This is a genomic window from Amycolatopsis sp. NPDC114504, assembly GCF_055633595.1.
Window position 1 is genome coordinate 110,850 of sequence record NZ_JBVKDU010000006.1, and the last position, 55,023, is coordinate 165,872.

The following is a 55,023-nucleotide window of genomic DNA, read 5'->3' on the forward strand; positions in this document are numbered from 1 at the left end:
CAGGAGTGGATCGAGCCTGGGGTCGGGTGTTTGTGCGCCGAGCACGAGGACGCCCGGGGCTGATGGAGGAACGGTCGGGCCGGTGGCCGGGTCCTGCCGCAGCGGGGTGCTCGCCGCAGTGGCCGGCCTTCGCCGGCGCGGTCGCGAGTTCGCCACGGCCCGGCCCCAGCAAGGCGGCCGGGCTCAGCTGGGCGGCCAGGCCTCAACCGGGCGGCTGGGGCTCAGCGGGGCAGCCGGGCTCAGCCAGGCGACCGGGCCCCAGCCGGGCAACTTGGCTCGGCCGGACAGCCTGGCGCGCAGCCGCGCGGCAGGACCTCAGGCGGACAGCTAGGCCTCAGCCAAGCGGCCGGGGCTCGGCCGGGCCGCCTGGCGCAGCCGGGCGGCAGGACCTCAGGCGGACAGCCAGGCCTCAGCCGGGCGGCCGGGACTCGGCCGGGCCGCCAGGGCTCAGCCGGGCCCCCGGGTGCCGGCCGGGCCGCCGGGGGCCGGCCGGGCGGCCTGGGTTCAGCGAGGCCGCCGGGCTCAGCCAGGCGACCGGGTGGCCGGGGTCCCAGCCGAGTGGCCTGGGCTCAGCCGAGCGGCCGGGACTCGGGCGGGCAGCCGGGCTCAGCCGAGCGGCCGGGTCTCGGCCCGACAGCCAGGCCTCAGCCGGGCAGCCTCGGGCCCGCCGCACCAGCCCGACCCACGCAGCCCGACCCCGCGGTCCCGCGCCGCGAGCCGCGGGGCGCCGGTCCGGAGGTCTGACCGACCTTGGCCGCTCACATGCCCAGCACCGCCATCGCCGCGTTGTGGCCGGGGATTCCGCTGACGCCACCTCCTCGCAGCGCTCCCGCGCCGCACAGCAGTACGCGTTCGTGCGCTGTTTCCACTCCCCATGTGCCCTCCTGGGCCTGGTCCGTCGCGAACGGCCAGGACAGGTCGCGGTGGAAGATGTGGCCGGCCGGCAGGCCCAGCTCGGCCTCCAGGTCCAGCGGGGTCTTCGCCTCCACGCACGGCTTGCCGTCCGGGCTCGTCAGCAGGCAGTCCTCGATCGGCTCGGCCAGCACGCTGTTCAGCGAAGCCAGCGTCGCGCGCAACGCCGCTTCGCGTGCCTCCTCATTCCGCCCTTCGAAGAGCCGCGCGGGCATGTGCAAGCCGAACAACGTCAGGGTCTGGACGCCGGCTGCGCGTTCGGCCGGGCCGAGGATCGATGGGTCCGTCAGCGAATGGCAATAGATCTCGCACGGCGGCAGCGTCGGGATCTTCCCCGCCGCCGCCTCGCGGTACGCCGTCTCCAGCTGGGTGTACGTCTCGTTGACGTGGAACGTGCCGCCGAACGCCTCCGCCGGGTCGACGTGCGGGTCGCGCAGCTTCGGCAGCCGGGACAGCACCATGTTCACCTTCAGCTGCGCGCCTTCCGGCCGCTCCGGTGGCTCCTCACCCAGTAGTCGCGCCAGTGTTTCCGGTGCGACGTTCGCCAGGATGTGCCCGCCACGCACGACGTGCTCGGCGTCGTCACGGCGGTAGCGCACCTCGCCGTCCGGGTCGATCGACAGCACCTCCGCCCCGGTCACCAACCGCGCACCCGCTCCGGCGGCCACCGCCGCCAGCGAGCCGGTGACCGCGCCCATGCCGCCGACCGGGACGTCCCAGTCGCCGGTTCCGTTGCCGATCACGTGGTAGAGCAGGCAGCGGTTCTGCCGCAGGTCCTCGGCGTCCGCCGCGGCGAACGTGCCGATCAGGGCGTCGGTCAGGACGACGCCGCGGACCGTGTCGTCGCCGAACCACGACGTGAGCGTCTCGCCGATCGGCCGCTCGAACAGCATCGACCACGCCTCGGGGTCACCCACCCGCGAGCGGAAGTCCACTTCGGACAGCAGTGGCTCGGTGAGGGTGCCGAAGACGCGTCCGGCGACACCGCCGGTCAGCTCCGAGAACCGGCGCCACGCCGCGAAGTCCGCCGCGGAACCGGTGATCGCGCGGAACGACGACGCCGTCCGGCCGTCATCCCCCGTGTCGACAAGGAGACCCGAGTCGCCAGCCGGCGTGTAGGACGACATCCGGCGCCGCTTCAGCCGCACGTCGAGACCGAGGTCGGCCACGACCTTCTTCGGCAGCAGGCTGACCAGGTAGGAATAGCGCGAAAGCCGGACGTCGACGCCGTCGAACGCGCGGAACGACACGGCGGCGCCGCCGGTCTCCCCGCGCCGTTCGAGCACGAGCACCGACCGGCCCGCCCGCGCCAGGTACGCGGCCGCCACCAGCCCGTTGTGCCCGCCGCCGACGACCACGACGTCGTAGGAATCCATCCACCCCTCCTCGGTGAGCCTGCCCTCCAACGTGACCACGCCCGCCGGCGGAATTCAAGGAAACGTCGCGAACGGTCCTTTCGCGCTATTCGGTTGCGCGGCCCCGGATCGGTCCGGCAAGCTGGACCGCAACCGGCAGGGAGCCGGGGGTTCGAGAGCCGGGAGGTGCCTGTCGTGATGGATGTCCGGGCCTTTTCGTGCCCTCGCCCACCCGCCCCCCGAGGCTGATCACGCGCCCGGTGGGGCATCCCTGACCAAGGAGAACCCCACCAGTGCGCCAGCACGACTTCGAAGACTTCGACCTTTCCGACGAGCGCCCGTCGCGCCGCGGGCGGCTCGAGCAGGAAACCCGCGAACGGCCGACCCGCCGCGCGCGGTACGACGACGAACCCGAGCCCACCCGCCGCGGGCGGCTCACCGAAGGCGAACGCGTCCGGCTCGCCAAGCTCCGCGACGACGCCTACACCGAAAACCAGCTGCCGGACGGCGCCGACCGCTGGTCCACCTGGGACGACGCCGAACACGGCCCGATCCCGCGGCCCGACTGGGTCGTCACCGAGCTCGCCGCCGTCGACACCGACCTCGGCGTCCTCAAGACCGGCAAGGAGGCCGACGTCCACCTGCTGCGACGCGGCCTGCCCGGCACCCCCGGCACGCTGCTCGCCGCGAAGCGCTACCGCAGCGACGAACACAAGCTGTTCCACCGCGACGCGGGCTACCTCGAAGGACGGCGGATGCGTCGTTCCCGCGAGATGCGCGCGATCGAGCACCGCAGCGCGTTCGGCCGCAACCTGATCGCCGAACAGTGGACCGTGGCGGAGTTCGCCGCGCTGAGTCGCTTGTGGACGCTCGGCGCCCCCGTGCCGTACCCGGTGCAGCGCAACGGCACCGAACTGCTCCTCGAGTTTCTCGGCGAGGACGACGGGACGGCCGCACCCCGGCTGGCCCAGGTGCGCCCGGAGCCGGCCGAGCTGAAGGACCTGTGGTTCCAGGCCACCGCGGCGCTCGAGCTGCTCGCCTCGGAAGGTCTCGCGCACGGCGACCTCTCGGCGTACAACGTGCTCGTGCATCGGGGCCGGCTGGTGGTGATCGACCTGCCGCAGGTGGTCGACGTCGTCGCCAACCCCGGCGGCGTCGAGTTCCTCGCGCGGGACGTGCGCAACCTCGCCGGCTGGTTCCACGGCCGCGGCCTCGGCGAGCACGTCACGCGGACCGACGAGCTGCTCACGGAGCTCGTTTCCGCCGCCGGGCTCGGGTGATCTCACGGCGGCGTCGCGGATGTGGCACGGAACACGTCTGCGACGCCGCCCACAACCGGTTACCTCCATGCGGAGGACCAGGCCCCCCTCAGGTACTATCGATTCAGACCGCACCGGCGGCGTGGATGAGTTGGTGTCCGTCGCCTCCAGAGCCACCGAATGGCTCGCGGTGATCGCAATCCACCGTAATTCCCAAAAGCGGCGCGCAGTGTCGGAAAGTGCAAGACACAGTGTGCCGGGGTCCGTCCCTGTGAACGCCCACCGCACACCATCTTGCCCTGCCTGCGCGCGGGGAGCCCGGGCCTCCTTGTGACGAACCACGTCCGAGAGGCATTTGTGACAGTCACGTTCAACTCTGGTCCTTCCTCGACGTCCGCGCACGCGGACCGTCCCGACCGTCGGCCGCGTCAGCGCCCCGCCGGTGGGGACATGCTGCGCGATGACGCTGTCGAGACCGTCGCGACCAGGACCTTCGCCGAGCTGGGCCTGCCGGAGCCGCTGCTCCGCGCGCTGGCCGACGCCGGCATCACCAGCCCGTTCCCGATCCAGTCCGCCACCATCCCGGACGCCCTCGCCGGCCGCGACGTGCTGGGCCGCGCCCAGACCGGCTCCGGCAAGACCCTCGCCTTCGGCCTGGCCATGCTGGCCCGGCTCGCCGACGGCAAGGCCCGCCCGAAGCGCCCCCGCGCGCTGATCCTCGTCCCGACCCGTGAGCTGGCCATGCAGGTGGCCGACTCGCTCACCCCGCTGGCCAAGTCCCTCGGCCTGTGGTGCCGCACGGCCGTCGGCGGCATGGCCTTCGCCCGTCAGGCCGACGCGCTCTCCCGCGGCGTCGACCTGCTGATCGCCACCCCGGGCCGGCTGTCGGACCACGTCCGGCAGGGCACCGCGCACCTGGGCGACTGCAACTTCATCGCCCTCGACGAGGCCGACCAGATGGCGGACATGGGCTTCATGCCGCAGGTCCGCGAGATCATGGACCTCACCCCTCCGGGCGGCCAGCGGCTGCTGTTCTCCGCGACCCTCGACGGTGACGTCAACCGCCTGGTCCGGCAGTACCTGAGCGACCCCGTCACGCACTCGGTCGCGCCGTCGACCGCGAGCGTCGACACCATGGACCACCACGTGCTCCAGGTGTCGCACCAGGACAAGCAGGACATCATCACGCAGATCGGCGCCCGCGAGGGTCGCACGATCATGTTCGTGCGGACCAAGCACCACGTCGACCGCCTCACCGAGCGCCTGCGCGAGCAGGGCGTGAACGCGCAGGCCCTGCACGGCGGCAAGACGCAGGGGCAGCGCAACCGCGTCCTCGCGGACTTCAAGGAAGGCCACTCGCCGGTGCTCGTCGCCACGGACGTCGCGGCGCGCGGCATCCACGTCGACGACATCTCGCTGGTGCTGCACGTCGACCCGGCGGCCGACCACAAGGACTACCTGCACCGCGCGGGCCGCACGGCGCGCGCCGGGGCGTCCGGTGTCGTCGTCACGCTGGTCACCAACGACCAGCGCCGCATGGTCAAGCGGATGACCGACCGGGCCGGCGTGCGCGCCGAGTCCACGATGGTCCGTCCGGGTGACGAGGCGCTGTCCCGCATCACCGGTGCCCAGGAGCCCAGCGGCGAGCCGGTCATCGAGCGCCGGCGCGAGAACCCGCGTCGCGGCGGTGGCGGTGGCTTCCGCGGTGACCGCGGCGGCTACGGCCGTGGTGGCGACCGCGGCGGTTACCGTGGCGGCGACCGTGACCGTGGCGGCGACCGCGGCAGCTATGGCGGCGACCGTGGTGACCGCGGGGGCGACCGCGGCGGGTACCACCAGGGCTCCCGTGAGGGTGCCGGCAACCGTGAAGGCCGTCCCGCCGGCTTCGGCGGCCGCAGCCGTCAGCCCCGCTCGGGCAACGGCGGTGGCTACGGCCGCCCGAGCCGTGGCCCGCGTCGCGGCTACGACAGCTGATCCGTTTCTTCGGAAGCCCCGGACCCCGGTCCGGGGCTTCCGGCGTTTCCGGGCCCGCTTCCCGGCCGCGCGAAGCCCGGATGGGAGACTGCGGGACGTGACTACGCCGCCGACGCTCCCGCCCGACGAGGTTTTCGACTGGCTCGACACCGAGGCGCAGACGCGGGCGAACGCGGGGCTCGTGCGGCAGCTGCGGCCGCGTCCCGCCAAGGCGGACGAGCTCGACCTGGCCGGCAACGACTACCTCGGGCTGGCCCGCGACAAGCGGGTCGCCGGGGCCGCCGCGGCCGCCGCGCTGCGCTGGGGCGCCGGGTCGACCGGGTCGCGGCTGGTGACCGGTTCCACCGAGCTGCACACCGAGCTGGAGCTGGAGCTCGCCCGGTTCTGCGGCGTGCAGGCGGCGCTGGTGTTCTCCTCCGGCTTCGCCGCGAACCTCGGGGCCGTGACCGCGCTGTCGGGGTCCGAGTCCGCGATCGTCACCGACAAGTACATCCACGCGTCGCTGATCGAGGGCTGCCGGCTCTCGCGGGCCGACGTCGCCGCGGTGGCGCACTCGACGCCGTCGGCGATCAAGAACGCGCTGGCGACCCGACGGAAGCCGCGGGCGCTGGTCGTCACCGACTCGGTGTTCTCGGTCGACGGCGACCTCGCCCCGCTCGGCGAGCTGGCCGGGATCTGCCGCGAGCACGGCGCGGCGCTGCTCGTCGACGACGCGCACGGGTTCGGCATCCTCGGCGAGGGCGGCCGCGGCGCGGTCCACGCGGCCGGGCTGTCGGGCGCGCCCGACGTCGTCACGACGTTGACGCTGTCGAAGTCCCTCGGTGCCCAGGGCGGGGCGGTGCTGGGGCCGCGTCGCGTGATCAAGCACCTGGTGGACACGGCTCGCAGCTTCATCTTCGACACCGCGCTGGCGCCCGCGAGCGCCGCCGCCGCCTTGGCCGCGTTGCACGCTCTGAAGGAAGAGCCGGGGATGGCGGAGAAGGTGCTGGAGAACGCCGGCAACCTGGCGATGTCGTTGAAGGCGGCCGGGCTGAAGGCGAGCATGCCGGACGCCGCCGTGATCTCCGTTCAGGCGCCGTCCGCGGAGACGGCCGTCGCGTGGGCGGCGGCGTGCGCCGAGCAGGGCATCCGGGTCGGGTGCTTCCGGCCGCCGTCGGTGCCGGACGGGATCTCGCGCCTGCGGCTGACCGCCCGCGCCGACCTCACGGAGTCCGATGTGGACCGCGCGGTGAAGGTGATCACGGCGACGGCTCCGCGCGGCGCGACCGGCTGAGCCCTACCCGGCGCTACCGCGGGAGGCGGCGCATGCGGATGTGCGGGATTCCGTCTTCGTCCGTGTACTCCGCGCCTTCCGCGACGAAGCCGTAGCGCGCGTAGAAACCCTGGACGTACGTTTGCGCGTCCAGGACGTACTCGCCCGGGGTGAGCAGGGCCGCGTCCATCAACTGCGCGGCCAAGCCCTGGCCGCGGGCGGCGGCCGCCGTCACCACCCGGCCGATGCGGCGGACCCCACCGGGGTCGGCGAGCACCCTCAGGTACGACGTGACGCCGCCGGAGTCCGAGAACCACAGGTGACGGGTGTCCGGCCGCAGGTCACGGCCGTCCAGCTCCGGGTACGCGGCCTTCTGCTCCACCACGAACACGTCCACGCGCAGGCGGAGGATGTCGTGCAGCTGGGCGGCGGTCAGTTCGGGCCCGGTCGCGTCGTGCAGGGTCGGCATGCCCCCTGCTTACCACGCTCAGAAGAGGCGGGGCTCGGCCTGGGCCTCGATGTCGTCGGTGTAGGCCGAGACGCGCGTGTAGACGCCCGGCTTGCCCGCCTTGCCGCAGCCGTCGCCGAAGGACACGATCCCGATCAGTGTGTCGCCCACGACGAGCGGGCCGCCGGAGTCGCCCTGGCAGGCGTCGATGCCGCCTTCGGTGTAGCCCGCGCAGACCATGGTCTTCTGGTCGTACACGGAGTAGTCGGAGCGGCAGGCGCTGTCGGACACCAGCGGGACCTGGGCGCTGCGCAGGTAGTCGGACCGGTCGCCGCCGTCGGCGACGCGGCCCCAGCCGAGCACCGTCGCCTTCGTGCCTTCGCGGTACGAAGCGGCGTCACCGCTGCCGGGCAGCTTCGCGGGCCGGTAGCCGAGCTGGCCGCGGACGGTCATGACCGCGATGTCGTCGCCCTGCGTCGGATCGTTGTAGCCCTTGCTGATCCAGACCTTCGATACGCCGAGGACGTCACCCTCGTCGGTGCGCTTGTCCTCCCGGCCGGCCACCACGCGGACGTCCGACTTCGCGACCGCCTTGGCGCAGTGCGCCGCCGTCGCGACGGCCGTCGAGCTGACGATCACCGCGCCGCAGAACTGGTTGCCGCTCGCGTCGGTCAGGTACACCGCGTACGGGTGGTCCGAAAGCGAGGCCTTGTCACCGCCCACGATCCGCGGCTGGTTGGCGGACGCCGGGTCCGCCGACGCCGTGCCGACGACCACCGGGACGGCCACCGCGGCGACCGCGAGGAGCGCGCCGCTCGCGAGCAGCAGGGATCGGCGGGACTTCACGGACATGGGTCGTTCCCCCTTCTTTAAATCAACACGAGCTTTAAATCAACACGAGCTAACAGCACGAGACAGAGCGCTCGGCACCCGGATGACTCCGGTGCGTGAAGGAGCGGCGCTCAATACCCTAATCGGAGTGGGCCCGAAACGGTGTCACTGAAACGGGTGGACTCCGCGCTCACCGAACGCTTCTGCCAAGCTGATTAGATGAGACGGACAGCGATGGCGGCTTGGGGGGCACTCATGGCCCTCACGCTGGCCGCCTGCACGTCGGAAGGCCCGCAGACCCCGCAGCCGGTGGCCGCGACGCCGTCCTCGACCGCGGTGGCCAAACCCCCCGCCCCGGTGACTTCCACGCCGCAGGCGGCGGCGAGCGCGCCCGCCGTCACCTGGCAGGTGGGTGCCCGCGCGCTCCCCCGCCGCCCGGACGGGTTCGGCGAGATCGAGCCGACGCCACCCGAACTGGTGAACCGGGCACTTCCGACAAAAGACATCCTCCCGCCGCCGGCCGGGGGCAAGTACGCGTCGACGATCAGCGCCGTGCCCGCCGACGTCCTCGCGCGCAGCACCTGGCAGGCCGCCTGCCCGGTCAAACCGGCCGACCTGCGCTACCTGACGATGTCGTTCTGGGGGTTCGACGGCCGCGCGCACACCGGCGAGATGCTGGTGAACGCGAAGGGCGCCGCCGGGATCACCAAGGTCTTCGGGCAGCTCTTCGCGGCGCACTTCCCGCTGGAAGAGATGCGCGTGACCACCCCCGCCGAGCTGGTCGCGCCGCCGACCGGCGACGGCAACAGCACCAGCGCGTTCGTCTGCCGCCCGGCACGCGGGCAGACCAGCTGGTCGGCGCACGCGTACGGGCTCGCGGTGGACGTCAACCCGTTCTGCAACCCCTACACCCAGGGCCCGCTCGTGCTCCCCGAGCTGGCCTCGGCCTACCTCGACCGCGCGAACAGACGGCCGGGGATGGTCCTGGCGGGCGACGCGACCGTGCGCGCGTTCGCGGCGATCGGGTGGAGCTGGGGCGGTGCCTGGACCAGCCCGAAGGACCGGATGCACTTCACCGGCAACGGCCACTGAGCACGTAATACGACGTTAAGCACACGCGGGAACACGCGCCTCGCGCAGGCGGTTGGCTAGGGTGAATCGACCGGAACCGACCCCGCGGAGGATGCAGTGCCCCACTACGACCTGGTGATCGTCGGGACGGGATCGGGGAACTCCATCCTCGGCCCGGACTTCGCCGGCCAGAAGACGGCGATCGTCGAGAAGGGCACCTTCGGCGGCACCTGCCTGAACGTCGGCTGCATCCCGACGAAGATGTTCGTGTACGCCGCCGACGTCGCGTACACGCCTTCGCACAGCGCGAAGTACGGCGTCGACGAAGAGCTGAAGGGCGTGCGCTGGCGCGACATCCGCGACCGGATCTTCGGCCGGATCGACCCGATCGCCGCGGGCGGCGCGGAGTACCGCCGCAGCCACGAGGACAACAAGAACGTCGACGTCTACGAGGGCACCGGCCGCTTCACCGGGCATAAGGAGCTACGCGTCAGCTTCCCCGACGGCCGCGCCGACGAGGTGCTGACCGCCGACAAGTTCGTGCTCGCCGCGGGCGGGCGCCCGGTCATCCCGGACATCCCGGGCCTGAGCGACATCGACTACCACACGTCCGACACGGTCATGCGGCTCGACGAACTGCCCGAGCGCATCGTCATCCTGGGCGGCGGGTACATCGCGGCCGAGTTCGCGCACGTCTTCGCGTCGTTCGGCGTGCGGGTGACGCTGGTCAACCGGTCCGGACGGCTGCTGCGCTCGGAGGACGAGGACGTCAGCGCGCGGTTCACCGAGCTGGCTTCGGAACGCTTCGACGTCCGCCTGGAGCGCAAGACCGTCCGGGCCCGCAAGACCGACAGCGGCGTCGCGCTGGACCTCGAAGGCCCGAAGGGCGCCGAGACCGTCGAAGCGGACCTCCTGCTGATCGCCACCGGCCGGAAGCCGAACTCGGACCTCCTCGACGTCGCCGCCACCGGAGTGACCACAAAGGACAGTGGACACGTCGTCGTCGACGACTACCAGGAGACGGTGGTCGAGGGCATCTACGCGCTCGGCGACCTCTCCTCGCCGCACGAGCTGAAGCACGTCGCGAACCACGAATCCCGTGTGGTGCAGCACAACCTGCTGCACCCGGACGAGCGGATCAAGGCCGACCACCGGTTCGTGCCGCACGCGGTGTTCACCCACCCGCAGGTCGCCTCCGTCGGGCTCACCGAGCAGAAGGCGCGCGACAAGGGCGTCTCGTACGTGACTTCGAAGCAGGACTACGCCGGGATCGCGTACGGCTGGGCGATGGAGGACACCACGGGCTTCGCGAAGCTCCTGGCCGACCCGGCGACCGGGCAGCTGCTCGGCGCGCACATCATCGGCCCGCAGGCGTCGTCGGTCATCCAGCCGCTGATCCAGGCGATGAGCTTCGGCCTGGACGCGCGCTCGATGGCGCGCGGGCAGTACTGGATCCACCCGGCGATGCCGGAGCTGATCGAGAACGCCCTGCTCAACCTGCCGCTGGACTGAGTCACCGCGGGCCGGGCGGGGTGACCGCCCGGCCCGCGGGAGTCCCTAGAGCGTGATCGACCAGGTGTCGAGGGTCCCGGTGTCGCCGGGGCCGTAGTCGGTCACGCGCAGCTGCCACCGGCCGCCCGCCGGAGCGGTTGCCGGGACGGTGAACGTGCGAGTGCCGTTCCACGCCGTGCACGTGCTGCCGCCGCTGTACTTGAGCGCGTACGCCCGGCTGTTCGGGTCGAGGAGCGTGACACCGAGGTCTTCGGCACAGGTGTGCCGCAGCGTGACCGCGACGGAAAGCGGTGTCGCCGCCTGGCCGGTCAGGGTGGACGTGATGGGGCTGAACACCTGCTGGTAGTCGCGGATCGGGTAGTCCGTGCCGTTGGTGAGAGTCCGGCCGCCGCCACCGGCCTGCGTGCGCGCGGCGACGGCCGCGCTCGCGGGAGACGCGTTCCCCGCGGCGTCGCGCGCCTTGACCGTGAAGGTGTACGCGGTGTCCGGCGAGAGCCCGGTGACCGTGGCGGTGGTGCCCGCGACGCTCGTGGCGAGCGCGGAGCCGTTGTAGACGTCGTACGCGGTGGCGTCACCGGTCGACGCGTCCCAGGCGAGGGACACGCTGGTGGCCGTCGAGCCGGTGACGCGCGGGTTGGCGGGCGCGCTCGGCGGGGTCGTGTCGTCGCTGCCGGTCACCAGGGTGAGCTGCCACTTGGTCAGCGCCTCGATGACTGGCTGGAACAGGGACAGGTCGCCGTCGGACGGGTTGTCGACGCACTGCGACGGGCCGCCGTCGTGCAGGCCGGTGGCCTTGTCGCCGAGCAGCCAGCCGCCGCCGGAGTCGCCGCCGAGGGAACACGCCGTCGTCCAGGTCAGGTCGTCGATGACCAGGCCGCCGCCGTAGTCGACGGACTTGTGCGTGTACTTCACCTCGCCGCACTTCCAGTGCGAGGTGTTGCCGGAGTGGCAGACGCGGTCGCCGACCATCGCCTCGGCCGCGCCGGCCAGCGTGACCGCCGGCTCGCCCCAGGTGTTGACCGACGCGGACAGGTTCCAGCCCGCCTCCGTCACCGCGACGACGCCCATGTCGCCTTCGCGGGCGTTGACGCTGTGGGTGCCGCCGACGTTCGACGTGCCGACTTTGTTCTGCTGGCCCGAAGCGCCGTACGCGGCTTGGTCGCGGTCGTTCGTGCAGTGGCCCGCGGTCAGGAAGTGCTTGGCACCGGCCGAATCCGTCACCGGGAAGCCGACCGAGCAGTTGCTCTCACTGCCCGGCCACCACGGGTTGCCGGTCTGGATCGTGCCGGACTGCTGCCGCGGCGACGTCGCGGTCTCGGTGATCCGGACGCCGAGATCCCTTGCGCGCGAAAGGAAACTCTCGGTCGCCGCGGTCTTCTTCGTCGCATCGACGTCGACGCCGACCTCGTTGCCACGGACGTCGACGCCCCAGCCGTACACCCCCGGCACGCCCTTCCCGACCAGCTCCCGGACGGCCGTGTCGGTCCGGTCCAGGTCGGCCTGGCTCCGCGCCACGACTTGGGCTGCCGCGCCCGCGGCCCGGGCTTGGTCGGCCGCCGTGGCGGTGGTGACGGCGACAGTCAGCTTCCCGGTGGCCGCGTCGAACCACTGACCGGCCGAGGATGCCCGCACCGCGGCGGGCAGGGTCGCGGCGACGCGGTGGGCCTGGTCCTGGGCGTCGAGCTGGGCCCGGGCCTGGTCCGCGGTGAGCCCGAACGCCGCGGCGACGCCTGCTACCTCGGCGTCCGGGTGGCCCGGGGCCGCTTCGGCGGGCACCAGGCCCAGGCCGAGCGCGGCCAAAGCGGCCACCCCCGTGACGGAAACGATTCTGCGCATCGGTTTCTCCTCGGATCGGCGAGTGGAGTGCGCAAACCGTAAAACGGGTGGATAACCGATTTGAAGATCCGGAAGTCCTTAACAGTTAACTGGCGGGCCAATCCCATTCGAAGCCGTACCGGCCGGGGCCGAAGTTCAGCGCGACCCCGTGCACCGCACCGGATTCCGGGACGACGTCGGCCTCTTCGCCCGGCTCCGCGAACCGGCGGCACACCGGCGGAACCGCCTCGGGCGAGAAGCGGATTTCGAGCACGTATTCGCGGACCGGGAGCCGGAACTTGCGTTCGTAGTTCGTCGCGACCGGGTGCGGCGCTTTGTTGACGAGCGTGTGCTCGGTGAGCACCGTTTCGCCGCGCCGTAGCGGCCTGTCGAAGAGCAGCTCGACGACGAGGAGGCCATCTCCCGGCCGGAGCACCCGGCGCCCCGGGTGGCAGCCGCGCAGGTCGCGCAGCTCCGGCAGCGGCCGGTCGTGCTCGTCGAGGTGCAGGATCACCACCCACCGGTCCGGGCCGTCGGCTTCCGCGCGCAGCACCTGCCGCGACCGGATTTCCAGCTCCTCGCGGGCGGGGCCGACGACGACCACGTCGTGCTGACTGAGCCGGGTCAGCCGCTCGTCCCACCGGGTGTCCACATCGGACACCGCGGCGTCGATGCGCCGGCCGTCCGGCCAGAACCGCCCGATCTCCGCGTGCGCGGACCGGCGCGCCCGCGGCGGCCCGAGCAAGGCGACCAGCGAACCTTCCGGGACCTCGAGGACGGCTTCGAGCTGACGCAGCCCGCGCACCGAGTCCCGCCGTTCGGGGCGGCTGCGGCCGGACTGCCAGTAGCTCAACGTCGCCGTCGTCACCGTGACACCGCGGGTGCGCAGGTGTTCGCGCAGCCGGTCGAGGCTCAGGCCGCGGGCGCGGATGGCCGCGCGCAGGGCGGCGTCGAACGGGCCCACGCGCAGCAGCGTCCCGAGGTCCGGCGACGGCACGGCCATCCGGTGATCTTAAGCGCCCCGGGCCGGACGAACGCCGTTAACTGTTAAGAATCAGACGAACCGGCGGCGGCCGGCGAGCGCGCCGAACACCATCTGGACGAGCAGCAGGCCCAGCAGCATCGCCAGCGGCACCTGCCAGCCGTGCATGAGGTCGTGCAGCAGACCGAACAGGAACGGGCCCAGCGCCGCGAAGAGGTAGCCGAAGCCCTGCGCCATGCCGGACAGCCGGGCGGTGTCGGCGCCGGTGCGGGCGCGCAGCGCGATCACCGTCAGGGCGAGGGAGAACACGCTCATCCCGAGGCCGATCAGCAGGCTCCACAACAGCGGCGACCACGACGGGGCCAGCATCAGACCGGTCGTGCCGGCGATGCAGAACACCCCGAGCAGGATGATCCACGCGCCCTGCCCGCGCTGGCGGGCGGCCATCGGTGCGACGAACAGGCTGATCGGCACCGCGATCAGCGAGACCAGGCCGAACAGCAGGCCGGCCTCGTCGCGCGGGACGCCGGCGTCCATCAGCACCTGCGGGAACCAGCCCATCGCGGCGTAGGCGTAGAACGCCTGCAGGCCGAAGAAGGTCGTGACGATCCAGGCGAGCCGGTTGCGCAGCAGCGAGCGGCCGGCGGCGTCGGCGTCGGTGGGCCGGGGCGTCCGGCCGGTGCCGCGGGCTGCGAGAATCCAGGCCACCAGCGCGACGACGGCCACCACCGCCCAGCTTCCCAGCGCCGGGCGCCAGCCGCCGAAGGCGTCGCCGAGCTGCGGGGTCACCGCCGAGCCGAGTGCGCCGCCGCCCTGCAGGGCCGCGGTGTAGACGCCGGTCATGACGCCGATGCGAGCCGGGAAGGAGTCCTTGATGACCACCGGGATGAGCACGTTGATCAGGGCGATCCCGGCGGTGGCGACGAGCGTCCCGCCGAGCACCACGGCCGGGCCGTCGACCACGCGCAGGACCAGCCCGGCCGCGATCGTGGCCAGCGCGATCGCGATCGCGGAGCCGATCCCGGTGCGGCGGGCGAGCAGCGGCGCGGCGAGCCCGGCGCCGGCGAAGCAGAGCGTCGGCAACGTCGTGAGCACGCCCGCCCAGACTCCCGAGGTGCCCAGGTCGGCGCGCATTTCTTCGAGCATGGGCCCGACCCCGGTGATCGCCGGGCGCAGGTTGAGGGCGGTGAGCACCACCGCGACCGCGAGGAGCGCGCCGGCGGCGACCACGCCCGGCGTCCGGACCTCGATGGCGCCGTCCAGCTCGGGTTCCAGGGCGGATTCACGGTGTTCGACGGACATGACCGCTACTATCGCATACGTAGGATGATTGGATGAAGGGATAACTCCTGTGCCTCTGGCCACCACCCGGCGGGCCGGCCTGGTCGACCAGGTCATCGAGCAGCTGCGCACCGCTGTCGCGGAGGGCGAATGGCCCCTCGGCGAGCGCATCCCGACCGAAGCCGAGCTCGGCGAACAGCTCGGCGTCGGGCGCAACACCATCCGCGAAGCCGTGCGCGCGCTCGCACACACGGGCCTGCTCGAAGTCCGCCAGGGCGACGGCACCTACGTTCGCGCCACCAGCGAGGTGTCCGGCGCGATCCGCCGTCTCTGCGGCGACGAGCTGCGCGAAGTCCTGCAGGTCCGGCGCACCCTCGAAGCCGAAGGCGCCCGGCTCGCCGCGTTGTCGCGCACCGAAGAGGAGGTCGCCGAGCTGTGGTCGCTGCTGGCCCGCCGCGAGGTCGAGCTGCGCGAACGGCGCTGGGAGGACTTCGCGCGCACCGACGCCGAGTTCCACACGGCCGTCGTGCGCGCCGGGCACAACGGACTGCTCACCGAGCTCCACCGCGGGCTGACCGAAGTCATCACGGCGAGCGTCGCGGCGACGTCGAGCATCACGCCGGGCGTCGAGCACGTGCCGGAGATCGGCCACGAAGGCCTCGCCGAGGCCATCGCCCGGCGCGACCCCGACCGCGCGGCCGCCGAGGCCTGCGGCTTCCTGGACGAGCTCCTGGAGCGCGTCGAACGCTCCTGACCTGGACTTTCGGATCTGATGGCACCACTTCCGACCCTTAAGGGTGCCAATTCAGGGTTGTCGTGGTGCCATCGCGGTGCCACAGTAATGCCATGGACCTGACGCCCTTCGTGGATGAACTCCGCCGGGAGCTCGCGGTCGCCGCCGAAGCGGCGGGCGAGGAAGCCGTCGCCCTGGCCGAGCGGCTCACCGCGCCGCTCGAATCGGCGATCCGGCTCACCCTGCTCGACGCGCTTTCGGCCGCCACCGACGAGATCACCCGCGACCTCGCACCCGGCTCCGTCGAAGTACGCCTTCGCCGCCGCGACGCCGAGTTCGCCGTCTCCCTGCCCACCACACCCGAACCGGCGCCCGCCGACGCGCCGCCGCCCCCGCCCGAGCCCGATGACGGCGCCGTCGCGCGGATCAACCTGCGCCTGCCCGAGCAGCTCAAGCAGCGCGTCGAAGAAGCCGCCGGCCGGGACCGGATCTCCATCAACGCCTGGCTGGTCCGGGCCGCGACCAGCGCACTCGGCCCGGGCCGGGCCCAGCCGCCCCCGCGCCGGTCGGCCTTCGGCGAGAAGTACACCGGCTGGGTTCAGTAACCCCCTTTTCTTCGTTTCCTTCACGTCTCCGACCTGCGGAGACGCCACCCGAGCACCCCAGGAGGGCGCAGCCATGCCTGTTTTCCCCACTCCCGAACCGATCACGGCCGCGATCGACGTGAGCGTCGCGGACGTCCGGATCGTCGCCGGTGAGCGTGCGGAGACCACGGTCGAGGTCACCCCGGCCGACCCGGCCGACAACGAGGACGTCAAGGCCGTCGCCCGGACCCGCGTCGAGTTCGCCCACGGCGAGCTGCTGGTCAAGGGCCCGAAGTACGTCACCAAGCTCTGGGGCAAGGCCGGCGCCCTGCACATCACGGTCGAGCTGCCGGCGGGCTCGCGGATCCAGGGCACCGCCGCGATGGGCGACTTCCGCGTCGGCGGCCGCATCGGGGACAGCCGGGTCAAGACGTCCGTCGGCGACATCCACCTCGACGAGGCCGCCCGGCTCGAGGCGAGCACCGCCACCGGCGACGTCACCGTCGAGCGCGCCACCGGGCACGCCGAGGTCCACACCGGTTCCGGCGAGCTGCGGATCCGCGAGATCGACGGCACCGCCGTGCTGAAGAACTCCAACGGCGAAACCCGCGTCGGCGAGGTGACCGGCGACCTGCGCGTCAACACCGCCAACGGCGACATCCTCGTCGACCTCGCCCACGCGGCCGTGCACGCCAAGACCGCCTCCGGCGACATCCGGGTCGGCGAGGTCATCCGCGACCGCGTCGTCCTCGAAACCGCCGTCGGCGAGATCGAGGTCGGCATCCGCGAGGGCAGCGCCGCGTGGCTCGAGCTGAACTCCCTGACCGGCACCGTGCGCAACACGCTCAGCGCCACCGACGGACCCGGTGGCAGCACCGAGACCGTCGAGGTCAAGGCCCACACCTACACCGGCGACATCGTCATCCGCCGCGCCTGAAGACTCCGCACACACGAAGGGGAAGATCCATGTCAGACGCCATCGTGGCCGAGGGACTGGTCAAGAAGTACGGGAAGGTCACCGCGCTCGACGGGATGTCGTTGTCGGTGCCCGAAGGCACGGTGCTGGGGGTGCTCGGGCCGAACGGCGCCGGGAAGACCACCACCGTCCAGATCCTCACGACGCTGCAGCAGCCGGACGCGGGCCGCGCGACGGTCGCCGGGTTCGACGTCGTGAAGGACGCGCACGAGCTGCGCACGCACATCGGCGCGTCGGGGCAGTACGCCGCCGTCGACCTCGAGCTGACCGGGGCCGAAAACCTCGAGATGGTCGGCAGGCTGTACCACCTGGGCACCAAGCGGGCCAAGGCGCGCGGCCGGGAGCTGCTGGCCCGGTTCAGCCTGGACGACGCCGCCGACCGCCCGGTCAAGGGCTACTCCGGCGGCATGCGGCGCCGGCTCGACCTGGCCGGCGCGCTCGTCGCGAACCCGCCGGTGCTGTTCCTCGACGAGCCCACGACCGGGCTCGACCCGCGGGCCCGCACCGAGCTGTGGGACGTCATCACCGAGCTGGTCGCCGGCGGCACCACGCTGCTGCTGACCACGCAGTACCTCGAAGAGGCCGACCGGCTGGCCGACAGCATCGCCGTCATCGACCACGGGCGCGTGATCGCCCGCGGCACGGCCGACGAGCTCAAGGACCTCGTCGGCGGCGAGCGGATCGAGCTGACCGTCGGCACCCACGACGACCTCGTCGTCGCGCAGCGGACGCTGTCCCGGCTGTCCAGCGGCGAGCCGCAGGCCGAGGGATTCCGGCTCACCGTGCCCGTGACCCACGGCGCGAAAGCGCTTACCGAAGCGTTGGCGCTGCTCGCGGTGGACGGCGTCGAAGTCCGCGACGTCGGCGTCCGCCGCCCCACCCTCGACGACGTTTTCCTCACCCTCACCGGTCATGACGTGACCGAGACCGCGAAGGAGGCCGTGTGATGAACGCGGTGCAGATGGCTGTGACCGACGGCGTGACCGTCGCCAAGCGCAACTCGATCAAGATCTTCCGGTCACTGGACCTGCTCGGGTCCCTCGTGTTCACGCCGGTGATGTTCGTGCTGCTCTTCGGGTACGTGTTCGGCAGCGTGATCGACATCCCGGGCTTGTCCTACCGCGAGTTCATGCTGCCGGGGATCTTCACGCTCGCGGTGGCGATGGGCGGCATCGTCACCGGCTACGGGCTGACCGACGACCTGCAGAAGGGGATCATCGACCGGTTCCGCTCGCTGCCCATGTCACCGGCCGCGGTGCTGATCGGGCGGACCACCGCCGACCTCATCCTCAGCACGGCGAGCCTGCTCATCATGGGCCTGGTCGGCCTGCTGGTCGGCTGGCGCATCCACACGAGCGTGCTCGAGGCGCTGGGCGGGATCGTCCTGCTGCTGGCGTTCTCCTACGCGCTGTCGTGGGTGATGGGCGCGCTGGGCCTGGCCGTGCGCAAGCCCGAAGTGTTCAACAACGTGTCGATGGTGGTCGTCTTCCCGCTGACGTTCCTGGCCAACACGTTCGTCGACAGCGGCCGGCTGCCCGGCCCGCTGCGGGCGATCGCGGACTGGAACCCGGTCTCGGCGGTCACCCAGGCGGCGCGGGAGCTGTTCGGCAACACGAGCGCGGCACTCCCGCCGCGCGACGTCTGGCCGATGCAGCACGCGCTCCTGGCGTCGGTGCTGTGGATCGCGCTGCTGCTGGTGGTCTTCGTGCCGCTTTCGGTGCGCTGCTACAAGAAGGCCACCAGCCACTGACTCAGGGCAGCGTCAGGATCTCGCTGCCGTCGGCCGTCACCACGAGGGTGTGCTCGAACTGGGCCGTCCACTTCTTGTCCTTCGTGGTGACGGTCCAGTCGTCGGCCCAGATGTCGTAGTCGATGGTGCCCAGGGTGATCATCGGCTCGATCGTGAAGGTCATGCCCTCCTCGATGATCGTGTCGACGGAGGGCTCTTCGTAGTGCAGGACCGTCGGGGGCGTGTGGAACGCCGGGCCGACGCCGTGGCCGGTGAAGTCGCGGACCACGCCGTAGCCGAAGCGCTTCGCGTAGGCCTCGATGACCCGGCCGATCACGTTGAGCTGGCGGCCCGGCCGGACCGCCTTGATCGCCCGCATCGTCGCCTCGCGGGTGCGCTCCACCAGCAGGCGCGCCTCCTCGGAGACGTCGCCGGCCAGGTACGTCCCGTTCGTGTCGCCGTGGACGCCGCCGATGTAGGCGGTGACGTCGATGTTGCAGATGTCGCCGTCCTCGATGATCGTCGAGTCCGGGATGCCGTGGCAGATGACCTCGTTGAGCGAGGTGCAGCACGACTTCGGGAACCGGCGGTAGCCCAGCGTCGAGGGGTAGGCGTGGTGGTCGAGCAGGAACTCGTGCACCACCTTGTCGATGTCGTCCGTGGTGGCACCCGGCTTGACGGCCTTGCCGCCCTCCTCCAGCGCCTGCGCCGCGATGCGGCTCGCGATCCGCATCGCCTCGATCACCTCGGGCGTGCGCACGCCGTTGCCGGTGTCCCGCTTCGGCGCCGGCTTGTCCACGTACTCGGGACGGGCGATGGAACTGGGGACGTCACGGCGCGGCGTCTGGACGCCGGGAACCAGCGGGGCACGAACGGACATGCCTCCACCTTACGACGGCCCGCTCAGCCGACCCCCGCCAGGAACCGGTGCGCGGCCTGCACCGCCGGTTTGGACGACCCGGCCTCGGTCAGCAGCACCGCGAACGCCAGGTCACCGCGGTAGCCGACGAACCAGCCGTGCGAGCGGGAACCGTCGCCGAACTGGGCGGTGCCGGTCTTGCCCGCGACGCCGGGGATGTCCCGCAGCCCGGTCGCGGTGCCGTTGGTGACGACCTCGCGCATCATCCCGCGCAGCGCGCCCAGGACGTCGTCCGACGGCGCGTCGCCGACGTTCTGCGTGGTCGCGGGCATTCCCTTGACGATCGACGGCGTAGGCACCTTCCCGGCCTGCACGGTGGCCGCGGCCAGCGCCAGGCCGAACGGGCTGGTCACCACCGTGCCCTGGCCGAAGCCGTTCTCGGCGCGCTGGACGGCCGAGTCGCTGGCCGGGACGGCGCCGGTGACCGTGGTCAGGCCGGGGACGACGAAGTCCGCGCCGATCCCGAACGAGCGGGCGGCGTCGGTGAGCGCCGACGACGGCAGCCCGGCGGCGAGCCGGGCGAAGGTCGTGTTGCACGAGCGTGCGAACGCCGTCGTCAGCGGGACGCGGCCGAGGTCGAACCGGCCTTCGTTCGGGATGACGCGGTTCTCGATCGTCGTGGTGCCGGGGCAGTCGACCGGGCTGCCGGCGTCGACGTCGCCCGCCGACAGCGCGGCCGCCGCCGTCACGATCTTGAACGTCGACCCCGGCGGGAAGCGGCCGGACAGGGCCAGCGAGCCCTCGTCGTCGGCGGCGGAGTTCTGCGCCACGGCGAGGATGTCCCCGCTCGAGGGCTGGATCGCCACCAGCGCGGCCGGGTACGGCTCGGTGTCGAGGGCCTTCTCGGCGGCGGCCTGGATCCGCGCGCTGAGCGTGCTGGCGACCGCGGGCGACGGGCGCGGCGGCTCGGCCTTGAGCTCGGAGACCTCGGCGCCGGTGACGCCCCGGGTGACGATCCGCCAGCCCGCCGCGCCGGCCAGCTGCTGCTCGACCAGCGTGCGGATGCCGGGGAGGACCTGCTGCCCGGAGCCGCGGGTGACCGGCAGGAGCCGCTCCTGGCTGACGAACCGGACGCCGGGCAGGTCGTAGATCACCGGCTTGACCCGCTGGTAGTCGCCGGCGCGCAGGCTGATCACCGGGTAGGCGTCGCCGGGCTTGGTCTTGCTCATCCCGTCCAGCACCGACCGCCCGGTGACCGACGGCTCGAAGCGGTGCAGCGCCTTCGCGAGCGAGCCGGCGACGGCGGTCGCGTTGCCCGCCTTCTGCGGGTCGACGGCCACGCCGATCACGGTCTGCGGGCGCATCAGCGGCACGCCGTCGCGGTCGAGGACCGGCGCGGTCTCGGGCAGCTGCGGCAGCACGCCGAGGGTCTGGCCGACGGCCAGCTGCGGGTGCACGACCGTCGGCTGCCAGTGCACCTGCCAGCCGTTCTCGGCCGCGCGCAGCAGGGCGTCGGCGCGGTAGGACCAGGTGCGGCCGTGCGGCAGGTGCCAGGTGAGCTGGTAGCCGGCGGTCACGGTGTCGCCGTTCGGCTCCTTGACCTCTTCGTCGTCGACGTCCAGGGACTCGGGTTCGAGCACGCCGCGGACCTGGGACAGCACGGTCGTGGCCGCGTCGGGCGAGTCGGTGTTGGCGGCCGCGGTGGCGACGTCCCCGGACGCGAGGGCGTCGAGGAAGGCGGAGAGGGCGTCCTCGGGGTCGTCGCCCGAGCACCCGGCCGTGGTCGCGGCGACGAGCAGCAGCACCGCGAGGGCACCGCGGCGTCGACGTGCACTCATGGCGGGATGATGCCTGGTCAGCGGGGGTGCCCCGGCGTCGAAACGCCGCCACGGAAGAGTGGCTAGAAGAGGACCGTCGCGTACTGGCCGACCTGCTGGAAGCCGATCTTGCGGTAGGCCGCGAGGGCGGGGGTGTTGAAGGCGTTGACGTAGAGGCTGGCGGTGCGGCCGAGCCCGCGCACGAGCCGGTTGACCACGGCGGCGGTGCCGGCGGTGCCGAGGCCGTCGCCGCGGCGATCGGGGTGCACCCAGACGCCCTGGATCTGCCCGACGGTCGCCGACATCGCGCCGATCTCGGCCTTGAAGACGACTTCGCCGTTCTCGAAGCGGGCGAACGCGCGCCCGGCGCCGATCAGCTCGGTGACGCGGGCGCGGTAGCTGGCGCCGCCGTCGCCGCTGCGCGGGTCGACGCCGACCTCTTCGATGAACATCGAGACGGCCGCGGGCAGGTACCGCTCGAGCTCGTCCGGCCGGACGGGCCGGACCAGCGGATCGGCCGCGACCAGCGGCGTCGCGTCGAGGGCCATCAGCGGCTGGTCGTCGCGGACCTCGCGGGCCGGGCCCCACTCGTCTTCGAGCTCCTCCCACAGCCCGAGGACCTGCTCGGCCGGGCCGACGAGGGAAGAACAGGTGCGCTGACGGCGCAGCGCGCGGTCGGCGAAGGAGCGCAACGCGGGGGCGTTGCCGCGGAGGGGGATGAGGTTGGGCCCGGAAAAGCACAGCCCTTGGAGCCGTCCGGCCCGGACCGGACGGCTGTCGGCGGCCCAGAGCTCACCACCGAGCCGCCACGGGTCGAGACCGGCAGCCTCGACCCGGGCGCTGACCATGCAGCTGCCCACCGGGTCGGCGGCGAGCGCGGCACGGACCGCCGGATAGTCCCGATCATCGAGCAGCCGTGCACCTGCAAGCCGCAACACGGGGTCCAGGGTGCCAGATTCCGCCGGTAAACGGAACGCGAGGCCCCGGACACGCTGAGATGAACGGCCCGGGTCGGGCTTCCCGGGGAGAATGGGGCGTATGCAGCGGTACACGTACAAGGTCGTCGAGGTCCGGGAGAAGCTCATCGGGGGGAAGATGTCCGGCGGGAAGCTCGAGAAGCTGCTGAACGACCACGCGGCGGACGGGTGGCAGCTGAAGGCGATCACCACGGCGGAGGTGAAGGGCCGGGTCGGGCCCGGCGGGGTGGAGGGCTTGCTGGTGACCTTCGAGCGGCCGGTTCAGTAGGGGCTCGCGCTCGCCTGCCGGGGTGGTGGCTCGCCCGCCGGGTCTTCCGCGGGCGAGCCGGGTTCGCGCGCCGGGGCTTGCTGCTCGCCGGCAGGGGCGCGACCCGACTGCCCGCGCGGTTCGCCGTCAACCCGCGTTGGTTCAAGCTCCGCGGTAGTTCCCGATCGTCCAGGCGTTGCCCTCCGGGTCGCGGAGGCTGAACGTGTGCGAGCCGTAGTCCGTGTCCGTCAGCTCGGCCGTGATCTCCGCTCCCGCCGCCTTCACCCGCTCGTGGATCGCGTCCACCTGGTCCGACACCACGTACACCGCGCCCGTGCCGGGCTTCATCGAGTCGTGGATTCCGTCCGGTGGGCGGACGCTGCCCAGCATCACCGCGCCGCCCTCGGGCCAGCGCAGCTCCGCGTGCGCGATCAGGTCGCCGTCGGGTACCACCAGTGCCTCGGTGAAGCCCAGGACGTCGACGAGGAAACGGACCGCCGCCGGGGCGTCGTCGTAGCGCAGGGCGGGCCAGACGTTCGGTTCAGGAGTCATGCCCGCGAGTCTTGCCCCGCCGCCACCTCCTCGTCTTGGAGGAACGGGAGCTCCTCGGCGATCCACGTCCGCGGCGTGCACCCGGCCAGCGCCCGCCACTCGTTGGTCAGGTGCGCCTGGTCGTAGTACCCGCACTCGATCGCCAGCGTGGCCAGGTCCGCGTGCCCCTGCCGCAGCAGCCGGCCGGCTCGCTCGAACCGCAGCACCCGCGCCGCCTGCTTCGGCGCCAGGCCCAGCTCCACGCGGAACCGCTCGCCCAGGTGACGGCGGCTCCAGCCGACCTCGCCCGCCAGGTCCGTGACGCGCACGCGGCCGTCCGCGCCCCGCATCCGGCGCCAGGCCTCCCCCAGCTCGGGCGGTGGCACCACCGGCGAGACCGCGCGGGCGGCCAGCACGTCGTCGAGCAAGGCGAACCGCTCGTGCCAGGTGAGGGGACTCAGCCGCTCCGGCAGCGAGCCCAGGCCGAACTCGGCGAGGTCCACCACTTCGCCGCTCAGCTCGGCCGCCGTGACCCCGAACAGCGTCCGCACGCCCAGCGGGTCGAGCTCCAGCTGCAGCCCCTCCTGCCTGCGGTCCTGCCGGATCAGCACCGCGCGCGTGTGCAGCCCGCCGACCAGCGCCTGGAGGCTGTGCCCGGCCATCCGAACCGGCCCGGCCAGGCTGATGACGAGCGTCACATGCCGGGACGGCAGACCGCGGTGGACCGGCAGCGTCACCTCGTCCTGCGCGTACCCGACATAGCGCGTGACCAGGGGCCGCACCACGGGGTGCGGCTCGTGAACAGCCCAGGTCACGGTCACGAATGCCAGCGTAAACGTCACCACCGACAGTTCCGGTTCTGATAACACGGAGGGTGCGTCCCCACCGCGGAAGGAACCACCTGATGACGATCCAGGAGCAGGCGCAGCAGCTGGAGCTGCTCGCCGACCAGGTGCCCACCGGCATCGCGCTCGCCACCAAGAGCGACCTCGAAGACCTGCAGGCCCAGGTGCTCGGCCTGCTCGGGGAGACCTCGACCGCGACCGCGATCCAGGGCTCGATCCAGCTGGCGTCGCAGCAGATCGACGAGGTCGCCGCCGCGCTCGAGAACGTCCGGCTGCAGATCCGCGACGCCGCCCAGCACCACCTGCAGGGCTGAAAAAAGGCCTCCTCACCAGCGCGAGGAGGCCTTTTGACGGAAGCGGTCAGCCGGCCGTGACGACCGGCTCGCCCGCACCGAGGGACTCGCCCGCCTCTTCGGCGATGCGCATGGCCTCTTCGATGAGCGTCTCGACGATCGCGTGCTCCGGCACGGTCTTGATGACCTCGCCCTTGACGAAGATCTGGCCCTTGCCGTTGCCGGACGCCACCCCGAGGTCGGCCTCGCGGGCCTCCCCCGGGCCGTTGACGACGCAGCCCATGACGGCCACGCGCAGCGGGATCTCCATGCCCTCGAGCCCGGCGGTGACCTGCTCGGCGAGCGTGTAGACGTCGACCTGCGCGCGCCCGCACGACGGGCACGACACGATCTCCAGCTTGCGCTGCTTGAGGTTCAGCGACTGCAGGATCTGGATGCCGACCTTGACCTCTTCGACCGGCGGCGCGGACAGCGAGACGCGGATCGTGTCGCCGATGCCCTGGCGCAGCAGCGCGCCGAACGCGACGGCCGACTTGATCGTCCCCTGGAACGCCGGCCCGGCCTCGGTGACGCCGAGGTGGAGCGGGTAGTCGCACTGCTCGGCGAGCAGCTCGTACGCGCGCACCATGACCACCGGGTCGTTGTGCTTCACGGAGATCTTGATGTCGTGGAAGTCGTGCTCGGCGAACAGCGACGCCTCCCACAGCGCCGACTCGGCCAGCGCTTCCGGCGTCGCCTTGCCGTACTTGTCCATGATCCGCTTGTCGAGCGAACCGGCGTTGACGCCGATCCGGATCGGCGTGCCGTGGTCTTTCGCGGCCTGCGCGATCTCCTTGACCTGGTCGTCGAACTTCCGGATGTTGCCCGGGTTCACGCGCACCGCGGCACAGCCGGCCTCGATGGCGGCGAAGACGTACTTCGGCTGGAAGTGGATGTCGGCGATCACCGGGATCTGCGACTTCTTCGCGATCGCGGGCAGCGCCTCGGCGTCGTCGGCCGACGGGCACGCGACGCGGACGATGTCGCAGCCCGCGGCGGTCAGCTCGGCGATCTGCTGCAGGGTCGCGTTGACGTCGGAGGTGAGCGTCGTCGTCATCGACTGCACGGAGATCGGGAAGTCGCTGCCGACGCCGACCGTGCCCACCTGGAGCTGGCGGGTCTTGCGGCGCTCGGAGAGGACGGGCGGGGGCAGGGCGGGCATACCGAGTGCGACGGTCACGGCTTCCAGCGTACCTACCCCGGGTGGGCGCCCCGCACCATGTCAACCGTCACGGTGAGCAGCGTTACGGCGCGTGCGCCCCGCCACGGAGGGGCCGGAACCCCTCCGTGGCGGACCGCTACTGCAAGCGAATCGGGTTGACGATGTCCGCCGTCACCGTGAGTAGGGTCACCGCGCCACCGATGAGCACCAGGACCATCGTGATCCCGGACAGCTTCGTGTAGTCGACGGGCCCGCCGGCCACCTTGCCCCGCTTGGCGCGGATCCAGTCGCGGACGCGCTCGTACCAGACCACCGCGATGTGCCCGCCGTCCAGCGGGAGCAGCGGCAGCAGGTTGAACACGCCGATGAAGAAGTTCAGGCTGGCCAGCAGGAAGAAGAACAGCACCCAGATGCCCCGCTCGACGGCCTCGCCGCCGATCCGGCTCGCGCCGACGACGCTGACCGGGGTGTTCGGGTCGCGCTCGCCGCCGAAGATCGCGGTGACGACGGCGGGGATGCGCTCGGGGAACTCGACCAGCCGCTGGGCCGTCTCGGAGAACATCGTGCCGGTGAAGCTGAACGTGGCGCCGATCGCGGCGACCGGGCCGTACTGCGTGGTCGCGGCCGGGAGCTGCGGCGAGGCGCCGATCATCCCGACCTCCTTGACGCCGGCGGTGCTCCAGCGCTGCACCTTCGGGACGTCGACGACGAGCGACAGCCGCTGGTCGCCGCGCTGGACGTCGAACTCCGTCGGGCCGCTGGTGGCCTGCACGGTGGCGAGCATCTCGTCCCAGGTCGCGATCGGCTTGCCGCCGATCGCGAGGATCTTGTCACCGGCCCGCAGCCCCGCCGCCTCCGCGGGACGCGCGGCGCCCTGCGGGCACTTGGGGTCCTGCGCCTGCTCCTTCGTCGTGGCCGCGCGGGCGCACGAGGTCGAGGCCAGCACCGGCTCGGTCGTGGTGGGGCCGGCCAGGTTCGGCAGCCCCATCGTCACGGCCATCAGGTAGAGCACGACGAAGCCGAGGATGAAGTGCGTGACCGACCCGGCGGACATCACGACGGTGCGCTTCCAGGTCTTGAACCGCCACATCGCGCGCGGCGCCTCGTCCGGCGTCACCTCGTCGAGCGCCGTCATGCCGGCGATGTCGCAGAAGCCGCCGAGCGGGATCCACTTCAGGCCGTATTCGGTCTCCCCGCGGCGCCAGGAGAACACCGTGGGCCCGAAGCCCACGAAGTACCGGCGGACCTTCATGCCGAAGGCCTTCGCGGTGACCATGTGGCCGGCCTCGTGCAGTGCGACGGAGACACAGATCCCCAGCGCGAAGAGCACCACACCGATGATGTAGGACACCCGCTACTTCCCCTCGATGATCGAACCGGCCCGCGCGCGAGCCCAGCGCTCGGCGGCGAGAACGTCGTCGACGTCGCGCGGTTCGCGACGCCACTCGTCGGCGGCTCCCACCACCTCGGAAACAGTGTCCACTATCGACGTGAAGCGGGTGTTCTGCGCGAGGAAAGCCGCGACCAGCTCCTCGTTCGCCGCGTTGTAGACGGCGGGCAGGCAGCCGCCCACGGTGCCGCAGTGGCGGGCCAGCTCGACGGCCGGGAAGGCCTCGTCGTCCAGCGGCTCGAAAGTCCAGGTCGCGGCCTTGTCCCACGTGCAGGCGGGGGCGGCGCCGGGCACGCGGTCGGGCCAGTGCAGGGCGAGCGCGATCGGCAGCCGCATGTCGGGCGGGCTGGCCTGGGCGATCGTCGAGCCGTCGGTGAAGGTCACCATCGAGTGCACGATCGACTGCGGGTGCACGGTGACGTCGATCTTTTCGGGCGCGATGTCGAAAAGCAGCGCCGCCTCGATCAGCTCCAGCCCCTTGTTGACCAGCGTGGCGGAGTTGATGGTGATCAGCGGGCCCATCGACCAGGTCGGGTGCGCCATCGCCTGCTCGACGGTGACATCGGCCAGCTCGGCGCGCTTGCGGCCGCGGAACGGGCCACCGGACGCGGTGAGCACGAGCCGGGCGACTTCGTTTTCGCGGCCGGCCCGCAGGGCCTGCGCGATGGCGGAGTGCTCGGAGTCGACCGGCACGAGCTGTCCGGGCTTCGCGGCGGCGAGCACGAGCGGCCCGCCGGCGATGAGCGACTCCTTGTTCGCGAGCGCGAGGGTGGCGCCGGTGGCGAGCGCTCTGAGCGTGGGCTCGAGGCCGCGGGAGCCGGGCAGGGCGTTCAGGACGGTGTCGACCTTCACCGCGTCGATCAGCTCGGTGACGGCGTCGGAGCCCGCGAAGAGCCGCGGGAGCTTGAAGTCGCCCTGGTCGTAGCCCCGCTTCTGCGCTTCGGCGTACAGCGCGAGCTGCACGTCTTCGGCGGCCGTGGCCTTGGTCACGGCGACGGCCTCGACCCCGTGGGCGAGCGCCTGCGCGGCGAGCGCGGCCGGATCGGCGCCGCCCGCCGCGATCCCGGCCACCCGGAAGAGGTGCGGGTTGCGCGCGGCGACGTCGAGAGCCTGCACACCGATGGACCCGGTCGAGCCGAGCACGAGGACGCTTCGCGAGGTAGTCATCGCCGGTCATTGTCGCGCGGGGCGTGTCCGCGGCGCACGCGGAGGTGTGGGATCATCGGGGAGTACGTGGTTCATGGGTCTTGAGGAGTTCATCGTGGCAGGCAAGGCGGTCGAGAAGCGGCCCGAGGTCGACCCCCGCGACGAGCCGTCCGCGGCCTGGGGCTGGCACGGTTCGTTCCCGAAGGCCACCCGGATCGCCGGCTGGGTCAGCGCGATCATCCTGCTGGTGATGATCAAGGGCAACCACGAGAACAACACCGAGAACGTCTGGCTCGTCGGCCTCGCGCTGTTCCTGATCCTGCTGCTGGTGCTCGACATCCGTAAGCAGCGCACAGCCTGGCGCAAGTAGTCCGTGAAGGTCTAACGTCCCCGGCATGAAGCTGCGCTGGGGTCTGGCTCTCGTCGGTGTGCTGGGTGCGTTGCTGGTGGCGCCGGCTTCGGCTTCGGCTGCCTCTTCGCCGGTCGTCCGGTGCTCGTTCACCCCGACGCCCTCGAATCCGGCCGCGCGCCCAGTGGTGCGTCCGCTGCCCTTCGCGCTGACGCGCGGGACCGTGGACGTGACTTTCCGTTTCAACTACGGGCCGGTGACGGTGCGGCTGAACCGCGCCGGGGCGGCGCCTTGCGCGGTCCACAACATGGTTTCGCTGATCCTGCAGCGGTTCTACGACCGGTCCCAGTGCTGGCGGCTTTCGAACTCTTCGCGGCTGGGTGTTCTGCAGTGCGGGGACATCTACGAGGTCGAGAAGGGCGGGCCGGGGTACCAGTTCCCGGATGAGGTTTCCGGTGCGGAGACCTACCCGCGGGGGACCGTCGCGATGGGGAACCAGGGGCCCGGGACGAACGGGTCGGAGTTCTTCATCGTGCACTCGTTCGCGAACATCCCGGCGAATTACTCGGTGCTGGGGACCGTGGTGCGGGGGATGTCGGCGCTGGACCGGATGGTCGCGGACGGGATCATCCCGACCGACCCGAACGGGCCGCTGGACGGGGCGCCCGCCCACCCGGTGAAGATCCAGCGCGCTTCGGTCGGCTGGTAGTGCTGGTCAGTAGTCCGGCACCGCGGCCAGCGCGTCCTCGATGATCGCCACCAGGAGCGCGCCGGCGTAGGGCTCGGCGAGGGTCCGGTCCAGAGCCTCGGTCAGGTGCGTGGCCGCCGCGGGCGAGGGGAAGGCGGGCACCAGTTCGGCGTGTTCCCGGAAGTTCTGCCACCGCCGCATCGCGAGGGTGCGCTCCAGACCCGCGACGAGGCCCGCCGCCACGTCCGGGACGCCGCCCTGGTGCAGCACGGCGACCTTCTCCGGGGTTTCGAGGGTGTGGCTGTGCACGATGTCGTCCAGCGGTGTCCACGGCGGCGCGTCCGGAGCCCGCACCCCGTCCGGTCGCCCACTGGGCCGGGCGATGCCCCAGCAGGCGACGACCCGCGTGAGGTCCGGCGCCAGGAACACCTCGAAGAGGTAACGACCGCGCGCGCGGTCGTCGATCTGCGCGTGGGTGAGCGTGCCGCCGAGGTAGGCGCAGAGTGCGCGGACGCCCGGTTCGAACCCGACGGAACCCTGCCCGGCCCGGCGGCAGGTGTGTTCCCGGCGACCGTAGCGGGACCGCGCCTGTGCTGTCGGCTGGACGCCTTCGTGGAACGTGGTTGTCGCACCGGCGGCCAGAGCGTCGTGGGCCAGGGCGCCGGCCTCGGTGCCGGCCTCGGCCAGCAGCGCGGCGATCATCGACGGGCCTTCGTGCTCGCGAGCCATCCGCACTCCCCCAAAGCAGAAGCCGGGTACCGCGCAGTGCGGCACCCGGCTTCCGAAACTACCTTCAGCGTTCGCTGGCCGGCGACACCAGCTCGCTCGGTCCGCCACCCGACTCCCCCGCCACCGCGGCCAACTCCTCGCCCACCGACTCGCGGTCCTTCGGGCGCGCGTCCTTCGTCAGCAGCGATGCCACCGCTCCGATCAAGCACACCGCGATCGCGAAGCCGAACGCCACCGCCAGGCCCGACTGGAACGGGCCCGAAATCAAGTTCGGGAAGAAGCTGCGGCCCGTCAGGAACGATGCCTGGTCCGGCGGCAGCGAGGACAGCTGGCCACCCAGCAACTGCTGGATCGGGTTGTAGCCCAAGAACGCCGCGAACAGCACCGCCACCGCCGGGAGGTTCGCCACCTGGGTGGCCGCCGCGTCGGGGACGCCGTGGGCGATCAGACCGTCGTGCATCGTCGACGGGAGGGTGCTCGACAGGCCCGAGATGATCAAGCTGAAGAAGAAGCCGATCGACAGGACCATCGCCGCGTTCTGGAACGTCGTCATCATGCCCGCGCCGGAGCCGCGGGCGTCGGCCGGGAGGCTGTTCATCACCTCGGCGCGGTTGGGCGAGGAGAACATGCCCATGCCGATGCCGTTGATCAGCAGAATGGCCGCGAACGCCCAGTAGTCGAAGTTCACCGGCAGGATGATCAGCAGCAGGAACGTGATCGCGGTGATCAGCAGCCCGGTGGACGCGAGCAGGCGGCTGCCGATGCGGTCGGCGAGGATGCCCGACGTCGGGGCGGCCAGCAGGAAGCCGACCGTCATCGGGAGCATGTAGATGCCCGCCCACAACGGCGTCTGCTCGAACGTGTAGCCGTGCTGGGGCAGCCAGATGCCCTGCAGCCAGATGATCAGGATGAACTGCAGCCCGCCGCGGCCGAGCGACGCCGTCAGGTTGGCGACGTTGCCCCAGGTGAACGACCGGATCTTGAACAGCGACAGCCGGAACAGCGGGTTCGGCACCTTCGTCTCGATGATCACGAACGCGACGAGCACCGCGACGCCGCCGATCAGGCAGGAGAGCACCATCGGGCTGGTCCAGCCGGTCTGCGACGTGCCGTAGGGCTGGATGCCGTAGGTGATGCCGACCAGCACCGCGATCAGGCCGACGGCGAAGGTGATGTTGCCCCACCAGTCCATCCGCGCGTGCTTGCGGATGCCGGTGTCGTGCAGCTTGAGGTACGCCCAGATCGTGCCGATCACGCCGAACGGCACCGACACCAGGAAGATCAGGTTCCAGTCGACCGGGGCGAGCACGCCGCCGACGACCAGGCCGAGGAACGAGCCCGCGATGGCCGCGACGCCGTTCATGCCGAGCGCGAGCCCGCGCTGGTTGGCCGGGAAGGCGTCGGTGAGGATCGCCGAGGAGTTCGCCATCAGGAAGGCGCCGCCGACGCCCTGCACGATCCGCCAGCCGATCAGCCACAACGCGGCCGCGTCACCGCCGAACCAGGTGACGGCCAGCATGATGGAAGAAACGGTGAAGACGGCGAAGCCGAGGTTGTACATCCTCGCGCGGCCGTACATGTCGCCGAGCCGGCCGAAGCTCACCACCAGCACCGCGGTGACCACGAGGAAGCCCATGATCATCCACAGCAGGTAGCTCGTGTTGGCGGGCTCGAGGGGGTTGATGCCGATGCCCTTGAAGATGTCGGGCAGCGCGATCAGCACGATCGAGGAGTTGATCGTGGCGATCAGCATGCCCAGCGTCGTGTTGGACAGCGCGATCCACTTGTACCGCGGCCCCAGTTCCGCGATCGAATACGTCCGGCGTTCCGCCACTGTGCAACCCTTCTGCTCACAAAGTCCCTTAGCTAGGCTAAGCAACTTGCTTGCGTATGGCAACCAAGTTCCGGAAACGCCTGGGAGAGCATGATCACACCCGGTTGACAGTCCTTTGTGGATCCTTTACCAGACGGCCCAGTACCGCCACGCCCTCCGCGATCTCCGTCGCCGTCCGGGCCGCGTAGCCCATGACCAGCCCCGGCGGCCCCGGGAGCTGCCGGTGCCAGGACAGCGGCTGGACCTTCACCCCCTCGGCCAGCGCGGCGGCCGCCAGCGCGACGTCGTCCAGGTCCGCGCCGAACGTGATCGTCAGGTGCAGGCCCGCCGCCGCGCCGTGGACGACCGCCGAAGGCAGCTCCGAAGCGACAGCGCGGATCATCGCGTCGCGGCGACGGCGGTGCCGGGCCCGGACCATCCTCAGCTGCCGCTCCAGCTCACCCGTATCCATGAGCCGGGCCAGCACCAGCTGGGCCAGCACCGGGTTGCCCAGGTCCGCGAACCGCTTCGCCGCCACGAGGTCGTCGCGGAACCGCGGCGGCGCCAGCAGCCAGCCGACGCGCAACGCCGGCGCCAGCAGCTTCGAAACGCTTCCCGTGTAGCAGACCTCCGGCAGCATCGACCGGACCGCGGGCACCGGCGCGCGGTCGTAGCGGTGCTCCGCGTCGTAGTCGTCTTCCACCACGATCCCGCCCTCGGCCGCCCAGCGCATCAGGTCGCGGCGGCGCTCGCCGCCGAGCACCACCCCCATCGGGAACTGGTGGGCCGGCGTCACCAGCACCGCCGGCGCGCTCAGCTCATCGACGCGCAGGCCGTCGGCGTCCACCGGGACCGGCGGGGTCGCCAGGCCGCAGTGGTGCAGGTGCTGCCGCGCGCCCAGTGAGCTCGGGTCCTCCACGGCGATCTCGTCGACGCCGTGCTGCCGCAGCACCTCCCCCACCAGCGTCAACGCCTGCGCGACACCGGCCACCATGATGATTTCCCCGGGGTCCACGCGGATGCCGCGGCTGCGCGCCAGCCAGTGCGACACCGCCAGCCGCATCGCCGGCGCGCCGCGGGGGTCGCCGTAGCCGAAGTGGGACGGCTCGAGCTCGTCCAGCACCGCCCGCTCGGCCCGCAGCCACGCCGCGCGCGGGAACGCCGTCAGGTCGGGGACGCCCGGCGTGAGGTCGATGCGGGCCGGGGCCGCGCGGACCGCGTCGAAGACCTCGACGCCCGGCATCGGCGTGATGACCTTCGACGGCGGCCGCACGCGCGCGGGTTCGGGCGCGAGCACCGGCGCGGCCACCACCACCGTGCCGGCCCGGCCGCGGCCCGCCGCGTGGCCGTCGTCGATCAGGCGCTGGTAGGCCTCGGTCACGACACCCCGCGAAACCCGCAGCTCGGCCGCCAGAACCCGGGACGCGGGCAGCCGGCCGCCGATCGGGAGCCTGCCGTCGGCCACGGCAGTGCGCAGCTGCCCGGCGAGCCAGTCCGCGAGCCCGCCCGGCGGCGCCTCGCGGACGTCGAGCTGGAGGAAGTCCGAACCTATGGACCCCTCCGCGAGCGAGGTTTTGGCTCTGTCCATCGAGCCATTGTCGCAGCACGCTGGTCCCATGGACACCACCTACGTGCACGGATACACCGAGCCCGAGGCCCGCCGCCTCGGCGACCAGGCCGACACCCTGGCCGCGCTGCTGCACGCCGGGACGGCCTACCCCGCGGGGAGCCGCGTGCTGGAGGTCGGCTGCGGCGTCGGCGCGCAGACCGTCCACCTCGTGGCCCGCAGCCCGGACGCGCACCTGACCGCGGTCGACGTCTCCGAAGACTCCCTCGGCCAAGCGAGACGCAGGGTCCAGGGCGTCGAGTTCCGCCGGGCCGACCTGTTCGACCTCGACGGCGAGTGGGACCACCTCTTCGTCTGCTTCGTGCTCGAACACCTGCCCAAGCCCGAGAAAGCGTTGGCACACCTGAAAACCCTGCTGCGGCCGGGCGGGACGATCACCGTCATCGAGGGCGACCACGGTTCGGCGTTCTTCCACCCGCGCAGCGAACACGCCCAGGCCACGATCGACTGCCTCGTCCGGCTGCAGGCCGACGCCGGCGGTGACGGGCTCCTCGGCCGGCGCCTCTACCCGCTCCTCGCCGACGCCGGGTTCGACGACGTCCACGTCGAACCGCGGACGGTCTACGCCGACGCGTCGCGGCCGGACCTCGTCACCGGCTTCACCCGCGACACCTTCATCGCGATGGTCGAAGGCGTCGGCGAAACCGCCGTCGCGCGGGGCCTGATCGATGCAGCCCGCTGGGCCCGCGGAATCGCCGACCTTTACCGCACCACCAGGGAATACGGGACCTTCCATTACGCGTTCTACAAAGCAACAGCCCATCGCACTCCGGGAGGAGCGTCATGATCATCGCCGTTCTCGCCGCCGTTGTCCTGCTCGCCTGGGCGCTCGACCACGCCTACCGCCGTCGTCCGTACCCGCGCAACCGCTTGGCGGGCAGCACGAACGTCTTCGACCGGGACGCGCAGCGCCTCGAAGGCGACCTCGTCGCCGACGAGCGGCACTACTCCAGGTCCGCCAGCCGGTCTCGGGCGCGGATCGCCCCGGGCACGCACTCCCCGGCGTAACAGGCCAGCGCGCGTTCCCAGTGTTCGCGCGCGGTTTCCGGCTCATCCAGTCCACAATGGACTTCGCCGAGCCCGAAGTGGGCGCGGCCCTGTTCGGGCCGGCAGCCCGTTTCCTTCGCCACCGCAAGGGCTTCACGGTGGTGGCCGAGCGCGTCCGAGGACGCGCCGGTCGCCGCGGCCAGCGCGCCGAGACTGTTGAGGACCCGGGACTCCACGCCCCGGTCGCCGCATTCGCGGGCCAGGCCCAGTGCCTCTTCGAGGTGCTGGGCCGCTTCGGCGTGCCGGCCCTGCGCGAGCCGGACGTCTCCCAGGTGCTTCAGCGCGACGCCGCGGTTGGTGGGACTTCCGGTCTCCTGCGCGATTTCCAGCGCCCGTTCGAGGTGCGCCGCGGCTTCCGCGTACCGGCCGCGCGCGTGCTCGACGTCACCGAGGATGCCCAGCGCGTAGCCCTCGCTCACCCACACGCCCATGGCACGGAAGTGCTCCAGCCCTTCCTCCAGCGCACGGACCGCTTCGTCGTGCCGTCCCAGTGCCGACAACGCGTCGCCCGAGTTCACCAGTGCGTAGCCCTCACTCGTGCGGTCGGCGGTGTCGCGGGCGAGGACCCGTGCTTCTTCGAGGTAGCCGAGCGCTTCGGTGTAGCGGCCGATGCCGCGGCAGGAGCAGCCGAGCACCACCAGCACCAGCCCTTCGCTGGTGCGGTCACCGGCCTTGCGGGCCAGGGACAGGGCTTCGGTCGAGTACGTGATCGCCTCGGCGAACCGGCCCAGTGCCCGGCAGACCAGGCCGAGGGTGTTGATCGCGTGGATCTCGGTGCGCCGGTCGCCGGTCTCGCGGGCGAGGGCGAGCGCCTCCTCCAGGTACCGCAGCGCTTCCCGTGACCGGCCGACGCGCCAGTGCCCCAGCCCGATCAGGATGAGCGGCTCGGCCTCGGCCACCCGGTCACCGGCGTCGTGGGCCAGCGCCGACGCGTGCGAGTGCAGCACCAGCGACTCCTCGTGGTAGCCGCCGACGTCCAGGTAGTGCCACAGGATCCCGGACAGCAGCCGCAGGTGGTCGGGCCACCCGTGCCGCGTCGCGTGCGCGGCGACGGCCAGGAGGTTGCGACGCTCGGCTTCCAACCACGCCGGTGCGTCGATCACCTTGACGTCGGGGTCGGGCACGTCCGGGCGCAGGTGCCGCTCCTGCGGGAGGACGGCGTCCATGGCCTGCGCGGCCGAACGGACGTAGAAGTCGAACAGCCGCTCCTGCGCGTCGTGGCTCTCGGTCTCGTCGCGCGCGGCGAGCTCGGCGGCGTAGACGCGTAGCAGGTCGTGCTGCTGGACGCGGTCGTCGCCGGTCTCCTGCGCGAGGTGGGCGCGGACCAGCGTGGCGATCAGCCGCTCCGCCTCCGGCAGGGGGACGCCGGCGAGCGCGGCGATCGCGGCCGGAGTCAGGTCGCGGCCCGGGTGCAGGCCGCAGAGCCGGAACACGCGGGCGGCGTCGGGCGCCAGGTGCCGGTAGGACCACGAGAAGACTGCGCGGACCGCGGTCAGCGGGTCGCCGCCGCCGTCGAGCAAGTCGAGCCGCCGCCGTTCGTCGGCCAGCTCGGCCGCGAGGGCGGCGAGCCGCTCCCCCGGCCGGCTCAGCGCCAGCTCCGCGACAAGCCGCAGCGCCAGCGGCAGCCGGGCCGAGTACCCGATCAACGCCTCGGTGGCGTCCGGTTCGTCGTCGACGCGCGTGCCGAGCAGCGTCCGCAGCAGGTCGAGGGCTTCGGCCTCGGTCAGCAGGTCGACGAGCACGCGGCGGGCGCCATGCCGCGCGACCAGCCCGGGCAGCGCGTCGCGGCTGGTCACCAGGACCAGGCAGGACGCCGAGCCGGGCAGCAGCGGGCGGACCTGCCCGACCGAGCCGGCGTTGTCCAGCAAGAGCACCATCCGCCGGCCGGTGAGCGCGGTGCGGAACTTCGCGGCGCGTTCCTCCGGCTCGGCGGGGATGTCCGCGCCGGCGACGCCGAGGGCGCGCAGGAACCCGGACAGCGCGTCGCCCGGCTCGACCGGCCGGACCGTGCCGTAGCCGTGCAGGTCGAGGTAGAGCTGGCCGTCGGGGAACTCGCCGAGGGACCGCTGGGCCCAGTGGACGGCGAGGGCGGTCTTGCCGACCCCGCCGGTGCCGGACAGGACCGCGATGCGCGCACCGGTGCCGCCGCCGGCCAGGAGGGCGTCCAGCTCGGCCAGCTGCGCGGTGCGGCCGCGGAAGCCGGCGACGTCCGCGGGCAGCTGGGCGGGGACGCGGGCCGGCGGTTCCGGGGCGGCGAAGTCCTGCCGGAGCACCTGACGCTGGGCCGCGCGCAGCTCGGGGCCGGGTTCGATGCCCAGCTCGGCGTCCAGGCGCTGCCGGATCTCCTCGAACACCGCCAGCGCGCCGGCCTGCCGTCCGGACGCGGCGAGCACCTGCATGAGCCGGGCGTGCGCGGACTCGTTCAGCGGCTCTTCGGCGGTGAGCACGCGCAGCTGGACCGCGGCGTCCTCGGGGTCTGCGGCCTCGGCGTACGCCATGACCGTCTTCGCGCGCTTCATCGCCAGTGCCAGGCGGGCGGGGTGCTGCCGGAGCCGTCCGACATCGGCGAGCGCCTGGCCGCGCCAGAGCTCCAGGGCCTCACGGTGGGCGCCCTCTTTCAGGAACGCCTCGAAACGCAGGAGGTCGAGGTCGTCCTCGCCGGCGGTGAGCCGGTAGCCGCCCTTGTCGGTGGCGATGGGGTCGGCGGGCCGCAGCGCCCGCCGCAGCCGCGCGACGTAGGTGTGGAGCAGCTCCAGGCACGACGTCGGCGGCTCGTCCCAGATGACGTCGACGAGGTCTTCGCGCCGGACGGTGTGGTTCGGCTGCAGCGCCAGCATCGCGAGCAGCAGGCGCTGCTTTTCGGCGCCGATCTCGACCGGGCAGTCGCCGCGCAGCACGGTGAGCGGACCCAGGACGCCGATCCGCACCGGCTCCGGCGGTGCTTCAGCAAGCGCTTCCCGCAGCCGTCGCTCGGTCTCCGGCCGGGGCCGGCGGACGCTGCCGAGCTCGGCGTTGCGCACGGCGCGCAGGCTCAACCCGGCGCGCTCGGCCAGCTGGGCCTGGGTGAGGCCGGTGAGCACGCGGCGTTCCCGCAGCCACCCGGCGAACGGCAGGCCTTCGTCCACAGGCGTCCTCTCCCCGCGTGCCCCGCAGCGGAACGTACCCCTCCAGGATTCCGATCGTGCCGCTATACCTGTACCACCGAACGGCGAAGATAACCGTTTTCGCAGGTACCGACCGTGACGACGCCGTGGACCGCGGGTACAGGCGCACGTCCACCGCGGTTTCCTAGGCTTTCTCGCGTCCGGTGGTGGCGAGGGGTTCGGAGCAGCCGTCGCGTGGGGTACGACGGCTGCACCCGAGCCTTCAGACGCCGAAGCGCGCCAGGAGGGCGCGGACGGCGGCTGGGTCCTCGACATGGGCGTTGTGCCCGAGGCCGGCGAGCGTGACCGCGTCCGGGTCCAGCGCGCGTAGCTGGTCAGGACGGCTCATCGGGTCGTTCTCGCCCGCCGCCAGCACGACCGGGCACCGCGCCGCGGCGAGCAGCGCCGGCATGTCCGGTGCGCCGACGCCGAACGCGGCCGGGTCCATCGCGAGGCGCCAACCTCCCTCGGTCTCGCGAAGCCCGGCCGGGTCCGCGGGCGCGATGCCGAGCAGCCCGGAGACCTTCAGGTAGGCCTGGTCGGCCTCGGGCTGCGTCGCGAACAGCCGGGGCGGGCGCGCCGCGAACGTCGCCGCGCGGCCCAGGTCGTCCTGGGTCCACTCGACCTTCACCCCGAGGGCCAGCACGCCCTCGACCTCGACGTCGTACTTCCCGGACGCGAGCTCGAGCGCGAGCACCCCGCCGAGCGAATGCCCGGCGACGACGTACGGGCCCTTCCCGGGTAGCGCCCGCGCGACGGCCGCCGTCAGCGTCTCGAAGGAGTAGTGCGGCAGCGGCGCGGACGGGCCGTGCCCGGGCAGGTCGGGGACCAGGACGCGCCGGTCGAGCTGCTCGGTGAGGTGGGCCCACACGGCACCGGTCGCGCCCAGGCCGTGCAGGAGGAGAACGGCCGGTTCGCCCTTGCCGCCAGTGCGCATGTTCAGCGTGTCCATCGGAGCAGCCTGCCAAATTGTCGGTGGGCGCGGCTAGGGTCGGCTCGTGGGGATCACCGATCCGGACACCTACGTGCGCGGTGTCCCGTACGAGGAGCTGGCGCGGCTGCGGGCCGCGTCACCGGTGGTGCGCGTCGACGACTTCTGGGCCGTGCTGCGCCACGCCGACGTGCGGCGCGTCCTGCGTGATCCCGCCCTCTTCTCCTCGCAGCTCGGCGGGACGCAGATCCGCGACCCGGCGACGCCCGCCGACCTCGCCTACGTGCGACGGATGATGCTCAACATGGACCCGCCGGAGCACGGCCGGCTGCGCGGGCTGCTCACCAAGGCGTTCACGCCGCGGGCCATCGCGAAGCTGACCTCGCAGATCGAGCGGTCGGCGCGGGACCTCGTCGCGGCCGTCGCCGAGCGCGGCGAGTGCGACTTCGCCAAGGTCGCCGCCGACCTGCCGCTGCTCACCCTCGCCGCCGTGTTCGGCGTGCCGGAGCGGGACCGGCGGCTGATGTACGACTGGAGCAACCGGGTCATCGGGTACCAGGACGCCGAGTACGCGGTCAGCTCGACCGTCTCCTTCTCCGAGGTCAGCGACCTCGCGCGGGCCGCGCTCGCCGTCCGCCCGTCCCCCGGACCGGACGGGGCGATGCCGGACCCGCGCACCCGCGCCGGCATGCCGGACCTCTACGCGTACGCGAACGCGCTCGGCGAGTACAAGCGCGAGCACCCGGGTGACGACGTCATGAGCAACCTGATGCGGCACGTCGGCGACGACGGCGGACGCGTTTCGCTCGCCGAGTTCGAGAACCTCTTCTGGCTGTTTTCCGTGGCGGGCAACGAAACGCTGCGCAACGGCCTGCCCGGCGGGATGCTGGCCCTGCTCTCGCACCCCGGGCAGTACCGGCGGCTGCTGGCCGACCGGTCGCTGCTGCCGTCGGCGGTCGAAGAGATGCTGCGCTGGTGGACGCCGGTGATGAACTTCCGGCGCACCGCGACCGCGGACGTCACACTGTCCGATGTGGACATCCGGGCCGGGGACAAGGTCGTCGTCTGGTTCTCCGCGGCCAACCGCGATCCCGCGGTGTTCCCCGCACCGGACGCATTCGACGTCGGCCGCACCCCGAACGACCACCTGACCTTCGGCCACGGCACGCACTTCTGCCTGGGCTCACACCTGGCCCGCGTGCAAATGCGGGCGATGTTCGACGCCGTGCTCGATCTGGGCCCCGTGGAGCTCGCCGGTGAGCCGGTGCGGCTGCGCTCGACCTTCCAGAACGGCCTGAAGTCGCTGCCGATCCGCTGGGCGCGCTGATGGAGATCCGCGAGCTGCGGGCGTTCGTCGCGGTCGTCGAGGCCGGCGCCATGTCGAAAGCGGCGCGGCAGCTGCACGTGAGCCAGCCGGCGCTGTCCCAGACGATCACCGCGCTGGAACGCCGGCTCGGCGTCCAGCTGCTGGTCCGCACGAGCACCGGCGTCCAGGCAACCGACGCCGGCACGACGCTGCTGGGCGAGGCCCGCGCGGTGCTCGCCCGCCACGACCAGGCGGTCGCCGCGGTGACCCGGCACACCACCACCGGCGTGCTGCGCGTCGGCGTCCCCCTGGAGCTGCCGCCGGAACTGCTGCCGGCGGCCCTCGCGCGGCTGGCGAAGGCCTATCCGGACACTCGGGTGCAGGCCCGGCACCTGTCGTCGGTGGCGCAGGTGACGGCGCTGCGGGCGGACGAGCTGGACGTCGGGCTGGTCCGCGAACGCCCGGCGGGGCCGGATCTGGACGCGACGCTCGTCGTCGAGGAGAACGTGGGCGTCCTGCTGGCGGCGGATCTCGCGGAGAAGCTGGGCTCGCCGGTCCGGCTGGAGAGCCTCGCCGGGCTGGAGTGGTTCGCCTTCGCCCGCGCGGGCAGCCCGGCCTGGTACGACGAGCTGGCGGCGACGCTGCGCAGCCACGGCCTCGACGTCGGCCCGGACGTGCCGAAGGAGCGGCGGCTGATCGTCGAGCTCAAGATCCCGGCGGTCAGCGCCGGCGGCGCCTACGCGTTCGCCCCGCCGGACTGGCCGTACCCGATCCCGGACACGGTCCGGTGGCTGCCCCTGGCCGGCAACCCGCTCGTCCGGCGGACGTGGGCCGTCTGGCCGGCGACGTCGCACCGCCGTGACCTCGCGGAGTTCGTCGCCGCGCTGGAAGACCATTCGCGCGGCGAATCGCGGGCATAAGGAGCGCCGAACGCCCATCCGGAAGTCCTGCGCGGCACGGCTCCTTGAACCCGGTGACCGGGGAAACACCCCGCTCGCGAGGAGTGAGTGATGACTGAAGGACTGTCCGGGACCACGGCACTGGTGACCGGCGGAACCAGCGGGATCGGGCGGGCGACGGCGGTCGCGCTGGCCGGGCTCGGCGCGCACGTGGTCGTGTCTGGCCGGGACGCCGAGCGAGGGGCCGAGGTCGTCTCGCGGATCCGGGAATCGGGCGGGAAGGCGGACTTCGTCGCGGCCGACCTGACGGACGCCGCGTCCGCGCGCGCGTTGGCCGCGCGGGCCCGTGAGGTGGGCGGGCACGTCGACGTGCTGGTGAACAACGCCGGGATCTTCCCCACCGGGTCCACTTCGGACACGGCCGAGGCCGACTTCGACCGCGTCTACGAGACGAACGTGAAGGTGCCGTACTTCCTCACCGCCGAGCTGGCGCCTTCGATGGCCGAGCGCGGTCACGGCGCGATCGTCAACGTGTCCACGATGGTCGCGACGCGCGGCATGGCGGGCATGGCGCTCTACGGCTCGTCGAAGGCGGCGGTCGAGCTGATGACCAAGGCGTGGGCGGCGGAGTTCGGCCCGTCCGGCGTGCGCGTCAACGCGGTCAGCCCCGGCCCGACGCGCACCGAAGGCACGGCGGCCTTCGGCGACGGTCTCGATGAGCTGGCCGCCGCGGGCCCGGCCGGCCGGGTGGCCGCCCCGGAGGAGATCGCCGCGGCGATCGCGTTCCTGGTGACCGAGGGATCGAGCTTCGTCCAGGGCGCGGTGCTCCCGGTGGACGGGGGCCGGTTGGCGGTGTGAGTCCCGTCGGGACGGTGTCACCTCAGGAAGGTGACGCCGTCCTGAGGACGCTCGTCCACCGTCAGCGAGAAGACGTCCGGGCGCGCGTAGTGCCCCGAGACGTCGAGGCTCTTGCGCGCCGTCACGATCTCCTCCAGGTCGATCTCCGCCTTGATCAGGCCTTCGCCGTCGCGCAGGGGTCCGGCCAGTACGTCTCCCAGCGGGCCGACGATCACGCTCCCGCCGCGGAACGGGTCCTCGCCGGACGACTCGTACGGGCACGCCGAGATCACGAAACACCGGCCCTCGTCGGCGATGTGGCGCATCGATGCCTGCCAGACGTCGCGGTCGTCCGCCGTCGGGGCGCACCAGAGCTCGACGCCCTTCGCGTACATCGCCGCGCGGAGCAGCGGCATGTGGTTCTCCCAGCAGATCGCCGCGCCCGCCAGGCCCGCCGCCGTCGGGATCGCCGGGAGCGTCGAGCCGTCGCCGCGGCCCCAGTACAGGCGCTCGCGTTCCGTCGGGACCAGCTTCCGGTGCTTCGCCACCAGCCCGAGCGAGGGGTCGAGGAACACCGCCGTGCTGTACAGCGTGGAACCGTCCCGCTCGATCACGCCGACGACCAGGCTCGCGCCCGTGCGCGCCGCGAGCGCGGCCAGCTCGGTCGTCTCGGGTCCCGGCACGGAGATCGACGCCCGGAAGTAGTCGGCGAACGGCTCCCGGCCCGGGTACCCGCCGAGGACGGCTTCGGGGAGCACCACCAGCGCGGCGCCGCGGATCTCGTCCTCGAACTCCAGGATCCGCGAAAGCGACACCCCCGTCCCGATCTGGAGGGCCGCGACGACCGTCATCCCCGGACCGGCCACGGCACCACCGGCGACGTCCGGCGCTGGTAGTCCGCGTACTCCGGGTACCGCGACTTCGTGATGCTCTCGGTGAACTTCGTCGAGCCGACGAACAGCAGCGTGAGCAGCACCGCGCCGGCGACCGTCCACTGCGGACCGCCGGCGACGACGCCGAACGCCGCGACCGCCCACCACTGCGCCTGCTCGAAGAAGAAGTTCGGGTGCCGCGAGTAGCGGAACAGGCCGTCCTGGAGGAACCGCGTCGACGCGCGGCCCGCGTGCTTCTCCCGGTGGAACACCCACTGCTGCTGGTCCGAGACGGTCTCGCCGAGCAGGAACCCGGCGAAGATCACCGCGACGACGACGTCCGCCACGCCGAACGAGCCCTGGTTCTCCAAGGCCGTGTACGCGGGCAGCGTGATCAGCAGCAGGATCGCGTTCTGGTAGAGCGAGATGAAGAAGAAGTTGAACAGCTGGAACTGCCACGGCGCCATCCGCTCGCGCAGCACCGCCCACCGGTAGTCCTCGCCGCCGCGGGCGTAACCACCCTTCCGGGCGAAGTTGAACGTCAGCCGGATCCCCCACAGGGCGACCAGGGCGAACATCACGTCGAGGCGCGCGTCGGCGAACCCGGCCGCGCCCGCGAAGATCCCCACGTAGGCGACCGGGACGATCGACCAGATCCGGTCGACCCAGGAGTACTCCCTGGTCAGCACCGACATGATCCAGGTGCCGAGCGTCACCCCGGCGAAGACGTACAGACAGACCCGCAGCGCGTCCATCCGCCCACAATAGGACCTAGGATCGATCTCATGAACCTGCCGCTGCGGGACCGCAAGATCGACGTGTTCTTCGCGGTGCTGTTCTCGGCCTTCACGGTGACGTCGCTGATCAGCGACCTGCTGCCGACCGTCGGCGTCGACTTCTCCAAACCTTCCAGCAACTTCTTCGTGAACTCGAACTACTGGTACGCCCACGACGCCGACGCGCTGTTCATGCACCCGCCGGACTGGATGCGGATCGTCACCGGGCTCTCGGCGTTCGTCTACATGCCGTTCTACGTCGTGCTCGTCTTCGCGCTGCTGACCGGCCGGAACTGGATCCAGCTGCCGTCGGTGATCTACGCGACGATGATCGTCACGCTGACCGGGGTCGTCGTGTTCGGCGTCGAGTTCTTCGGCGACCCGGAGTTCCGCACCGGCAACCCGGCGAAGTTCCTCGCGTTCAACCTGCCCTACGTCCTGGTGCCGCTGCTCCTCCTGGTCCGGATGCGGCGTCCGCTGCCCTTCACCCGCCGATTCTGACCGGAGGCGCCGTGCCGTACTCGTTCCTCAGCCACCTCGAATGTTCCCGGACCGGCGAGCGCCTCGACGCCGACGCCGTCCAGGGGCTCTCGCCGTCCGGTGCGCCGCTGCTGGCGCGGTACGACCTCGACGGCGTCCGCGAAGCCGTGACGCCGAAGGAAATCGCCGGGCGCGAGCCGACGCTGTGGCGCTACCACGAGGTGCTGCCGGTGCGCTCGCCCGAGCACGTCGTGAGCCTGGGCGAGGGCATGACGCCGTTGCTGCGCCTGCCGCGTTACGGCCGTGAGCTGGGGCTTTCGCGACTGTGGATGAAGGACGAGGGCCTGGTCCCGACCGGCACGTTCAAGGCGCGGGGTGCCGCGGTCGGCGTCTCGCGGGCGGCGGAACTGGGCGTGGGCGGGATCGCGATGCCGACCAACGGCAACGCGGGCGCGGCGTGGGCGCTGTACGCGGCGCGCGCGGGCATGTCGAGCCTGATCGCGATGCCGGACGACGCCCCGGCGATCACCATGCGCGAGTGCGTCGCCGCCGGAGCCGAGCTGTACCGGGTGGACGGTCTGATCGGCGACGCGGGGAAGCTCGTGGCGGCGGCGGTTCCGCGGCGGCCCGGCGTGCAGGACGTTTCGACGCTGAAGGAGCCGTACCGCATCGAGGGCAAGAAGACGATGGGGTACGAGATCGCCGAGCAGTTCGGCTGGCGGCTGCCCGACATCATCCTCTACCCCACCGGCGGCGGGGTCGGGATCATCGGGATCTACAAGGCGCTGCTGGAAATGCTCGCGCTCGGCTGGGTTTCCGGTCCGCTGCCCCGGCTCGTCGCCGTGCAGGCGACCGGGTGCGCGCCGATCGTCACGGCCTTCGCTCAGGGCGCTCGCGAGAGCGAGCCGTTCCCGGACGCGCACACCGTCGCGTTCGGCATCACCGTCCCCAAGGCGCTGGGCGACTTCCTGGTGCTCGACGCGGTGTACGCGACCGACGGCACCGCGGTCGCCGTCACCGACGAGGAACTGCTGGCAGCGCAACGGGAACTGACCACCCACGAGGGGACGTTCGTCTGCCCGGAGGGTGGCGCGTGCTTCGCCGCGCTGCGGCACCTGCGCGAGTCGGGGTGGCTTTCCGGCGACGAGGACGTCGTCGTCTTGAACACCGGCGCCGGGATCAAGTACCCGGAGACGGTGCCCCTCGACGTCCCGCTGCTGGCCCGGGACGGCGTCATTCCTTAGAGGACCGAGCGAACCGTTTCGGGGTCGCGGGCGACGACGGTCGTGCCGTCGTCCGCCGTGATGATCGGGCGCTGGATGAGCTTCGGGTGCTCGGCCAGGGCGTCGATCCAGCGCGTGCGATCGGCCGGGGTGCGGCCCCACGTCTTGACCCCGAGTTCCTTCGCGATCGGCTCGGCGGTGCGCATGATGTCCCATGGCTCCAGGCCGAGCCGCTTGAGGACGGCTTTCAGTTCCTTCGCCGTCGGCGGGTCCTCGAGGTAGCGGCGCACGGTGTACTGCGCGCCCGCTTCGTCCAACAACGACACGGCGGACCGGCACTTCGAGCACGCCGGGTTGACCCAGATCTCCACGGCGGCAGCTTACCGCCCTGGTTTTAGAGCACGCGTTCTGTTACGGTCGCGGCATGCCCCGCCCCCGCGTCCACGACCTCGACGCGCTGCTCGACGTCGCCGAGCGGCTCGTCGCTTCGTCGGGGGAGGTCACCGTGCGTGGCCTGGCGGCCGCCGCGGGCGTCCCGAACGGGACGATCTACCACGCGTTCGGGTCGCTCAGCGCGGTGCTGGCCCAGGTTTGGGTGCGCGCGGCGACCGCGTTCCTCGACCTGCAGACCTCGCGGGTGGACTCCGCCTCCTCGCCGGTGGAAGCCGTCGTCGCGGCCGCGGACACCCCGGCGGAGTTCGCGTTGCTGCGTCCCGACGGGGCCCGGATGCTGCTCCGGGTGCGGGGCGACCGGCTGTTCGGGCCGGAACTGCCGGACGAGCTGGCGGAGGCGTTGCACGCGCTGGACAAACGCCTGGTCGCGCTGCTCGTGCGGCTCGCGCGTCAGGTGTGGGACCGCGGCGACGGCCTGGCCGTCGAGGTGATCACCACCTGCGTCGTCGACCTGCCGACCGCGTTCTTCCGGCGCGACATCACCGATCCACTGGTGCGGGAGCGGCTCGCCGCCGCCGTGCGAGCCGTGCTGACCGTGCCCCCTCGAGAGAAGGACCGACCTTGACCGTTCTGCACTTGGGCGACGACGAAAACCGCTTCTCACCGGACTGGCTGCAGCGCGTCCATTCCACTTTGGACGGCGTGGACGACGTGCTGGTGACCACCGGCGGCGGCAAGTTCTACTCGAACGGCCTCGACCTGGACTGGCTCATGGCGCACAGCGACCAGGCCACGCAGTACGTCGCCGAGGTGCAGGAGCTGCTCGCGCGCGTGCTGACGCTGCCGGTGCCGACGGTCGCGGCGGTCACCGGCCACGCGTTCGGCGCGGGCGCGATGCTGGCGATGGCGCACGACTTCCGCGTGATGCGCGCGGACCGGGGGTATTTCTGCTTTCCGGAGGCCGACATCAACATCCCGTTCACCCCGGGGATGGCGGCGCTGATCCAGGGGAAGCTGACGCCGTCGGCGGCGATCGCGTCGATGACGACGGGACGGCGGTTCGGCGGGTCCGACGCCTTGGCTTTCGGCCTGGTGGACGAGATCGCTGCCGAGGACGACGTGGTGAAGGTGGCGTCCGAGCGGGTGCATGCCTTGGCGGGCAAGGACAAGGGCACGCTGGGCGCGATCAAGGCGACGATGTTCGCCCCGGCCGTGACGGCGCTGCGCGCGCCGGCGTAGGCCTCCGGCCCCCGGTATCCAGCTTACCGGGGGCCACCGACAGTTTCGGGCGACCGAAGCGGGGGCGCGGGGTCGGACTCACTGGGCGCGCAAGGTCAGCACTGCGGGCGCGCGGTGAGCACCCACAGGGGGCCGGCAGGAGCAGCACTCCAGGGGCACGCGAGGTCAGCACCCATAGCGGGCACGCGGGTCAGCGCTACGCGGCGCGCGGTGAGCACCCACAGGGGGCCGGCAGGAGCAGCATTCCAGGGGCGCGCGAGGTCAGCACCCATAGAGGGCACGCGGGGCCAGCACCGCAGGGCACGCGCGGTCAGCACTCACAGTGCGGCACGCTGGGTCAGCACTGCGAGGCACGCAGGGGGCAGCACCCGCAGAGGGCGCGCGGGTCAGCACCGCCGGGGCGCGGCGGTCAGCACTCACCGGAGCCGGCGGGGGGGCAGCACTCCTCGCGCACCTCGGCCAGCCGGCGGCGCAGGTGCTCCCGCTCCGGCTCGGTTCCGGCCAGCGTCAACGCTTCCCGGTAGGCACCCGCCGCGTCGGTGAGGCGGCCGAGGCGGCTGAGCAACTCCCCTCGCGCCGCCGGGAACGGGCTGTACTCGCGCAACCGGGGCTCCTCCGCCAGCGCGTCCAGGAGTTCCAAACCCGCCGCCGGCCCATCTCGCATCGCCACCGCCACCGCGCGGTTCAGCTCCACCACCGGGGACGGCGCCAGCCCGCGCAGCACGTCGTACAACCCCACGATCTGGGGCCAGTCGGTGCGGGAAACGTCCGGCGCCTCGTCGTGCAGAGCCGCGATCGCCGCCTGGATGCCGTACAACCCCGGTGGGCCGCCCGTCAAAGCGATCTCGGCCAGCGACGTCCCCTCGTCGATCATCGCGCGGTCCCAGCGTCCGCGGTCCTGGTCGTCCAGGAGCACCAGGTCGCCGTCCGGGCCCGTGCGCGCGTCGCGTCGCGCGTGGATCAGGAGCATCAGCGCCAGCAGGCCCGCGACCTCGCGCTCGGCCGGCAGCAGCCGGCGGAGGATCCGGGCCAACCGGATCGCCTCCTCCGCCAGGTCGAGCCGCTGCAGGTCCGGGCCCGAGCTCGCCGCGTACCCCTCGGTGAAGATCGAGTAGACGACCTGGAGCACGCCCGGCAGCCGCCCGGGCAGCTCGGCCGCGGCCGGTACCCGGAACGGGATCCGGGCCGCGCGGATCCGGTTCTTCGCCCGCACGATCCGCTTGCCCATCGTCGCGCTGGGCACCAGGAACGCGCGCGCCACCTCCGGCGTCGTCAGCCCGGCCAGGCAGCGCAGGGTCAGCGCCGTCCGGTCTTCCGCGGGCAACGCCGGGTGGGCGCAGGTGAAGAACAGCTGGAGCCGCTCGTCGGGGAGGCCGCCGTCGTCGGACTCCCGCGCGGGCGCCGCGCGGTCGGCCTCGACCTGCAGCACCGCGAGCCGGGCCGCGTAGGCCTGGTCGCGGCGCAGCCGGTCGACGGCCTTGCGCCGCGCGGTCGTCATCAGCCAGGCGCCCGGGTTCGGCGGCACGCCGTCGGCGGGCCAGTGCACCAGCGCGGCCTCGATCGCCTCCGACGTCACCTCCTCGGCCAGGTCCAGGTCGCCGAACCGGCGCACGAGCGCAGCGAGCAACAGCCCGCGCTCTTCCCGGAACACGGCTTCGACCGCCGCCCGCCCCTCCACCGCCGTCAGTCCCCGTAGGAAGCGAGCGGCCGGACGACGATGTGCCCGCCGTCGCGGGCGCCCGGGCAGCGCGCCGCCCAGTCGAGCGCGACGTCGAAGTCCGGCACATCGACGACGAAGTAGCCGCCGAGCACCTCCCGGGACTCGGCGAACGGCCCGTCGGTGACGATCCGCTCGCCGTGCTCGTCGACGCGGACCGCGGCGGCGGTGGTGAAGTCGGCGAGCGAGTTCCCGCCGACGTGGACGCCGGCGTCCTTCATGGACTTGTCGAACAGCATCCAGTCCTCGGGCGTGCTGCAGCCGGTGGGCGCGCCGTCCGCGTCGAGCGAGGCGTTGATCAGCATCAGGTACTTCACGGGATCCTCCGGTGGCTCGGTTGTCGTACGCGGTGACTACGAACGGCCGACGCCGCCTTGGACACCCTCGCCGAAGATTTTCTCATGTCAAGAAACTTTGACACGATGTCTGGTTTGTTTTACCTTGACGAGGTGACCCACGAAGAGAAGCGCGCCTGGATCCTCGGGATCGCCGCGATAGCGAGCTACGCGGTGTACCTGGTGGTGATCCTCGGCCGGGCCGGCGGACGACCGCTGGCCGAAGTCCCCTACGTCGCGACGCTGCTGTGGACGGTCGGCGCGTCCATCGCCGCGTCGATCGTCGCGAGCATCCTCGCCGCGATGATCTCCCGCGACGGCGAGAGGGACCAGCGCGACCGCGAGATCGGCCGGTTCGGCGAGTACGTCGGCCACTCGTTCGTCGTCATCGGCGCCGTCGCGGCACTGCTGCTGGCGATGGCCGAGGCGCCGCACTTCTGGATCGCCAACGCCGTCTACCTGGCCTTCACGCTCTCGGCGATCCTCGGGTCGGTCGCCCGGATCTTCGCCTACCGCCGGGGTTTCCAGCCGTGGTGACCCGCGTGACCAACTCGCTCCGCGCCCTCCGGTTCGCGCACGGCCAGATGACCCAGGCCGACCTCGCCGGCCGGATCGGCGTCACCCGCCAGACCGTCATCGCGATCGAGCAGGGCCGCTATTCGCCGTCGCTCGAGATGGCGTTCCAGATCGCGCACGTGTTCGGCGTCCCGCTCGAAGAAGTGTTCCAGTACCCGGAGGAGTCACCATGAAAGCGATCGTCCAAGACCGCTACGGCAGCCCGGACGTCCTCGAGTTCCGCGACGTCGGCAGACCGTCGCCCGGTGCCGGCGAGGTCCTCGTGCGCGTGCACGCGGCCGGCGTCGACCCGGGCGTGTGGCACCTGACCACCGGCCACCCGTACCTGCTGCGCCTGCTGGGTTTCGGGCTGCGCGCACCGAAGCTTCCGGTGCGGGGGCTCGACTTCGCCGGCACGGTCGAGGAGCTCGGCGACGGCGTCACGCGGGTCCGCCCGGGTGACGAGGTGTTCGGAGTCTGCGAAGGCGCGTTCGCCGAGTACGCCGTCGCCAAGGCGGATCTCGTCGCGGCGAAGCCCGGACGTCTCTCGTTCGAGCAGGCGGCGGCCGTCCTGATCTCCGGGGGCACCGCCCTGCAGGCCCTGCGCGACGTGGGCCGCGTCCGGCCCGGGCAGCGCGTCCTGGTCATCGGGGCGGCGGGCGGCATCGGCTCCTTCGCGGTCCAGCTGGCCAAGGCCTTCGGCGCGGACGTCACGGGGGTCTGCAGCACCACCAAGATGGAGCTGGTCCGCACGCTCGGCGCCGACCACGTCGTCGACTACACGCGCGAAGACTTCGCGACGGAGCGGTACGACCTGATCGTGGACACCGCGGGCCTGCGCTCGCTGACCGCCCTGCGCCGGGTGCTGACCCCGCGCGGCACACTCGTGATCGTCGGTGGCGAGAACGGCGGCAAGTGGCTCGGCGGCATCCAGCGGGTGTTCCGGGCGGCGCTGCTGAACCCGTTCGTCCGGCACCGGCTGCGCGGCCTCGTCTCCCGCGTGCGCACCGCGGACCTCGACGACCTGCGGGACCTGATCGAGGCCGGCAAGCTCACCCCGGTCCTCGACCGGACGTACCCCCTCGCCGACGCCGCCGCCGCGATCGGCCACCTCCACGCGGGACGCGCGGCGGGCAAGACCGTGCTCACTGCGCTCACAGCCTGACGCCGAGCTCCTTCAGCCGCTTGACCCGGTCGATGTGGGCGGGGTGCCCGGCCATCAGCCGCGACCACAGCCGGCGCTCGTCCCCGCGGTCGCGCAGGTTCCACGCCTTGAGCAGCAACGCCAGCTCGCGGCCGTACCCCAGCCGCGCCGCCATCCGGTCGGCCCGGTACTCGCCGAGCCGCTTCGCCCAGGCGAGCACCGGGCCGAGCAGCGGCGTCAGCAGCAGCCACGGGTCGAGGAACGCGAGCGCGGTGAGGATGCCCAGGCTGAGCAGCACGGTGACCAGCACCTCGACCGACCGGCCGAAGGAGCGGAACACGCGGCCGACGTGCGGCACGACCCAGGCGAGCAGCCGGACCAGGCGGGACAGCGCCCGGGCCGGCAGCTCCAGCCAGTGGACCAGCAGGGTCGCCCGGGTGTGGCCGGACAGGTGGTGCCCCAGCTCGTGGGCGAGGATCGCTTCGAGGCCCGGGCGGTCGAGGTCGAGGGCGGCCCGGGTCACCGCGACGGTCCGGCCCCCGGCGGCGAACGCGTTCAGCTCGCGCGACGGCTCGACCCACAGCCGGTACCGGCTGCCGTCGACCCCGGCCGCGGCGCAGACGGCCGCCCAGCACGGCGTGAGCCAGGTCAGCTCACCTTGGGTGGGCTCGCGCATCTTGAGCAGCACGGAAAGCACGACGTGCTCGTAGAGAGGGACGAACGTGATCGCGCCGGCCAGCGCCCAGCCGGCCGGCAACACCCAGAAGTACGGCGGCCAGACCAGCGTCCCCAGCAGGCCCAGCACGAACAGGCTGCTGGCGACCACCGGAACGGCGAGCATGAAGGCGAGCACGGCGGACAGGTCGGGCCGTGCCCGCCTTCGCGGGACAGCTGGTTCGTCCTCGATCACGTCCGCTCCCCCGCACCCGTCGTCGACAGCGGAACCACCTTGGCAAGTGAGACGCCGAAGCACAACGGTCGTCCGGCATACCTAGGCCTCAGTCCATCGCGTAGGCGTTCACCACTACCGCCCCGCTACGCGCGAATCCGTAGATCAGCCGGCTGAAATCCCGGCAACTCGCAGCGACTGCATCTGTACGCCGGGAACCGGTAACAGCCAAACCCACGCAGACGACTGCTAGCGATGCATGGTCAGGATTCACGGGGAGACGAGGATGACGGCACCGAATCTGTTTCACCGGCGAAGAACCGCCCTACCGGGACCGCGAACCCGACGCAACCTGATCGCCGGCTCCCGGACGGAGAAGCGGCGGGAACAGCACCTTCGCCATGCCTGAGCGGTAGAGCGCAGCGGGTCGGCCCGTGTCCGCGACGCGACGTTCGCCGGTGGGGCGGAGGAAATCGTCGGCCCCGGTCACCTTCCTGCGAAAGTTGCTCGGATCGAGCGGAAACCCCCACACGACTTCATAAACCCGGCGAAGGTCACTGACGCTGAACGGCTCCGGGCAAAACGCCGCGGCAACCGTGGTGTACTCGAGCTGAGTACGCGCTCGTTCGAGCGCATCGCCCAGGATCAAGGCGTGGTCGAAAGCCAGGTACTCCGGGCCGATGCTGTCCACCGGAGTCCAGCGAGCGAACCGCGCGTCCGTTCCGGCCATCGGTAACGGCAGGTTGGGACCGAGGGCGAGATAGGCGACCGTGATCACCCTTCCGCGAGGATCACGATCAGGGTCACCGTAGGCTTTCAGCTGCTCCAGGTGCAGTCGACGGCCATCGAGCCCGGTCTCTTCCTGAAGTTCGCGCAGAGCGGTGTCGTCGAGTGTCTCGCCGTCGCGGACGTAGCCGCCAGGCAGCGCAGCCCCACCACGGAACGGCTCCTTGCCCCGCTCCACCAGCAGGACCTGCAACCGCTCTTCGCGCACGGTGAAGATCACCAGATCCACGGTGACCGACAGGACGGCATGCCGGCGGGAGGACGGGAGTTCGTCGGGCACGGACCCACTGTACCCATAAAAGTCATGTTGACCCAAATTGGTCGGCTTGTTATGGTCGAACTGACCTAAACGGCAGAGGTGGCAGCATGGAAGACAAGTCCTCCCAGCGCACAGACAAGCTCTACGGCCGGCATGCCAAGGTGACCCGCCTGCTCTGCGCGGGCGTCTACCTCGATCGCCTGTTCCGGAACACGGTCATCCGCGACGTGTACGACGACGGACGGCACCGGGTCGCCCCGTCCTACGGGTTCGACCTGGTCCCGGTCGTCGCACACGCGCGACGGGCGTGGCTGCTGGACACCGCGCACCAGACCGCATTGCTCATCACACTCGCAGCCGGCCTGCTGGCCGACTTCGAAGCCACCGTCGCGGCCCTCTGCCTCGTCGCCGCACTACCGCTGATCACCCGGTTCGCGCGCTACGGGTTGACCGTCGCCGTACTCAAGATCCGTTCACTGTTTCATCGCCTGTGGGGGAGCACCCTGTCGGCCGAGGACAGTCAGCTCCTGCGCGAACAAGGCCGCAAGCTCCTCCTGACCACACTCGGAATTCTCGCGCTGGCAGCCGTTCCGGGATTGGCGGCCAGTGCCGCCGGTCAGGACGTCTCGGCGTCGATCTCACCGGCGCTGACCATGTTCGGCGTCATCATCGCGCTCGCCGCGTCGACGGCGGGAGTACGGCAGTTCGCCCTCAACCGGCTGCATCGCACCACCGAGTTCCGGCCGGCGAAGCTGGGCCCACGGCTTCGGATCATCGACGAGCAGCAGTCCAGCTGCCTCGTCGTGTACAGCCGCCGGTATTCCCTCCGCACTCCGACGCCGTTCGTCGGCAGCGGCAACGTCGTGGAAAGCTGGAAGCCGGGAATCGTTTCCCTGATACGCAAGGAACCCGCCAGAGTACACGAAGAACTCCCGGCGTTCTTCCCGCACGAGGTCGTGGACTTCCTGCGGAAGAAGGCGGCGGAACTGGGCGCTCCGGCCCACGGCCCCGGCCTTCCCGGACTGTACGTACGAGACCGGCTGTTCGTCCCGGAGGAGCAGGTCGGCGAGGTCCAGCGCCTGCTCGAGCGTGACCCGAGCGCACACGAGATCGAAGAGTTCATCGCCAAGCCGCACAGCAGCACACAGCACTACCTGGAAATCGGGGCCAGCCGGACGGGCGAGGTCGTGACCACGGTCTTCATCCGGCTCACCGTCGTCGCGAGCGCTCTCCACATCAACGTTTCCGCAGGCGCCATCACTCGGCCACCCGAGGACTACTCGATCGTCGATGCCTACCGTGAGCAGGGTGCCGGCGCGCTGCTGCGCGCGGTCGGTCGCGCCGTGCTCGAACCGCATCGGCAGTTCCGGGATCTGTGGCACCTCGGCGCGGTTCCAGCGGTGCTGGTTCGCGGCCTGCTCGTCCGGAAGGACCGGACCCTCGTCCAGAGGCGGCGCACGGTCATCGGACCGTGGACCAGCATCCGCGAAGAAGTGGCGACCCAGTGGCACACCGATCCCGCGTTCGACAGCCCGGAGATCAACGGCACCATAAACCACATCCTGCAAGCGGCACTCGACGCCATTGTGGAATTCCTCGATTCACGAGGGATCGACACCTCAGCCTTCAAGAAGCAGATCACCACCATCATCAACGCCAGCGTGCTGAACATGGGAAAGATGAAGATCAAAGGCGAGAACACGATAGGGAACAACGTCGAAGTCACGAAGACATCAACCCCAAGCCATGGAAACACCCCCGGAGGAGCTGCGTGAACGTGAAGATCAATGCCGGCATGATAAGCACCGGAAAAACCAAGTTGACAGGTCAGAACTTCATCGGGAACAAAGTGACGTACAACGAGGGCGAGAGCGCTCGCGAATCCACACCGAACGCGCCTGGGGTGATCGGGGTGATCACCGTGCTCGCAATCGAAACCGCGGCGGTCCGGAGAATCCTCGACCTGGCACCCGACGGAGCCGGCTTCTACACCGGGGAGCGCTACGGCAAGGTGGTCTGCGTCCAAGCGAACGAACAGGGCCAGGGCGGCGCGATGAACGCGGCCCGGAAGCTGACGGACCACTTCTCCCCCAGCGTTCTCGCGCTGAGCGGCATCGGCGGCGCGATCGCCCCGGACGTCCACATCGGGGACGTCGTCGTCGCCACCAAGGTCGTGGGCTACGACATGGGCAAGGAGACCGCCGACAGCCGGCAGGTCCGCGGCCGCGGCTGGGTGTCCCCCGCCGTGGTCGGCCGCGCGGTCGACGAGTTCTTCGCCGGCCGGGATGGGCAGGTCGCCTGGCCCGGGTTCGAGGCTCTGCCCGGAATCGTCGGGTCGGGGAACACCGTGATCGCCGACGGGCTCGCGGCCGGCCGAAGGTACCTCCGCAAGGTCAACGACAAGATCATCGTCGTCGACATGGAATCCGACGGCCTCGGCCAGTTCTGTCACGACGCGGACGGCCTGAACTGGCTCACCGTCCGCGGGATCTCCGACCACGCCGACGAGGCGAAGAACGACGACCACCAAGAGACGGCCGCCGAGCACGCCGCCACCGTCCTGCGCGAACTGCTGCCTTACCTGCCGAAGGAGCCGACTCATGGGATTCGCCGTTGACGTGCTCAGCTCGCTCGTAGCCACCGCGCTGACCGTGGTCGGCGGCTGGGTGGCGTCGAAGCGGATCCGCCGTTCCCGGACGGCGCTGCTCTCCCGCGTCGCAGGACTGCCTGTCCAGCACGTCTACGCACGACAGGAGCAGGCGAGCGAAAATCTGGCGGCAGATCTGGCCGACGCCCAGTGGATCCGCGTCCTGACCGGGCGCGGCAACGAACTGACCCGCGACACCTTCGAGCGAGTGTGGGCGGGAACGACCCGGACCCGTCAAGTGGTCCAGGTCCTGCTCCCCGACCTGCGGCCAGGCCCCGGCTCCTGGCTGGCGAAACGCGAGGCCGACGTCCGGCGGATG

At 71.7% G+C, this 55,023-nt stretch carries 56 protein-coding genes (2 of these 56 running past the window's edge); 30 read left to right on the forward strand and 26 right to left on the reverse strand.

The window, feature by feature from the left end:
- Positions 1-63, forward strand: the final stretch of a protein-coding gene (locus tag ACZ7PG_RS42240; RefSeq protein ID WP_470244837.1) for an MBL fold metallo-hydrolase. The gene continues 834 nt to the left of window position 1, outside the view; 63 of the gene's 897 nt are visible here — the last part of the coding sequence; its start codon lies off the left edge, out of view; its stop codon occupies positions 61-63.
- A gap of 695 nt (positions 64-758) precedes the next feature.
- Here ACZ7PG_RS42240 and ACZ7PG_RS42245 read toward each other — a convergent pair.
- On the reverse strand, positions 759-2,288 hold the full coding sequence (locus ACZ7PG_RS42245; RefSeq protein ID WP_470244838.1) for a phytoene desaturase family protein: 1,530 nt from the start codon (positions 2,286-2,288) through the stop codon (positions 759-761).
- 272 nt (positions 2,289-2,560) lie between these two features.
- Here ACZ7PG_RS42245 and ACZ7PG_RS42250 point away from each other — a divergent pair, with 272 nt between their 5' ends.
- The 3 genes from ACZ7PG_RS42250 to ACZ7PG_RS42260 all read left to right on the forward strand — a co-directional run bounded on the left by ACZ7PG_RS42250 (position 2,561) and on the right by ACZ7PG_RS42260 (position 6,773).
- Complete coding sequence (locus ACZ7PG_RS42250) at positions 2,561-3,547, forward strand: serine protein kinase RIO (RefSeq protein ID WP_470244839.1); 987 nt, start codon at positions 2,561-2,563, stop codon at positions 3,545-3,547.
- 336 nt (positions 3,548-3,883) lie between these two features.
- Positions 3,884-5,500: a DEAD/DEAH box helicase gene (locus tag ACZ7PG_RS42255; protein WP_470244840.1), complete on the forward strand. Its 1,617-nt coding sequence runs from the start codon at positions 3,884-3,886 to the stop codon at positions 5,498-5,500.
- 97 nt (positions 5,501-5,597) lie between these two features.
- Positions 5,598-6,773, forward strand: coding sequence for an 8-amino-7-oxononanoate synthase (locus ACZ7PG_RS42260; protein WP_470244841.1), 1,176 nt, complete (start codon positions 5,598-5,600; stop codon positions 6,771-6,773).
- A gap of 13 nt (positions 6,774-6,786) precedes the next feature.
- Here ACZ7PG_RS42260 and ACZ7PG_RS42265 read toward each other — a convergent pair whose 3' ends face one another.
- A complete protein-coding gene (locus tag ACZ7PG_RS42265; RefSeq protein ID WP_470244842.1) occupies positions 6,787-7,221 on the reverse strand; it encodes a GNAT family N-acetyltransferase in 435 nt (144 codons plus the stop codon).
- A gap of 18 nt (positions 7,222-7,239) precedes the next feature.
- The gene (locus ACZ7PG_RS42270) at positions 7,240-8,052 is read right to left on the reverse strand and encodes a S1 family peptidase (protein WP_470244843.1); all 813 of its coding nucleotides are present in this window, start codon (positions 8,050-8,052) and stop codon (positions 7,240-7,242) included.
- A 234-nt stretch (positions 8,053-8,286) separates the two neighbouring features.
- On the opposite strand from ACZ7PG_RS42270, the gene ACZ7PG_RS42275 reads away from it, so the two are divergent.
- Together ACZ7PG_RS42275 and ACZ7PG_RS42280 are read left to right on the forward strand one after the other, a co-directional pair.
- Entirely contained in the window at positions 8,287-9,123 is an 837-nt protein-coding gene (locus tag ACZ7PG_RS42275) for a M15 family metallopeptidase (RefSeq protein ID WP_470244844.1), read from the forward strand.
- 96 nt (positions 9,124-9,219) lie between these two features.
- Positions 9,220-10,614 (forward strand): mycothione reductase, encoded by a 1,395-nt coding sequence (locus ACZ7PG_RS42280; protein WP_470244845.1) that lies wholly within the window; start codon positions 9,220-9,222, stop codon positions 10,612-10,614.
- Positions 10,615-10,659: 45 nt separating this feature from the next.
- Here the strand turns inward: ACZ7PG_RS42280 and ACZ7PG_RS42285 are convergent, their stop codons facing one another.
- The 3 genes from ACZ7PG_RS42285 to ACZ7PG_RS42295 all read right to left on the reverse strand — a co-directional run bounded on the left by ACZ7PG_RS42285 (position 10,660) and on the right by ACZ7PG_RS42295 (position 14,713).
- The gene (locus tag ACZ7PG_RS42285) at positions 10,660-12,450 is read right to left on the reverse strand and encodes a fibronectin type III domain-containing protein (protein WP_470244846.1); all 1,791 of its coding nucleotides are present in this window, start codon (positions 12,448-12,450) and stop codon (positions 10,660-10,662) included.
- Between the two features lie 85 nt (positions 12,451-12,535).
- Positions 12,536-13,432 (reverse strand): XRE family transcriptional regulator, encoded by an 897-nt coding sequence (locus ACZ7PG_RS42290; protein ID WP_470244847.1) that lies wholly within the window; start codon positions 13,430-13,432, stop codon positions 12,536-12,538.
- Between the two features lie 51 nt (positions 13,433-13,483).
- Positions 13,484-14,713, reverse strand: coding sequence for a CynX/NimT family MFS transporter (locus ACZ7PG_RS42295; RefSeq protein WP_470244848.1), 1,230 nt, complete (start codon positions 14,711-14,713; stop codon positions 13,484-13,486).
- Between the two features lie 49 nt (positions 14,714-14,762).
- Between ACZ7PG_RS42295 and ACZ7PG_RS42300 the strand changes: the two genes are divergently transcribed.
- From ACZ7PG_RS42300 to ACZ7PG_RS42320, 5 genes are all read left to right on the forward strand, one after another.
- The gene (locus tag ACZ7PG_RS42300) at positions 14,763-15,446 is read left to right on the forward strand and encodes a FadR/GntR family transcriptional regulator (protein WP_470244849.1); all 684 of its coding nucleotides are present in this window, start codon (positions 14,763-14,765) and stop codon (positions 15,444-15,446) included.
- A 92-nt stretch (positions 15,447-15,538) separates the two neighbouring features.
- Entirely contained in the window at positions 15,539-16,030 is a 492-nt protein-coding gene (locus ACZ7PG_RS42305) for a toxin-antitoxin system HicB family antitoxin (RefSeq protein ID WP_470244850.1), read from the forward strand.
- Positions 16,031-16,103: 73 nt separating this feature from the next.
- The gene (locus ACZ7PG_RS42310) at positions 16,104-16,946 is read left to right on the forward strand and encodes a DUF4097 family beta strand repeat-containing protein (RefSeq protein ID WP_470244851.1); all 843 of its coding nucleotides are present in this window, start codon (positions 16,104-16,106) and stop codon (positions 16,944-16,946) included.
- Positions 16,947-16,975: 29 nt separating this feature from the next.
- Entirely contained in the window at positions 16,976-17,932 is a 957-nt protein-coding gene (locus ACZ7PG_RS42315; RefSeq protein ID WP_470244852.1) for an ATP-binding cassette domain-containing protein, read from the forward strand.
- Entirely contained in the window at positions 17,932-18,735 is an 804-nt protein-coding gene (locus ACZ7PG_RS42320) for an ABC transporter permease (RefSeq protein WP_436394399.1), read from the forward strand. Before ACZ7PG_RS42315 ends, ACZ7PG_RS42320 begins: the two co-directional genes overlap by 1 nt.
- A gap of 1 nt (position 18,736) precedes the next feature.
- Here the strand turns inward: ACZ7PG_RS42320 and map are convergent, their stop codons facing one another.
- From map to ACZ7PG_RS42335, 3 genes are all read right to left on the reverse strand, one after another.
- The gene (gene map / locus ACZ7PG_RS42325) at positions 18,737-19,594 is read right to left on the reverse strand and encodes a type I methionyl aminopeptidase (RefSeq protein WP_470244853.1); all 858 of its coding nucleotides are present in this window, start codon (positions 19,592-19,594) and stop codon (positions 18,737-18,739) included.
- Positions 19,595-19,617: 23 nt separating this feature from the next.
- Positions 19,618-21,411 (reverse strand): penicillin-binding transpeptidase domain-containing protein, encoded by a 1,794-nt coding sequence (locus ACZ7PG_RS42330; protein ID WP_470244854.1) that lies wholly within the window; start codon positions 21,409-21,411, stop codon positions 19,618-19,620.
- A 62-nt stretch (positions 21,412-21,473) separates the two neighbouring features.
- On the reverse strand, positions 21,474-22,328 hold the full coding sequence (locus tag ACZ7PG_RS42335; RefSeq protein WP_470244855.1) for a GNAT family N-acetyltransferase: 855 nt from the start codon (positions 22,326-22,328) through the stop codon (positions 21,474-21,476).
- 100 nt (positions 22,329-22,428) lie between these two features.
- Here ACZ7PG_RS42335 and ACZ7PG_RS42340 point away from each other — a divergent pair, with 100 nt between their 5' ends.
- Complete coding sequence (locus ACZ7PG_RS42340; protein WP_470244856.1) at positions 22,429-22,635, forward strand: DUF4177 domain-containing protein; 207 nt, start codon at positions 22,429-22,431, stop codon at positions 22,633-22,635.
- A gap of 141 nt (positions 22,636-22,776) precedes the next feature.
- On the opposite strand, the gene ACZ7PG_RS42345 is transcribed toward ACZ7PG_RS42340, so the two are convergent.
- A complete protein-coding gene (locus ACZ7PG_RS42345; protein ID WP_470244857.1) occupies positions 22,777-23,166 on the reverse strand; it encodes a VOC family protein in 390 nt (129 codons plus the stop codon).
- Entirely contained in the window at positions 23,163-23,966 is an 804-nt protein-coding gene (locus ACZ7PG_RS42350) for a helix-turn-helix domain-containing protein (RefSeq protein ID WP_470244858.1), read from the reverse strand. The genes ACZ7PG_RS42345 and ACZ7PG_RS42350 overlap by 4 nt, the downstream gene beginning before the upstream one ends.
- An 83-nt stretch (positions 23,967-24,049) precedes the next feature.
- Here ACZ7PG_RS42350 and ACZ7PG_RS42355 point away from each other — a divergent pair, with 83 nt between their 5' ends.
- Positions 24,050-24,304, forward strand: coding sequence for a hypothetical protein (locus ACZ7PG_RS42355; RefSeq protein ID WP_155545387.1), 255 nt, complete (start codon positions 24,050-24,052; stop codon positions 24,302-24,304).
- A gap of 46 nt (positions 24,305-24,350) precedes the next feature.
- Here ACZ7PG_RS42355 and ispG read toward each other — a convergent pair whose 3' ends face one another.
- The 3 genes from ispG to dxr all read right to left on the reverse strand — a co-directional run bounded on the left by ispG (position 24,351) and on the right by dxr (position 28,041).
- On the reverse strand, positions 24,351-25,484 hold the full coding sequence (gene ispG / locus ACZ7PG_RS42360) for a flavodoxin-dependent (E)-4-hydroxy-3-methylbut-2-enyl-diphosphate synthase (protein ID WP_470245680.1): 1,134 nt from the start codon (positions 25,482-25,484) through the stop codon (positions 24,351-24,353).
- Positions 25,485-25,620: 136 nt separating this feature from the next.
- Positions 25,621-26,835, reverse strand: a complete 1,215-nt coding sequence (locus ACZ7PG_RS42365; RefSeq protein WP_470244859.1) for a M50 family metallopeptidase — start codon at positions 26,833-26,835, stop codon at positions 25,621-25,623.
- 3 nt (positions 26,836-26,838) lie between these two features.
- Complete coding sequence (dxr, locus tag ACZ7PG_RS42370) at positions 26,839-28,041, reverse strand: 1-deoxy-D-xylulose-5-phosphate reductoisomerase (protein ID WP_470244860.1); 1,203 nt, start codon at positions 28,039-28,041, stop codon at positions 26,839-26,841.
- Positions 28,042-28,135: 94 nt separating this feature from the next.
- Between dxr and ACZ7PG_RS42375 the strand changes: the two genes are divergently transcribed.
- Both ACZ7PG_RS42375 and ACZ7PG_RS42380 read left to right on the forward strand, forming a co-directional pair.
- Positions 28,136-28,390: a DUF2631 domain-containing protein gene (locus ACZ7PG_RS42375; protein ID WP_360674352.1), complete on the forward strand. Its 255-nt coding sequence runs from the start codon at positions 28,136-28,138 to the stop codon at positions 28,388-28,390.
- 25 nt (positions 28,391-28,415) lie between these two features.
- Positions 28,416-29,078, forward strand: coding sequence for a peptidylprolyl isomerase (locus tag ACZ7PG_RS42380; RefSeq protein WP_470244861.1), 663 nt, complete (start codon positions 28,416-28,418; stop codon positions 29,076-29,078).
- Positions 29,079-29,084: 6 nt separating this feature from the next.
- Here ACZ7PG_RS42380 and ACZ7PG_RS42385 read toward each other — a convergent pair whose 3' ends face one another.
- The 3 genes from ACZ7PG_RS42385 to pdxR form a co-directional block, all read right to left on the reverse strand.
- Positions 29,085-29,786 carry a hypothetical protein gene (locus ACZ7PG_RS42385; protein WP_470244862.1) on the reverse strand — a complete coding sequence of 234 codons (702 nt, stop codon included), beginning with the start codon at positions 29,784-29,786 and terminating at the stop codon, positions 29,085-29,087.
- Between the two features lie 64 nt (positions 29,787-29,850).
- Positions 29,851-31,620: an MFS transporter gene (locus ACZ7PG_RS42390; protein ID WP_470244863.1), complete on the reverse strand. Its 1,770-nt coding sequence runs from the start codon at positions 31,618-31,620 to the stop codon at positions 29,851-29,853.
- 94 nt (positions 31,621-31,714) lie between these two features.
- Complete coding sequence (pdxR, locus tag ACZ7PG_RS42395) at positions 31,715-33,187, reverse strand: MocR-like pyridoxine biosynthesis transcription factor PdxR (RefSeq protein WP_470244864.1); 1,473 nt, start codon at positions 33,185-33,187, stop codon at positions 31,715-31,717.
- Positions 33,188-33,215: 28 nt separating this feature from the next.
- Between pdxR and ACZ7PG_RS42400 the strand changes: the two genes are divergently transcribed.
- Together ACZ7PG_RS42400 and ACZ7PG_RS42405 are read left to right on the forward strand one after the other, a co-directional pair.
- Positions 33,216-34,013 (forward strand): methyltransferase, encoded by a 798-nt coding sequence (locus ACZ7PG_RS42400; RefSeq protein ID WP_470244865.1) that lies wholly within the window; start codon positions 33,216-33,218, stop codon positions 34,011-34,013.
- Complete coding sequence (locus tag ACZ7PG_RS42405; RefSeq protein WP_470244866.1) at positions 34,010-34,234, forward strand: hypothetical protein; 225 nt, start codon at positions 34,010-34,012, stop codon at positions 34,232-34,234. Before ACZ7PG_RS42400 ends, ACZ7PG_RS42405 begins: the two co-directional genes overlap by 4 nt.
- Here the strand turns inward: ACZ7PG_RS42405 and ACZ7PG_RS42410 are convergent.
- Together ACZ7PG_RS42410 and ACZ7PG_RS42415 are read right to left on the reverse strand one after the other, a co-directional pair.
- Complete coding sequence (locus tag ACZ7PG_RS42410) at positions 34,171-37,398, reverse strand: tetratricopeptide repeat protein (protein ID WP_470244867.1); 3,228 nt, start codon at positions 37,396-37,398, stop codon at positions 34,171-34,173. The two genes, ACZ7PG_RS42405 and ACZ7PG_RS42410, sit on opposite strands and share 64 nt — an antisense overlap.
- 241 nt (positions 37,399-37,639) lie before the next feature.
- Positions 37,640-38,368, reverse strand: coding sequence for an alpha/beta fold hydrolase (locus tag ACZ7PG_RS42415; protein WP_470244868.1), 729 nt, complete (start codon positions 38,366-38,368; stop codon positions 37,640-37,642).
- Between the two features lie 46 nt (positions 38,369-38,414).
- Between ACZ7PG_RS42415 and ACZ7PG_RS42420 the strand changes: the two genes are divergently transcribed.
- The 3 genes from ACZ7PG_RS42420 (at position 38,415) to ACZ7PG_RS42430 (ending at position 41,410) form a co-directional block, all read left to right on the forward strand.
- Positions 38,415-39,674, forward strand: coding sequence for a cytochrome P450 (locus tag ACZ7PG_RS42420; RefSeq protein WP_470244869.1), 1,260 nt, complete (start codon positions 38,415-38,417; stop codon positions 39,672-39,674).
- Entirely contained in the window at positions 39,674-40,573 is a 900-nt protein-coding gene (locus tag ACZ7PG_RS42425; protein WP_470244870.1) for a LysR family transcriptional regulator, read from the forward strand. The genes ACZ7PG_RS42420 and ACZ7PG_RS42425 overlap by 1 nt, the downstream gene beginning before the upstream one ends.
- A gap of 90 nt (positions 40,574-40,663) precedes the next feature.
- On the forward strand, positions 40,664-41,410 hold the full coding sequence (locus tag ACZ7PG_RS42430; protein WP_470244871.1) for an SDR family NAD(P)-dependent oxidoreductase: 747 nt from the start codon (positions 40,664-40,666) through the stop codon (positions 41,408-41,410).
- Between the two features lie 17 nt (positions 41,411-41,427).
- Here the strand turns inward: ACZ7PG_RS42430 and ACZ7PG_RS42435 are convergent, their stop codons facing one another.
- Positions 41,428-42,240, reverse strand: coding sequence for a carbon-nitrogen hydrolase family protein (locus ACZ7PG_RS42435; RefSeq protein WP_470244872.1), 813 nt, complete (start codon positions 42,238-42,240; stop codon positions 41,428-41,430).
- The gene (locus ACZ7PG_RS42440; protein ID WP_470244873.1) at positions 42,237-43,016 is read right to left on the reverse strand and encodes a DUF1295 domain-containing protein; all 780 of its coding nucleotides are present in this window, start codon (positions 43,014-43,016) and stop codon (positions 42,237-42,239) included. Before ACZ7PG_RS42440 ends, ACZ7PG_RS42435 begins: the two co-directional genes overlap by 4 nt.
- Positions 43,017-43,046: 30 nt before the next feature.
- Here ACZ7PG_RS42440 and ACZ7PG_RS42445 point away from each other — a divergent pair, with 30 nt between their 5' ends.
- Positions 43,047-43,538 (forward strand): EXPERA domain-containing protein, encoded by a 492-nt coding sequence (locus tag ACZ7PG_RS42445; RefSeq protein ID WP_470244874.1) that lies wholly within the window; start codon positions 43,047-43,049, stop codon positions 43,536-43,538.
- Between the two features lie 11 nt (positions 43,539-43,549).
- Positions 43,550-44,761: a threonine synthase gene (locus tag ACZ7PG_RS42450; RefSeq protein WP_470244875.1), complete on the forward strand. Its 1,212-nt coding sequence runs from the start codon at positions 43,550-43,552 to the stop codon at positions 44,759-44,761.
- On the opposite strand, the gene ACZ7PG_RS42455 is transcribed toward ACZ7PG_RS42450, so the two are convergent.
- Complete coding sequence (locus ACZ7PG_RS42455) at positions 44,758-45,111, reverse strand: arsenate reductase family protein (protein ID WP_470244876.1); 354 nt, start codon at positions 45,109-45,111, stop codon at positions 44,758-44,760. The genes ACZ7PG_RS42450 and ACZ7PG_RS42455 overlap by 4 nt on opposite strands.
- 53 nt (positions 45,112-45,164) lie before the next feature.
- On the opposite strand from ACZ7PG_RS42455, the gene ACZ7PG_RS42460 reads away from it, so the two are divergent.
- Both ACZ7PG_RS42460 and ACZ7PG_RS42465 read left to right on the forward strand, forming a co-directional pair.
- Positions 45,165-45,758 carry a TetR/AcrR family transcriptional regulator gene (locus tag ACZ7PG_RS42460; protein ID WP_470244877.1) on the forward strand — a complete coding sequence of 198 codons (594 nt, stop codon included), beginning with the start codon at positions 45,165-45,167 and terminating at the stop codon, positions 45,756-45,758.
- Complete coding sequence (locus tag ACZ7PG_RS42465; protein ID WP_470244878.1) at positions 45,755-46,372, forward strand: enoyl-CoA hydratase/isomerase family protein; 618 nt, start codon at positions 45,755-45,757, stop codon at positions 46,370-46,372. Before ACZ7PG_RS42460 ends, ACZ7PG_RS42465 begins: the two co-directional genes overlap by 4 nt.
- Positions 46,373-46,781: 409 nt before the next feature.
- Here the strand turns inward: ACZ7PG_RS42465 and ACZ7PG_RS42470 are convergent, their stop codons facing one another.
- Both ACZ7PG_RS42470 and ACZ7PG_RS42475 read right to left on the reverse strand, forming a co-directional pair.
- Complete coding sequence (locus ACZ7PG_RS42470; RefSeq protein ID WP_470244879.1) at positions 46,782-48,050, reverse strand: RNA polymerase sigma factor; 1,269 nt, start codon at positions 48,048-48,050, stop codon at positions 46,782-46,784.
- A gap of 5 nt (positions 48,051-48,055) precedes the next feature.
- The gene (locus ACZ7PG_RS42475; RefSeq protein ID WP_155545365.1) at positions 48,056-48,406 is read right to left on the reverse strand and encodes a YciI family protein; all 351 of its coding nucleotides are present in this window, start codon (positions 48,404-48,406) and stop codon (positions 48,056-48,058) included.
- Between the two features lie 105 nt (positions 48,407-48,511).
- Here ACZ7PG_RS42475 and ACZ7PG_RS42480 point away from each other — a divergent pair, with 105 nt between their 5' ends.
- Genes ACZ7PG_RS42480 through ACZ7PG_RS42490 form a run of 3 tightly spaced genes read left to right on the forward strand, consistent with a single transcriptional unit; the run spans position 48,512 to position 50,144 of the window.
- A complete protein-coding gene (locus ACZ7PG_RS42480; RefSeq protein WP_470244880.1) occupies positions 48,512-48,961 on the forward strand; it encodes a hypothetical protein in 450 nt (149 codons plus the stop codon).
- Entirely contained in the window at positions 48,958-49,173 is a 216-nt protein-coding gene (locus tag ACZ7PG_RS42485) for a helix-turn-helix transcriptional regulator (RefSeq protein ID WP_470245681.1), read from the forward strand. Before ACZ7PG_RS42480 ends, ACZ7PG_RS42485 begins: the two co-directional genes overlap by 4 nt.
- Complete coding sequence (locus ACZ7PG_RS42490; RefSeq protein ID WP_470244881.1) at positions 49,170-50,144, forward strand: NAD(P)-dependent alcohol dehydrogenase; 975 nt, start codon at positions 49,170-49,172, stop codon at positions 50,142-50,144. Before ACZ7PG_RS42485 ends, ACZ7PG_RS42490 begins: the two co-directional genes overlap by 4 nt.
- Here the strand turns inward: ACZ7PG_RS42490 and ACZ7PG_RS42495 are convergent.
- A complete protein-coding gene (locus ACZ7PG_RS42495; RefSeq protein WP_470244882.1) occupies positions 50,134-51,033 on the reverse strand; it encodes a M48 family metalloprotease in 900 nt (299 codons plus the stop codon). The two genes, ACZ7PG_RS42490 and ACZ7PG_RS42495, sit on opposite strands and share 11 nt — an antisense overlap.
- A gap of 304 nt (positions 51,034-51,337) precedes the next feature.
- Entirely contained in the window at positions 51,338-52,078 is a 741-nt protein-coding gene (locus ACZ7PG_RS42500) for an NUDIX domain-containing protein (protein WP_470244883.1), read from the reverse strand.
- Positions 52,079-52,164: 86 nt separating this feature from the next.
- On the opposite strand from ACZ7PG_RS42500, the gene ACZ7PG_RS42505 reads away from it, so the two are divergent.
- The 3 genes in view from ACZ7PG_RS42505 to ACZ7PG_RS42515 are tightly spaced (each overlapping or abutting the next) and all read left to right on the forward strand, a layout consistent with a single transcriptional unit that may run on beyond the window.
- Positions 52,165-53,832 (forward strand): hypothetical protein, encoded by a 1,668-nt coding sequence (locus ACZ7PG_RS42505; protein WP_470244884.1) that lies wholly within the window; start codon positions 52,165-52,167, stop codon positions 53,830-53,832.
- A complete protein-coding gene (locus ACZ7PG_RS42510) occupies positions 53,829-54,674 on the forward strand; it encodes a 5'-methylthioadenosine/S-adenosylhomocysteine nucleosidase family protein (protein ID WP_470244885.1) in 846 nt (281 codons plus the stop codon). The genes ACZ7PG_RS42505 and ACZ7PG_RS42510 overlap by 4 nt, the downstream gene beginning before the upstream one ends.
- A protein-coding gene (locus ACZ7PG_RS42515) for a hypothetical protein (protein WP_470244886.1) crosses the window boundary here: on the forward strand, positions 54,658-55,023 show its 5' portion. 282 nt of this gene lie beyond the right edge of the window; 366 of the gene's 648 nt are visible here — the first part of the coding sequence; it begins with the start codon at positions 54,658-54,660; its stop codon lies off the right edge, out of view. The genes ACZ7PG_RS42510 and ACZ7PG_RS42515 overlap by 17 nt, the downstream gene beginning before the upstream one ends.

What these genes read in the sequence shown, in the direction of transcription:
- ACZ7PG_RS42245 (WP_470244838.1), bottom strand. Translation starts at nt 2,288, where the DNA reads ATGGATTCCTACGACGTCGTGGTCGTCGGCGGCGGGCACAACGGGCTG.
- ACZ7PG_RS42265 (WP_470244842.1), bottom strand. Translation starts at nt 7,221, where the DNA reads ATGCCGACCCTGCACGACGCGACCGGGCCCGAACTGACCGCCGCCCAG.
- ACZ7PG_RS42270 (WP_470244843.1), bottom strand. Translation starts at nt 8,052, where the DNA reads ATGTCCGTGAAGTCCCGCCGATCCCTGCTGCTCGCGAGCGGCGCGCTC.
- ACZ7PG_RS42275 (WP_470244844.1), top strand. Translation starts at nt 8,287, where the DNA reads ATGGCCCTCACGCTGGCCGCCTGCACGTCGGAAGGCCCGCAGACCCCG.
- ACZ7PG_RS42285 (WP_470244846.1), bottom strand. Translation starts at nt 12,450, where the DNA reads ATGCGCAGAATCGTTTCCGTCACGGGGGTGGCCGCTTTGGCCGCGCTC.
- ACZ7PG_RS42290 (WP_470244847.1), bottom strand. Translation starts at nt 13,432, where the DNA reads ATGGCCGTGCCGTCGCCGGACCTCGGGACGCTGCTGCGCGTGGGCCCG.
- ACZ7PG_RS42295 (WP_470244848.1), bottom strand. Translation starts at nt 14,713, where the DNA reads ATGTCCGTCGAACACCGTGAATCCGCCCTGGAACCCGAGCTGGACGGC.
- ACZ7PG_RS42305 (WP_470244850.1), top strand. Translation starts at nt 15,539, where the DNA reads ATGGACCTGACGCCCTTCGTGGATGAACTCCGCCGGGAGCTCGCGGTC.
- ACZ7PG_RS42310 (WP_470244851.1), top strand. Translation starts at nt 16,104, where the DNA reads ATGCCTGTTTTCCCCACTCCCGAACCGATCACGGCCGCGATCGACGTG.
- ACZ7PG_RS42315 (WP_470244852.1), top strand. Translation starts at nt 16,976, where the DNA reads ATGTCAGACGCCATCGTGGCCGAGGGACTGGTCAAGAAGTACGGGAAG.
- ACZ7PG_RS42320 (WP_436394399.1), top strand. Translation starts at nt 17,932, where the DNA reads ATGAACGCGGTGCAGATGGCTGTGACCGACGGCGTGACCGTCGCCAAG.
- map (WP_470244853.1), bottom strand. Translation starts at nt 19,594, where the DNA reads ATGTCCGTTCGTGCCCCGCTGGTTCCCGGCGTCCAGACGCCGCGCCGT.
- ACZ7PG_RS42330 (WP_470244854.1), bottom strand. Translation starts at nt 21,411, where the DNA reads ATGAGTGCACGTCGACGCCGCGGTGCCCTCGCGGTGCTGCTGCTCGTC.
- ACZ7PG_RS42340 (WP_470244856.1), top strand. Translation starts at nt 22,429, where the DNA reads ATGCAGCGGTACACGTACAAGGTCGTCGAGGTCCGGGAGAAGCTCATC.
- ACZ7PG_RS42345 (WP_470244857.1), bottom strand. Translation starts at nt 23,166, where the DNA reads ATGACTCCTGAACCGAACGTCTGGCCCGCCCTGCGCTACGACGACGCC.
- ACZ7PG_RS42355 (WP_155545387.1), top strand. Translation starts at nt 24,050, where the DNA reads ATGACGATCCAGGAGCAGGCGCAGCAGCTGGAGCTGCTCGCCGACCAG.
- ispG (WP_470245680.1), bottom strand. Translation starts at nt 25,484, where the DNA reads ATGCCCGCCCTGCCCCCGCCCGTCCTCTCCGAGCGCCGCAAGACCCGC.
- dxr (WP_470244860.1), bottom strand. Translation starts at nt 28,041, where the DNA reads ATGACTACCTCGCGAAGCGTCCTCGTGCTCGGCTCGACCGGGTCCATC.
- ACZ7PG_RS42380 (WP_470244861.1), top strand. Translation starts at nt 28,416, where the DNA reads ATGAAGCTGCGCTGGGGTCTGGCTCTCGTCGGTGTGCTGGGTGCGTTG.
- ACZ7PG_RS42385 (WP_470244862.1), bottom strand. Translation starts at nt 29,786, where the DNA reads ATGGCTCGCGAGCACGAAGGCCCGTCGATGATCGCCGCGCTGCTGGCC.
- pdxR (WP_470244864.1), bottom strand. Translation starts at nt 33,187, where the DNA reads ATGGACAGAGCCAAAACCTCGCTCGCGGAGGGGTCCATAGGTTCGGAC.
- ACZ7PG_RS42400 (WP_470244865.1), top strand. Translation starts at nt 33,216, where the DNA reads ATGGACACCACCTACGTGCACGGATACACCGAGCCCGAGGCCCGCCGC.
- ACZ7PG_RS42405 (WP_470244866.1), top strand. Translation starts at nt 34,010, where the DNA reads ATGATCATCGCCGTTCTCGCCGCCGTTGTCCTGCTCGCCTGGGCGCTC.
- ACZ7PG_RS42415 (WP_470244868.1), bottom strand. Translation starts at nt 38,368, where the DNA reads ATGGACACGCTGAACATGCGCACTGGCGGCAAGGGCGAACCGGCCGTT.
- ACZ7PG_RS42425 (WP_470244870.1), top strand. Translation starts at nt 39,674, where the DNA reads ATGGAGATCCGCGAGCTGCGGGCGTTCGTCGCGGTCGTCGAGGCCGGC.
- ACZ7PG_RS42430 (WP_470244871.1), top strand. Translation starts at nt 40,664, where the DNA reads ATGACTGAAGGACTGTCCGGGACCACGGCACTGGTGACCGGCGGAACC.
- ACZ7PG_RS42435 (WP_470244872.1), bottom strand. Translation starts at nt 42,240, where the DNA reads ATGACGGTCGTCGCGGCCCTCCAGATCGGGACGGGGGTGTCGCTTTCG.
- ACZ7PG_RS42440 (WP_470244873.1), bottom strand. Translation starts at nt 43,016, where the DNA reads ATGGACGCGCTGCGGGTCTGTCTGTACGTCTTCGCCGGGGTGACGCTC.
- ACZ7PG_RS42445 (WP_470244874.1), top strand. Translation starts at nt 43,047, where the DNA reads ATGAACCTGCCGCTGCGGGACCGCAAGATCGACGTGTTCTTCGCGGTG.
- ACZ7PG_RS42460 (WP_470244877.1), top strand. Translation starts at nt 45,165, where the DNA reads ATGCCCCGCCCCCGCGTCCACGACCTCGACGCGCTGCTCGACGTCGCC.
- ACZ7PG_RS42480 (WP_470244880.1), top strand. Translation starts at nt 48,512, where the DNA reads ATGTCTGGTTTGTTTTACCTTGACGAGGTGACCCACGAAGAGAAGCGC.
- ACZ7PG_RS42490 (WP_470244881.1), top strand. Translation starts at nt 49,170, where the DNA reads ATGAAAGCGATCGTCCAAGACCGCTACGGCAGCCCGGACGTCCTCGAG.
- ACZ7PG_RS42505 (WP_470244884.1), top strand. Translation starts at nt 52,165, where the DNA reads ATGGAAGACAAGTCCTCCCAGCGCACAGACAAGCTCTACGGCCGGCAT.